General features: G+C 64.4%; 45 protein-coding genes and 5 pseudogenes (2 of these 50 only partly in view). 26 read left to right on the forward strand and 24 right to left on the reverse strand.

From position 1 onward, the window contains the following. Positions 1-737 carry the final stretch of a DUF8189 domain-containing protein gene (locus tag ACRHIG_RS07135; protein WP_489629766.1) on the forward strand. It extends 1,582 nt beyond the left edge of the window, so 737 of the gene's 2,319 nt are visible here — the last part of the coding sequence; its start codon lies beyond the left edge, outside the window; the stop codon is at positions 735-737. 26 nt (positions 738-763) lie between these two features. Beyond that, the gene (locus ACRHIG_RS07140; RefSeq protein ID WP_489629767.1) at positions 764-1,111 is read left to right on the forward strand and encodes a hypothetical protein; all 348 of its coding nucleotides are present in this window, start codon (positions 764-766) and stop codon (positions 1,109-1,111) included. Here ACRHIG_RS07140 and ACRHIG_RS07145 read toward each other — a convergent pair. The 5 genes and pseudogenes from ACRHIG_RS07145 to ACRHIG_RS07165 form a co-directional block, all read right to left on the reverse strand. After that, the gene (locus ACRHIG_RS07145; RefSeq protein ID WP_475416066.1) at positions 1,108-1,296 is read right to left on the reverse strand and encodes a helix-turn-helix domain-containing protein; all 189 of its coding nucleotides are present in this window, start codon (positions 1,294-1,296) and stop codon (positions 1,108-1,110) included. The two genes, ACRHIG_RS07140 and ACRHIG_RS07145, sit on opposite strands and share 4 nt — an antisense overlap. Before the next feature lie 182 nt (positions 1,297-1,478). After that, positions 1,479-3,832 (reverse strand): annotated as a pseudogene (parC, locus tag ACRHIG_RS07150) (DNA topoisomerase IV subunit A). A gap of 48 nt (positions 3,833-3,880) precedes the next feature. After that, a complete protein-coding gene (locus ACRHIG_RS07155; RefSeq protein WP_489629768.1) occupies positions 3,881-5,692 on the reverse strand; it encodes a hypothetical protein in 1,812 nt (603 codons plus the stop codon). 12 nt (positions 5,693-5,704) lie between these two features. Next, positions 5,705-7,414, reverse strand: coding sequence for a molecular chaperone HscC (locus tag ACRHIG_RS07160; protein WP_475416069.1), 1,710 nt, complete (start codon positions 7,412-7,414; stop codon positions 5,705-5,707). Further along, positions 7,414-9,411: a DNA topoisomerase IV subunit B gene (locus ACRHIG_RS07165; RefSeq protein WP_489629769.1), complete on the reverse strand. Its 1,998-nt coding sequence runs from the start codon at positions 9,409-9,411 to the stop codon at positions 7,414-7,416. Before ACRHIG_RS07165 ends, ACRHIG_RS07160 begins: the two co-directional genes overlap by 1 nt. Positions 9,412-9,873: 462 nt before the next feature. Here ACRHIG_RS07165 and kdpF point away from each other — a divergent pair, with 462 nt between their 5' ends. The 7 genes and pseudogenes from kdpF (at position 9,874) to ACRHIG_RS07200 (ending at position 19,021) form a co-directional block, all read left to right on the forward strand. Then, positions 9,874-9,963 carry a K(+)-transporting ATPase subunit F gene (gene kdpF / locus ACRHIG_RS07170; protein ID WP_034746483.1) on the forward strand — a complete coding sequence of 30 codons (90 nt, stop codon included), beginning with the start codon at positions 9,874-9,876 and terminating at the stop codon, positions 9,961-9,963. Then, complete coding sequence (kdpA, locus tag ACRHIG_RS07175; RefSeq protein ID WP_489629770.1) at positions 9,963-11,768, forward strand: potassium-transporting ATPase subunit KdpA; 1,806 nt, start codon at positions 9,963-9,965, stop codon at positions 11,766-11,768. Before kdpF ends, kdpA begins: the two co-directional genes overlap by 1 nt. Before the next feature lie 9 nt (positions 11,769-11,777). After that, positions 11,778-13,855: pseudogene (kdpB, locus tag ACRHIG_RS07180) on the forward strand (potassium-transporting ATPase subunit KdpB). 10 nt (positions 13,856-13,865) lie between these two features. Beyond that, the gene (kdpC, locus tag ACRHIG_RS07185) at positions 13,866-14,441 is read left to right on the forward strand and encodes a potassium-transporting ATPase subunit KdpC (protein WP_489629771.1); all 576 of its coding nucleotides are present in this window, start codon (positions 13,866-13,868) and stop codon (positions 14,439-14,441) included. 265 nt (positions 14,442-14,706) lie between these two features. Continuing rightward, positions 14,707-17,447, forward strand: a pseudogene (locus ACRHIG_RS07190) (DUF4118 domain-containing protein). Continuing rightward, positions 17,444-18,142 carry a two-component system response regulator KdpE gene (gene kdpE, locus ACRHIG_RS07195; RefSeq protein ID WP_034746496.1) on the forward strand — a complete coding sequence of 233 codons (699 nt, stop codon included), beginning with the start codon at positions 17,444-17,446 and terminating at the stop codon, positions 18,140-18,142. The pseudogene ACRHIG_RS07190 and the gene kdpE overlap by 4 nt, the downstream one beginning before the upstream one ends. 129 nt (positions 18,143-18,271) lie before the next feature. Next, the gene (locus ACRHIG_RS07200) at positions 18,272-19,021 is read left to right on the forward strand and encodes a TorF family putative porin (protein WP_489629772.1); all 750 of its coding nucleotides are present in this window, start codon (positions 18,272-18,274) and stop codon (positions 19,019-19,021) included. Positions 19,022-19,084: 63 nt separating this feature from the next. Here ACRHIG_RS07200 and ACRHIG_RS07205 read toward each other — a convergent pair whose 3' ends face one another. The 3 genes from ACRHIG_RS07205 to ACRHIG_RS07215 are packed head-to-tail and all read right to left on the reverse strand — an operon-like array spanning position 19,085 to position 20,937. Further along, positions 19,085-19,594, reverse strand: a complete 510-nt coding sequence (locus ACRHIG_RS07205) for a P-loop NTPase family protein (protein ID WP_489629773.1) — start codon at positions 19,592-19,594, stop codon at positions 19,085-19,087. Positions 19,595-19,603: 9 nt separating this feature from the next. Continuing rightward, complete coding sequence (dapA, locus tag ACRHIG_RS07210) at positions 19,604-20,641, reverse strand: 4-hydroxy-tetrahydrodipicolinate synthase (protein ID WP_489629774.1); 1,038 nt, start codon at positions 20,639-20,641, stop codon at positions 19,604-19,606. Then, the gene (locus tag ACRHIG_RS07215) at positions 20,638-20,937 is read right to left on the reverse strand and encodes a hypothetical protein (RefSeq protein ID WP_253192699.1); all 300 of its coding nucleotides are present in this window, start codon (positions 20,935-20,937) and stop codon (positions 20,638-20,640) included. The genes dapA and ACRHIG_RS07215 overlap by 4 nt, the downstream gene beginning before the upstream one ends. Positions 20,938-21,155: 218 nt before the next feature. Between ACRHIG_RS07215 and ACRHIG_RS07220 the strand changes: the two genes are divergently transcribed. From ACRHIG_RS07220 to ACRHIG_RS07230, 3 genes are read left to right on the forward strand one after another with little or no spacing between them, the layout of a single operon-like run. Further along, positions 21,156-21,290, forward strand: a complete 135-nt coding sequence (locus ACRHIG_RS07220; protein ID WP_489629775.1) for a hypothetical protein — start codon at positions 21,156-21,158, stop codon at positions 21,288-21,290. Between the two features lie 59 nt (positions 21,291-21,349). Continuing rightward, a complete protein-coding gene (locus ACRHIG_RS07225) occupies positions 21,350-22,243 on the forward strand; it encodes a gamma-glutamyl-gamma-aminobutyrate hydrolase family protein (protein ID WP_489629776.1) in 894 nt (297 codons plus the stop codon). Next, positions 22,152-23,249, forward strand: a complete 1,098-nt coding sequence (locus ACRHIG_RS07230; RefSeq protein ID WP_489629777.1) for an alginate lyase family protein — start codon at positions 22,152-22,154, stop codon at positions 23,247-23,249. The genes ACRHIG_RS07225 and ACRHIG_RS07230 overlap by 92 nt, the downstream gene beginning before the upstream one ends. On the opposite strand, the gene ACRHIG_RS07235 is transcribed toward ACRHIG_RS07230, so the two are convergent. The 8 genes and pseudogenes from ACRHIG_RS07235 to ACRHIG_RS07270 form a co-directional block, all read right to left on the reverse strand. Beyond that, on the reverse strand, positions 23,246-25,717 hold the full coding sequence (locus ACRHIG_RS07235; RefSeq protein WP_489629778.1) for a TonB-dependent siderophore receptor: 2,472 nt from the start codon (positions 25,715-25,717) through the stop codon (positions 23,246-23,248). The genes ACRHIG_RS07230 and ACRHIG_RS07235 overlap by 4 nt on opposite strands. Positions 25,718-25,812: 95 nt before the next feature. Next, positions 25,813-26,565 carry a FecR family protein gene (locus tag ACRHIG_RS07240; RefSeq protein WP_489630762.1) on the reverse strand — a complete coding sequence of 251 codons (753 nt, stop codon included), beginning with the start codon at positions 26,563-26,565 and terminating at the stop codon, positions 25,813-25,815. A gap of 81 nt (positions 26,566-26,646) precedes the next feature. Then, positions 26,647-27,129 (reverse strand): annotated as a pseudogene (locus tag ACRHIG_RS07245) (sigma-70 family RNA polymerase sigma factor); the annotation flags it as partial. A gap of 227 nt (positions 27,130-27,356) precedes the next feature. After that, on the reverse strand, positions 27,357-28,487 hold the full coding sequence (locus ACRHIG_RS07250) for a YbdK family carboxylate-amine ligase (protein WP_034780287.1): 1,131 nt from the start codon (positions 28,485-28,487) through the stop codon (positions 27,357-27,359). Then, entirely contained in the window at positions 28,488-29,675 is a 1,188-nt protein-coding gene (locus ACRHIG_RS07255; protein WP_489629779.1) for a cation:proton antiporter, read from the reverse strand. A gap of 313 nt (positions 29,676-29,988) precedes the next feature. After that, positions 29,989-31,158: a vWA domain-containing protein gene (locus ACRHIG_RS07260; RefSeq protein WP_475416080.1), complete on the reverse strand. Its 1,170-nt coding sequence runs from the start codon at positions 31,156-31,158 to the stop codon at positions 29,989-29,991. Further along, a complete protein-coding gene (locus ACRHIG_RS07265) occupies positions 31,152-31,781 on the reverse strand; it encodes a GNAT family N-acetyltransferase (RefSeq protein ID WP_489630763.1) in 630 nt (209 codons plus the stop codon). Before ACRHIG_RS07265 ends, ACRHIG_RS07260 begins: the two co-directional genes overlap by 7 nt. A 30-nt stretch (positions 31,782-31,811) precedes the next feature. Next, complete coding sequence (locus ACRHIG_RS07270; protein ID WP_489629780.1) at positions 31,812-32,681, reverse strand: AAA family ATPase; 870 nt, start codon at positions 32,679-32,681, stop codon at positions 31,812-31,814. A gap of 233 nt (positions 32,682-32,914) precedes the next feature. On the opposite strand from ACRHIG_RS07270, the gene ACRHIG_RS07275 reads away from it, so the two are divergent. Together ACRHIG_RS07275 and ACRHIG_RS07280 are read left to right on the forward strand one after the other, a co-directional pair. After that, a complete protein-coding gene (locus ACRHIG_RS07275) occupies positions 32,915-33,244 on the forward strand; it encodes a c-type cytochrome (RefSeq protein ID WP_046684254.1) in 330 nt (109 codons plus the stop codon). 14 nt (positions 33,245-33,258) lie between these two features. Then, complete coding sequence (locus ACRHIG_RS07280; protein ID WP_099410807.1) at positions 33,259-33,600, forward strand: c-type cytochrome; 342 nt, start codon at positions 33,259-33,261, stop codon at positions 33,598-33,600. Positions 33,601-33,619: 19 nt separating this feature from the next. Here the strand turns inward: ACRHIG_RS07280 and norR are convergent, their stop codons facing one another. Further along, positions 33,620-35,176, reverse strand: coding sequence for a nitric oxide reductase transcriptional regulator NorR (gene norR / locus ACRHIG_RS07285; protein WP_489629781.1), 1,557 nt, complete (start codon positions 35,174-35,176; stop codon positions 33,620-33,622). Between the two features lie 150 nt (positions 35,177-35,326). On the opposite strand from norR, the gene nirK reads away from it, so the two are divergent. The 3 genes and pseudogenes from nirK to ACRHIG_RS07300 all read left to right on the forward strand — a co-directional run bounded on the left by nirK (position 35,327) and on the right by ACRHIG_RS07300 (position 39,825). After that, positions 35,327-36,823: a copper-containing nitrite reductase gene (gene nirK / locus ACRHIG_RS07290; RefSeq protein WP_489629782.1), complete on the forward strand. Its 1,497-nt coding sequence runs from the start codon at positions 35,327-35,329 to the stop codon at positions 36,821-36,823. 31 nt (positions 36,824-36,854) lie between these two features. After that, complete coding sequence (gene ytfE, locus ACRHIG_RS07295) at positions 36,855-37,532, forward strand: iron-sulfur cluster repair protein YtfE (RefSeq protein WP_489629783.1); 678 nt, start codon at positions 36,855-36,857, stop codon at positions 37,530-37,532. A 14-nt stretch (positions 37,533-37,546) separates the two neighbouring features. Continuing rightward, positions 37,547-39,825 (forward strand): annotated as a pseudogene (locus ACRHIG_RS07300) (nitric-oxide reductase large subunit). 2 nt (positions 39,826-39,827) lie between these two features. Here ACRHIG_RS07300 and ACRHIG_RS07305 read toward each other — a convergent pair. The 4 genes from ACRHIG_RS07305 to ACRHIG_RS07320 all read right to left on the reverse strand — a co-directional run bounded on the left by ACRHIG_RS07305 (position 39,828) and on the right by ACRHIG_RS07320 (position 44,264). Continuing rightward, positions 39,828-41,159: a hypothetical protein gene (locus ACRHIG_RS07305; RefSeq protein ID WP_489629784.1), complete on the reverse strand. Its 1,332-nt coding sequence runs from the start codon at positions 41,157-41,159 to the stop codon at positions 39,828-39,830. 128 nt (positions 41,160-41,287) lie between these two features. Continuing rightward, positions 41,288-43,381 carry a T6SS effector phospholipase Tle3 domain-containing protein gene (locus ACRHIG_RS07310; protein ID WP_489629785.1) on the reverse strand — a complete coding sequence of 698 codons (2,094 nt, stop codon included), beginning with the start codon at positions 43,379-43,381 and terminating at the stop codon, positions 41,288-41,290. A gap of 153 nt (positions 43,382-43,534) precedes the next feature. After that, positions 43,535-43,957 (reverse strand): DUF1841 family protein, encoded by a 423-nt coding sequence (locus ACRHIG_RS07315; protein WP_071321999.1) that lies wholly within the window; start codon positions 43,955-43,957, stop codon positions 43,535-43,537. Positions 43,958-44,096: 139 nt separating this feature from the next. Continuing rightward, a complete protein-coding gene (locus ACRHIG_RS07320; protein ID WP_489629786.1) occupies positions 44,097-44,264 on the reverse strand; it encodes a hypothetical protein in 168 nt (55 codons plus the stop codon). Here ACRHIG_RS07320 and ACRHIG_RS07325 point away from each other — a divergent pair. Together ACRHIG_RS07325 and mqo are read left to right on the forward strand one after the other, a co-directional pair. Then, entirely contained in the window at positions 44,263-44,409 is a 147-nt protein-coding gene (locus tag ACRHIG_RS07325) for a hypothetical protein (protein ID WP_489629787.1), read from the forward strand. The genes ACRHIG_RS07320 and ACRHIG_RS07325 overlap by 2 nt on opposite strands. Then, the gene (gene mqo / locus ACRHIG_RS07330) at positions 44,402-46,000 is read left to right on the forward strand and encodes a malate dehydrogenase (quinone) (RefSeq protein WP_409027833.1); all 1,599 of its coding nucleotides are present in this window, start codon (positions 44,402-44,404) and stop codon (positions 45,998-46,000) included. Before ACRHIG_RS07325 ends, mqo begins: the two co-directional genes overlap by 8 nt. 99 nt (positions 46,001-46,099) lie before the next feature. Here the strand turns inward: mqo and ACRHIG_RS07335 are convergent, their stop codons facing one another. Beyond that, on the reverse strand, positions 46,100-46,732 hold the full coding sequence (locus ACRHIG_RS07335; RefSeq protein WP_070218597.1) for an RNA pyrophosphohydrolase: 633 nt from the start codon (positions 46,730-46,732) through the stop codon (positions 46,100-46,102). Between the two features lie 204 nt (positions 46,733-46,936). On the opposite strand from ACRHIG_RS07335, the gene ACRHIG_RS07340 reads away from it, so the two are divergent. Beyond that, a complete protein-coding gene (locus tag ACRHIG_RS07340; protein WP_489629788.1) occupies positions 46,937-48,676 on the forward strand; it encodes a proline--tRNA ligase in 1,740 nt (579 codons plus the stop codon). Next, entirely contained in the window at positions 48,673-49,290 is a 618-nt protein-coding gene (locus ACRHIG_RS07345) for a lytic transglycosylase domain-containing protein (protein WP_489629789.1), read from the forward strand. Before ACRHIG_RS07340 ends, ACRHIG_RS07345 begins: the two co-directional genes overlap by 4 nt. Positions 49,291-49,433: 143 nt before the next feature. Here ACRHIG_RS07345 and ACRHIG_RS07350 read toward each other — a convergent pair whose 3' ends face one another. Together ACRHIG_RS07350 and ffh are read right to left on the reverse strand one after the other, a co-directional pair. Then, on the reverse strand, positions 49,434-49,829 hold the full coding sequence (locus ACRHIG_RS07350) for an SWIB/MDM2 domain-containing protein (RefSeq protein WP_071650146.1): 396 nt from the start codon (positions 49,827-49,829) through the stop codon (positions 49,434-49,436). A 437-nt stretch (positions 49,830-50,266) separates the two neighbouring features. Beyond that, entirely contained in the window at positions 50,267-51,634 is a 1,368-nt protein-coding gene (gene ffh, locus ACRHIG_RS07355; RefSeq protein WP_099401615.1) for a signal recognition particle protein, read from the reverse strand. Between the two features lie 239 nt (positions 51,635-51,873). On the opposite strand from ffh, the gene ACRHIG_RS07360 reads away from it, so the two are divergent. From ACRHIG_RS07360 to ACRHIG_RS07380, 5 genes are all read left to right on the forward strand, one after another. Continuing rightward, the gene (locus ACRHIG_RS07360; RefSeq protein ID WP_475416090.1) at positions 51,874-52,383 is read left to right on the forward strand and encodes a sigma-70 family RNA polymerase sigma factor; all 510 of its coding nucleotides are present in this window, start codon (positions 51,874-51,876) and stop codon (positions 52,381-52,383) included. After that, the gene (locus ACRHIG_RS07365; protein WP_475416091.1) at positions 52,380-53,369 is read left to right on the forward strand and encodes a FecR domain-containing protein; all 990 of its coding nucleotides are present in this window, start codon (positions 52,380-52,382) and stop codon (positions 53,367-53,369) included. The genes ACRHIG_RS07360 and ACRHIG_RS07365 overlap by 4 nt, the downstream gene beginning before the upstream one ends. A 112-nt stretch (positions 53,370-53,481) precedes the next feature. Then, complete coding sequence (locus tag ACRHIG_RS07370) at positions 53,482-55,683, forward strand: TonB-dependent siderophore receptor (RefSeq protein WP_489629790.1); 2,202 nt, start codon at positions 53,482-53,484, stop codon at positions 55,681-55,683. Positions 55,684-55,793: 110 nt separating this feature from the next. Further along, positions 55,794-56,075: a hypothetical protein gene (locus ACRHIG_RS07375; protein ID WP_475416093.1), complete on the forward strand. Its 282-nt coding sequence runs from the start codon at positions 55,794-55,796 to the stop codon at positions 56,073-56,075. Further along, positions 56,072-57,213, forward strand: partial view of a PepSY-associated TM helix domain-containing protein gene (locus tag ACRHIG_RS07380; protein WP_475416094.1) — the 5' portion only. Its footprint extends 556 nt past the window's final position; 1,142 of the gene's 1,698 nt are visible here — the first part of the coding sequence; its start codon is at positions 56,072-56,074; the stop codon falls past the right edge of the window. Before ACRHIG_RS07375 ends, ACRHIG_RS07380 begins: the two co-directional genes overlap by 4 nt.

The raw sequence follows: 57,213 nt of genomic DNA on the forward strand, positions 1-57,213 counted from the left end.
CGCGCGCCGTGGCCTGGGGGCCGAACCGCCTCGACGTGTTTGTCGTCGGCACGGACCGCGGCCTGTATCACAAGTGGTGGAACGGGTCCGCCTGGGGGCCGTCGCTGACCGGCTACGAAGCCATGGGCGGCATCTGCCTGGGCCAGCCGGAAGCCGTGGCGTGGGGGCCGAACCGCCTCGATGTCTTCGTCATCGGCACGGACCGGGCGCTGTACCACAAGTGGTGGAACGGCACGGCCTGGGGGCCGTCGCTGACGGGCTACGAGCGCCTGGGCGGCATCTGCACCTCGTCGCCGAGGGCGGTGGCGTGGGGACCGAACCGCCTCGACGTATTCGTCACCGGTACCGATGGCGCCCTGTATCATAAATGGTGGGATGGCGCGAAATGGGGCCCTTCCAATGATGGCTTCGAGCGTCTGGGCGGCATCTGCGTGGGCGAGGTGGAAGCCGTGTCGTGGGCTGCCAACCGGCTCGACCTGTTCGTCATCGGCACGGACAGCGCCCTGTACCACAAGGCGTGGAACGGCAGCGCCTGGACGCCGTCGCTGACGGGCTTTGAAAGCCTGGGCGGCGTGTGCACCTCGCGCCCTCGCGCCACGGCCTGGGCGGCGAACCGCCTCGACGTGTTTGTCACGGGGACGAATGGGGCCCTGTTCCACAAGGCCTGGAACGGCACGGCCTGGTCTCCTTCCGTGAGCGGCTATGAAAGCCTGGGCGGCGTGGTATCGTGTTTCTGACGTCTATGCGTGAAACGGGAGGTGGCATGCACGGCATGACAACGGCACTGCCCAGCGGCAGCTGGACGCATTCCTTCGAGGAGGATGCGGATGGTATCGAGGTGTACCGGCCCACGGCCACCTTCGCCTTTCCTCCCAGCCGCAAGGGGCGCAAGGTGCTCGAATTCGGCGCGCCCGCCGGCGCCATGGCGCAAGGGGTGGCGACATTGACGTCGATGGCGCCCGGCCCCGACGATCGTCCCCGCGCCGGCCCCGTTGCCAAGCTGGTACCCCTGGGCATGGGCCGCTACGCGCTCAGTGATGCTGGCGGGGGGCAGGACGTGATCGACATCGTCGAAGCGACGCCCGACGTGCTGCGCCTGGCGCGGCATTAAGGCCGGCCGCGCAGCTTGTGCGCGAGCGCCGTGCGGTTGCCCACGCCCAGTTTCTGGTAAATCGCATGCAGCTGATTGCGCACGGTGGCCGGCGACTTGCCCAGTTCCCTGGCGATGCTTTTATACGGCAAACCTTCGGCCGCCATGGCCGCCACCAGCCGTTCTGCCGGGGTCAGGCGCTGCATGGCAGCCTGCCTGAAACGTTGTTTGTCATCCTGGCTCTCCTGTCCGTGTGCGGCATGCCGGTGGCATGCCTGCAGGGATAACGGGAGCGCGGCGCCTATCTGTAAAGTTATTTACTCTGCTGCCAGATGCGGGGGACGAAAAAAGACAGGCGAACCTGTCTTTTCGTGTGGCGTGATGGCGGTCAGCCGATGGCTGCCATCGAGACCGGTTTCAGCTTGGCCGCCAGCGCCTTGCCCTTCTTGGCGCGCTTGCCGAAGTGCTCGGCCAGGGCCGTGGCGCCCAGCGACGCGTCCTGCGGTTTCGACGCCCGGCCGATGCCCGAGACCACCACGCCGCGTTGCGTGATCGGCTGCACGGCAAGCAGCTTGTCCTTGGCATCGAGGTCGATCAGCTTGACGCCGGTGCCGCCCTTGGACAGGGTTTTCATTTCATCGAGGCCGAACACCAGCAGGCGCGCGCCTTCCGTCAGGCAGGCCAGGGCGCTGGCCGCATCGGGGATGACTTTCGGCGCCAAAGGCACGTCGCCATCGTCCAGGGTGATGAAGGCCTTGCCGCCTTTCAGACGGCTCGTCATGTCGCCCGCCTTGGCGATGAAGCCGTAGCCGGCGCTCGACGCCAGCAGCAAATTGGTGGCGCCATGGCCGGCAAAGTAGTGCAGGATGCGCACGGCGTTGCCCGGCGTGCCGCCGCTCAGGTCGCACAAGGTCGTGATCGGCACGCCGTCGCCGCGCGCGTTGGGCAGCGCTGAGACGGGCACCGAGTAGATCTTGCCGTTGTTGCCAAAGCCCAGCAGGGTGTCGACCGTGCGGCACTCGAAGGCGCCATGCAGGCTGTCGCCCGCCTTGAACGTGAACTGCGCCGCATCGTGGCCGATGCCGGTGCGCGCACGCACCCAGCCTTTTTCCGAGATGATGACGGTGACCGGTTCATCGACCACCTTCTGTTCGGCCACGGCTTTTTGCGCTTCCTCGATCAGGGTGCGGCGCGCGTCGCCGAACTGCTTGGCGTCCGCTTCGATTTCGCGGATGATGGCGCGCTTCATCGAACCCGGGTTGTCGAGCAGGTCCTGCAGCGTTTTTCTTCCTTGCGCAGTTCGGCCAGTTCCTGCTGGATCTTGATCGTTTCCAGGCGCGCCAGCTGGCGCAAGCGGATTTCCAGGATATCGTCGGCCTGGCGCTCGGACAGCTTGAACGCCTCGATCAGGGCCGCCTTCGGCTCATCCGAATTGCGGATGATCTGGATCACCTTGTCGATATTGAGCAGGATCGCTTCGCGTCCTTCCAGGATATGGATGCGGTCCTTGACCTTGCCCAGTTTATAGCCGGTGCGGCGCGTGACGGTCTCGAAGCGGAAATCGATCCACTCGCGCAGGATGTCGCCCAGCCCTTTCTGGCGCGGACGGCCATCGCCGCCGATCATCACCAGGTTGATCGAGGTCGACGATTCCAGCGACGTGTGCGCCAGCAGCATCAGCATGAATTCCGTCTGGTCCTGGTTCTTCGACTTCGGTTCGAACACGAGGCGCACGGGCGCGGCGCGGCCCGACTCGTCGCGGATGGTGTCGAGCGAATTGAGGATCAGCGCCTTCAGGGCCACCTGGTCCGGCGACAGCGCCTTCTTGCCCAGTTTGATCTTTGGATTCGTCAATTCTTCGATTTCTTCCAGCACCTTTTGCGACGAGGTGCCCGGCGGCAGTTCCGTCACCACGGCTTGCCACTGGCCGCGCGCCAGCTCTTCGATCTTCCAGCGTGCGCGTACCTTCATGCTGCCACGGCCGCTCGCGTACATGTCCTGAATTTGCGATGGCGGCGTGATGATCTGGCCGCCGCCGGGGAAGTCGGGGCCGGGCATGATGGCCATCAGCTCGGCGTGCGTCATCTTCGGATCGCGGATCATGGCGACGGCCGCTTTCGCCACTTCGGCCAGGTTGTGCGACGGGATTTCCGTCGCCAGGCCCACGGCGATGCCGGAGGCGCCGTTCAGCAACACCATCGGCAGGCGGGCCGGCAGCAGCTTCGGTTCTTCCGTCGAGCCGTCGTAGTTGGGCTGGAAGTCCACCGTGCCCATGCCGATTTCATCCATCAGCAGCTTGGCGATCGGCGTCAAACGGGCTTCCGTGTAACGCATGGCCGCGGCGCCGTCGCCGTCGCGCGAGCCGAAATTGCCCTGGCCGTCGATCAGCGGGTAGCGCAAGGAGAAATCCTGCGCCATGCGCACCAGCGCGTCATACACGGACTGGTCGCCGTGCGGATGCAATTTGCCCAGCACGTCGCCGACCACGGCCGCCGATTTGCGCGGCTTCGCCGTGGAATTCAAGCCCAGCTCATTCATCGCATACAGGATGCGGCGCTGCACGGGCTTCTGGCCGTCGCACACGTCGGGCAGGGCGCGGCCCTTGACGACGGAGATGGCGTAATCGAGATAGGCGCGCTCGGCGAAGGTGGACAGGGTCAGCGCTTCGCCGTCGAATACCGGTTCATCCGGCTCGATCGGCTCAGGCTGGGCATCGTCAAATAAATTGGTTTGTGTGGACATGGCGCTTGTTTCGGTGTTAAGTGGTTGCGGTTGAATTCATGGGGGCGATTATGACAGCCCGGATTTGGAGAAGGACTTGCCGTAGGTCTTGTAGATGTAGCACATGGTGAAATACAGCACGGCCAGGGCCAGCTCCACGCTGTTGTGCATCATCTGCATGGCGCGGATGGCCGGGGCCTGGCCGGCCAGCACGACGCTGGCGAGGGACGGCACCAGTACCACCGGCCAGATCGTCCTCCATTTGAAATCGGTGGGGGAAAACAGCAGGCCGGCGCAGGACCAGGCATACAGCGCGGCGCCGACGAGGGCGGCCGGCAGCTGCTGCACATACAGCAAGGACAGCAGGCCCGCACAGCCGATCAGCCATGCCGCGCGCAGGCGGGGCAAGAGCGCTTCCGGCCAGCCGCAATCGCCATACAGGCCGGTGGCGCTGCGCAGGGCCAGCGCCGCCAGGCAAAACATCATCGGCATGGCGTCGCCGATGGCCAGCGCCGACTGGCCCTTGCCGCTCATGAACATGGCGGCGAACAGCGACAAGCCCAGGACCAGGAGCAGCAGCATGCCATGCAGCAGCTGGCGGTTCATCGCATACGCGAGCAGGGCCGACGCGCACAGGCCGGCCGCGGTGACGAGGCGCATGGTCTCGCTGCGTTCGGGCAGGAACAGCATCAGCGCCAGTACGAGGTAGGGCACGATCCAGCCCAGCTGCCGCAAGCCGGGCCGCTGCCACAGCACGGGCAGGCGGTCCTGCAGCGCTTCCTGCAGCGAGTCCAGGCGCGCGAACAGGGGCGCCGGCCAGCGCAAGGCATGCATGGCCAGCAGGGAAAAGGCCAGCGCCTGGAAGCCGAGCAGGCTGGCATGGGCGGCCGCGTCGCCGAGCTTGAAGCCGGCCGCGTCAAGCACGCCGGCGAGCATGAAGTGCAGCACGAAGCCCAGGCCGCCCGACGCGAGCGCCGTCTGCTTGAAGTAGCGTTTGGCATGGACGGCGTGTTCCCACTGCTCGAACAGGTCCGTATCGAGCTTGTAGGCCAGCATCTCGCCGTGCTGCCAGCGTATCGCGTGCAGCAGCTCGCGCAGCTGCAGCGTGAATTTTCGGTCGAACAGCTGGCGCGCGTAGGCGCTTGGTGCCTGCTGCGACATGATGCAGTCCAGGCCGGGGTAGCTGTCGCGGTTATCGCTGAAATGGGCGAACGAGCGGTCTGCACGGTAGCGCTGCACGGCGCTGCGCACCAGGTCCGCATGGCTGCGCGCCAGATAGGAAAAATCGTGGTCCCAGCCCAGCTGTTCGAACAGGGCCTGGCGCAGCGCCAGGTCATAGCCGGCGCTGGCGCAGTAGCGCAGCGCGCACAGCTCGAATTCCTCGCGCACGTCGAGGTTCAGCATGGCGTCGTCCTGCAACATGCGGGCCAGCGCGTCGTCCGCATCCGCGTGCCGCATCCATGCCAGGCAGCCTTGCCACAGGTGCTCCGCTTCCTGCGCCGGATCGATGGCGAGCACGCCCCATAGTTCCGTCGGCGGTGCGGGCTCCCGGGCGATGACGCCCCACAGTTCCGCAGGTGCTTCCCGTGCGGGCTCGTCGATGACGCCCCACAGGTCGGCCGGTTCCATGGGCGGCGCTTCTGGCGCTTCCGCCGCCGCCGCTTCGGCCCCGGCCGATTCCGTTTCCGGCAGCTCCCCGGCAAACAGGTGCGCATGGCGCAGCGCGTATTCATACGCTTCACGCAGCTCCTGGAAGGCGGCCGGATCGTCCTCGGGACGCGTCGCCTTCAGGCGCTTCGCATACGCGCGCTTGAGGGCGCGCTCGTCGCCGGTCGGCTCCGTGCCCAGGATCTCCCACAGGCCGCGCTGGCCGTTGTGCATGCCGCCGTCCATTTACAGGAAGCTCTCGCTCTCGACCTGGCGCAGCACCTCGTCGAGCGCCTGGCGCGCCTTGCGGATGGTGGCCGGGTCCTGCGTTTCCAGCGCGGCCTGGAAATTGGCCGTGTGCGCCGCCAGGTACTGGCGCACGTCGCCCAGCGACTGTTCATACAGGCGGTCGGCGCGCGTGACCAGGGTGCGGTTTTCCATCTGCTCGCGCGGGTGGATCTTCAGGTCGGCCAGTTCCGCAAAGCGCTGCTCGATCTGTTCCGGCGTCATCACGCCTGCATTGTCGCTGATGATCATCTTGTGCTTTTCCTGCGTGGCCAGCACCGTCACTTCCGCTTCCAGCACGCCGCTGACGTCATAGGTGAAGCGCACGTCGATGCCGATCTCGCCCGCCTTTTTCGCGGGGATCGGGAAGCTGATCTTGCCCAGGAAGACGTTGTCGGCCACCAGGCGCGACTCGCCCTGGAAGATCGCCACGTTGATTTCCTTCTGGTTGTCGTGGATGGTGGTGATGTTTTCCGTGCGCGAGACGGGCACCACGGAGTTGCGCTCGATGATGGGCAGGTAATGCCCGCCCTCATACTGGTTCGCGCCGACCTGGCGCGAAATCGAAATGCCCAGCGAATACGGCGCCACGTCCGTCATGACCACTTCGTCGAGGGCCGCATCGCGCATCTTCAGACCCGCCTGCACGGCGGCGCCCAGCGCCACGGCTTCGTCCGGGTCCAGGTGGATGGCGGGGAAGCGGCCGAACATGCGCGAGACGAGTTTACGCACCAGCGGCATGCGCGTGGCGCCGCCGGCCAGCACCACTTCATTCAATTCCGCCGCGCGGATGGTGGCGTCGCGCAGCGCCCGTTCCACGGGCAGGCGCAGGCGGGCCAGCAGCGGTTCGCACAGCTGCGCCAGCTTGTCTTCGCCGATCTCCCAGCTGTACTCCTTGTCCTGGTAGCGCGTGGCCATGCGCACGGACGGCTGGTCCGACAGCAATCGCTTGACGCGCTCGGCTTCGTCGCGCAGCAGCTGCTGCTGGCGCGGGTCGAGCAGGCGGCTGCCGACGGCGCCGCGCAGGCCGCTGCCTTCCATGAAAGCGTCGACCAGCACGGTGACGAAGTCTTCGCCGCCCAGAAAATTGTCGCCGGCCGAGGCGCGCACTTCCATCACGCCTTCGAACAGCTCCAGGATCGACACGTCGAACGTGCCGCCGCCCAGGTCGAAGACGAGAAATTTGCTTTCCTGTTCCTTGTCGCGGATGCCGTAGGCCAGCGCGGCGGCCGTCGGCTCGTTGAGCAGGCGCTCCACGCGCAGCCCCGCCAGCTGGCCGGCGATGCGCGTGGCCTTGCGCTGCGCATCGCTGAAATACGCGGGCACGGTGATGATGGCTTCCTCGACCTTGTGGCCCAGGAAGGCTTCGGCATCTTCCTTCAGCGCGCGCAGCACCATCGACGACAGCTCTTCCGGGCGGAATTGCTGCGTGCCGAGGGTGATCTTCTTTTCGCTGCCCATGTAGCGCTTGAAGACGGCCGCCGTCAGCTGCGGGTGCGTCTGCAGGCGCTCGCGCGCGGCGCGGCCCACCAGCACGGTGCCGTCGTCGTCGATGCTCACGCACGACGGCGTCAGGTGTTCACCGAGCGCATTCGGGATGATGGCAGCCTTGCCGTCGCGCCAGATGGCGACCAGGCTGTTGGTGGTGCCCAGGTCGATGCCGATGATCATCAGATATCCGCCTCCGCCTCATTGCCGTGTTCCTCGATCCAGGCGCGGCGTCCTGCCGCTTCGCCCTTGCCCATCAACATATTGAAGCGCAAGGCCGAGGCCATGTGGTCGACTTCGCCGAGCGTGACGGGCAGCAAACGGCGCGTGTCCGGGTTCATCGTCGTTTCCCACAGCTGCTCGGCGTTCATCTCGCCCAGGCCCTTGAAGCGCGAGATCGACCAGGCGCCCTGTTTCACGCCTTCCTTGCGCAGCTTGTCCTCGATGGCCAGCAGTTCGCCATCGTCGAGCGCATAGATTTTCTGCATCGGCTTCTTGCCGCGCGCGGGCGCGTCCACGCGGTACAAAGGCGGACGGGCGATGCAGATGTGTCCCTTGTTGATCAGGACGGGGAAATGCTTGAAGAACAGGGTCAGCAGCAGTACCTGGATGTGCGAGCCGTCCACGTCCGCGTCCGACAGGATGCAGATCTTGCCATAGCGCAGGCCCGACAGGTCGGGCGAGTCGCCCACGCTGTGCGGATCGACGCCGATGGCCACCGCAATGTCGTGGATCTCGTTATTGGCGAACAGGCGGTCGCGGTCCGTCTCCCACGAGTTCAGGACCTTGCCGCGCAGGGGCAGGATCGCCTGGAATTCCTTGTCGCGGCCCATCTTGGCCGAACCGCCCGCCGAATCGCCCTCGACGAGGAACAGTTCATTGCGCGCGATGTCGGACGATTCGCAATCGGTCAGCTTGCCCGGCAACACGGCCACGCCCGAGGATTTTTTCTTTTCCACTTTCTGCAGCGAGCGCTGGCGCGACTGCGCCTGCTTGATCACGAGCTCGGCCAGCTTCTTGCCGTAGTCGACGTGCTGGTTCAGCCACAGTTCCAGCGGCGGCTTGGTGAAGGTCGAGACGAGGCGCACGGCGTCGCGCGAATTGAGGCGTTCCTTGATCTGGCCCTGGAATTGCGGGTCCAGCACCTTGGCCGACAGCACGAACGATGCGCGCGCGAACACGTCTTCCGGCAGCAGTTTCACGCCTTTGGGCAGCAGGGAGTGCATTTCGACGAAGTTTTTCACGGCGCCGAACAGGCCGTCGCGCAAGCCCGATTCGTGCGTGCCGCCATTCGAGGTGGGAATCAGGTTGACGTACGATTCGCGCACGATGGCGCCTTCTTCCGTCCACGCCACCACCCAGGCCGCGCCTTCGCCTTCGGCAAAGCCTTCCGAGTCCGGGCCTGCGTATTGCGCGCCTTCGAACAGGGGAATCAGGGTTTCGCCATTCGATACCTGCACCAGCGTTTCGGTCAGGTAGCCGCGCAAGCCTTCCGCGTACTGCCAGGTCTGCGTATCGCCCGTCTTCGCGTTGGTCAGGGTGACGGTGACGCCCGGCAGCAGCACGGCTTTCGAGCGCAGCAGGCGTTGCAGCTCGGTTTGCGAGATGTTCGGCGAATCAAAGTATTTTGCATCGGGCCAGGCCGTGACGCGCGTGCCGGATTTTTTGCCGTCGCGCGGGGCGGGGCGGGAACTCAGGGGCTCGATCACGTCGCCGTTGGCAAACACCATGTGATGCAGGCCGTTGCCGTCGCTTTCCTTGCGCCAGACGGTGATTTCCAGGCGCGTCGACAGCGCATTGGTGACGGACACGCCGACGCCGTGCAAGCCGCCCGAGAACGCGTAGGCGCCGCCCGAACCCTTGTCGAACTTGCCGCCCGCGTGCAGCCGTGTAAACACGATTTCCACCGTCGGCACGCCTTCTTCCGGGTGCAGGCCGACGGGAATGCCGCGGCCATTGTCTTCGACGGTGATGCTGCCATCCGTGTTCTGCGTCACGGCGATATGCGTGCAATGACCGCCCAGCGCCTCGTCGGAGGCATTGTCGATCACTTCCTGAATGATGTGCAGCGGATTTTCAGTGCGGGTGTACATCCCCGGGCGCTGCTTGACGGGTTCCAGTCCTTTCAGGACACGGATGGATGATTCGCTGTAGTCGGATGCTGGTTTTTTAGTGGCCATACGTGTTCAAGCTAAGTAAAGACAGTGGTTGGAACGCCAGGCCAGGGCACTGCGGGCGCAATGACAGCGGCGGCGATAACTGTATGAATATACAGTATATCCCGTCCAGCGTCACTGGGGGAGGGCAGTGCGGCAGGCTTGGCGTCCTTGTGCGGACGCTCGCGCATTCTATCTTGTCCGGCGAGCAATAGCGCTACTCCAGGGCAACAACAGTGCGTTGCGCGGGGGCTTTTGCGCCCATTGTGAAGGATTTTATGCGGTAAAGCCGCCGTTTTTACATCTTGTTTACAAGCACCTCCCCAGTCTTTACGAATTTTTTAGACCCTTTTGGCTAATCTGCTCACTATCAAAACAAACCTGAATGAGGGTGGGAATGGATCTCGTGTATCTCGGCTTGATTGCCGTGTTTTTCGTCGTGGCGGCCGGCTTTGCCGTCGCCTGCGACAAATTAGGGAGCGTCAAATGAACGCGTTTTATGTACTGGGCGCCGTCGTCTCGGCCGGCCTGCTCGTGTATTTGCTGGTGGCGCTGCTGAAGGCGGAGGAACTGTGATGACGACGCAATCGATGCTGTTATTGGCGGCCTTCCTGGCCGTGCTGCTGGCCGCCGGCTATCCGCTGGGCCTGTACATGGCCAGGGTGGCCGGCGATGGCCCCGTGCGCGGCCTGGGCTGGCTGCAAAAGCTGGAAAACCTGCTGTACCGCTGGTCCGGCCTGCCCGCCGACAAGGCCATGGGCTGGAAAAGCTATGCCATCGCCCTGATCGTCTTCAATACCGTGGGCGCCGTCTTCGTCTATGGCCTGCAGCGCCTGCAGGGTTTCCTGCCCTTGAATCCCCAGGGCCTGGGCGCCGTCAGCCCCGATTCCTCGTTCAATACCACCGTCAGCTTCGTCGCCAATACCAACTGGCAGGGCTACGGCGGCGAACAGACCATGAGCTACCTGACCCAGATGCTGGGCATGGCTTGCCAGAATTTCTTTTCTGCGGCCACCGGCATCGCCGTGATCTTCGCGCTGGTGCGCGGCTTCGCCTCGCGCTCGGGCAAGTCGATCGGCAATTTCTGGGTCGACCTGGTGCGCTCCACCCTGTACATCCTGCTGCCGCTGTCCCTGGCCCTGTCCGTCGTCTTCATGGGCGAAGGCATGATCCAGAACTTTTCCGCCTACAAGGAAGTGACCCTGCTCGACCACGTGGCATATGCAACGCCGAAGGTGACGGCTGACGGCCAGCCCGTGCTGGACGCCGCCGGTCAACCCGTGATGGAAGCGCAAGTGGCGACGACGCAGACGATCGCCATGGGCCCCGTCGCGTCGCAGGAGTCGATCAAGCTGCTGGGCACGAATGGCGGCGGCTTCTTCAATGCCAATTCCTCGCACCCGTACGAAAACCCGACCGCGCTGTCGAACTTCCTGCAGATGCTGGCCATCTTCATCATTCCCGCCGGCCTGTGCTTCACCTTCGGCCGCATGGTGGGCGACCTGCGCCAGGGCTGGGCCGTGCTGGCCGCGATGACCCTGATCTTTGTCGTCATGACGGCCGGCGTGATGAGCGCCGAGCAGCAAGCCAATCCGGCGTTGCAGGCCTTGGGCGTGGACCAGCAGGCCAGCGGCCTGCAATCGGGCGGCAATATGGAAGGCAAGGAAACGCGCTTCGGCATCAGCTCCTCGACCCTGTTCGCGGCGGTGACGACGGCCGCATCGTGCGGCGCCGTCAATTCCATGCACGACTCCTACATGCCCCTGGGCGGCATGGTGCCGCTGCTGCTGATGCAGTTCGGCGAAGTGGTGTTCGGCGGCGTGGGCACGGGCCTGTACGGCATGCTGATGTTCGCCATCCTGGCCGTCTTCATCGCCGGCCTGATGATAGGCCGCACGCCTGAATACCTGGGCAAGAAAATCCAGGCGTATGAAATGAAGATGGTGTCGCTGGCCATCCTGATCACACCAGCCCTCGTGTTGACGGGCTCGGCGATCGCCGTGATGGTCGAACCGGGCAAGATCGGCGTGGCCAATCCGGGCGCGCACGGTTTTTCTGAAATCCTGTACGCCTTCACGTCGGCGGCCAACAACAACGGCAGCGCGTTTGCGGGCCTGTCCGCCAACACGCCGTTCTACAACGTGATGCTGGCGATCGCCATGTGGTTCGGCCGCTTCGGCGTGATCGTGCCCGTGCTGGCGGTGGCCGGTTCGCTGGCGGCCAAGCAGCGCCTGTCGGCGAATGCGGGCACCATGCCCACGCACGGCCCCATGTTCATCGGCCTGCTGATCGGCGTCGTCGTGCTCGTCGGCGTGCTCAATTACGTTCCCGCGCTGGCCCTGGGCCCGATCGTCGAACACCTGCAACTTTTCATCAAATAAGAGGCTACCATGTCACGCACAAGCCTGACTTTGTTCGATTCCGCACTGATCGGTCCCGCCGTCGTCGATGCGTTCAAAAACTCGACCCCCGCACGCAGTGGCGCAGTCCCGTGATGTTCGTCGTCTATGTCGGCAGCATCATCACGACCCTGCTGGCCATCCAGGCCCTGAATGGCCAGGGTGAAGCGCCGTTCGGCTTCATCGTCGCCGTCGCCGTGTGGCTGTGGTTTACCGTGCTGTTCGCGAACTTCGCCGAAGCGCTGGCCGAAGGCCGCAGCAAGGCCCAGGCGGCCTCGCTGCGCGCCCTCAAGCAGACGGTGATGGCAAAGAAAATGCAAACGCCGAAATACGGCACGTCCTGGCTGCCTACGCCGGCCACCGACTTGCGCAAGGGCATGACGGTGCTGGTCGAGGCGGGCGACGTGATTCCCGCCGACGGCGAAGTGACGGCCGGCGTGGCCTCCGTCGACGAGAGCGCCATCACGGGCGAATCGGCACCCGTCATCCGCGAGTCGGGCGGCGATTTTTCCGCCGTCACGGGCGGCACCCGCGTGCTGTCGGACTGGCTGCTGGTGCGCGTTTCCGTCAATCCGGGCGAGGCCTTCATCGACCGCATGATCGCCATGGTCGAAGGCGCCAAGCGCCAGAAGACGCCGAACGAGATCGCCCTGACGATTCTGCTCGTGGCCTTGTCGATCGTGTTCCTGATCGTCACCGTGACCCTGCTGCCGTATTCGCTGTTTTCCGTGGCGGCGGCCGGCACCGGCACGCCGGTGACGATCACCGTGCTGATCGCGTTGCTCGTGTGTTTGATTCCGACCACCATCGGCGGCTTGCTGTCCGCCATCGGCGTGGCCGGCATGAGCCGCATGATGCAGGCCAATGTGATCGCCACTTCGGGCCGCGCCGTGGAAGCGGCCGGCGACGTCGACGTGCTGCTGCTCGATAAGACGGGCACCATCACCCTCGGCAACCGCCAGGCGTCGAGCTTCGTGCCTGCCCCTGGCGTGACGGAGCAGCAGCTGGCCGATGCGGCGCAGCTGGCCTCGCTGGCCGATGAAACGCCGGAAGGGCGCAGCATCGTCGTGCTGGCCAAGCAGAAATTCAATATCCGCGAACGCGAGATGGCCAGCCTGCACGCCACCTTCGTGCCGTTCACGGCGCAGACGCGCATGAGCGGCGTGGATATCCCGGGCGAGCAGCAGGTGCGCCAGTTGCGCAAGGGCGCGGCCGATTCCATGAAAAAGTATGTGGAAGCACTGGGCCAGCCGTATCCGGCCGAGGTGGGACGCGCCGTCGACGACATCGCGCGCCGCGGCAGCACGCCGCTGGTGGTGGTGGACGATGGCCGCGTCATGGGCGCCGTGGAACTGAAGGATATCGTCAAGGGCGGCATCAAGGAGCGCTTCGCGGAATTGCGCCGCATGGGCATCAAGACCGTCATGATCACGGGCGACAACAAGCTGACGGCGGCCGCGATTGCCGCCGAAGCGGGCGTGGACGATTTCCTCGCCGAAGCGACGCCGGAAGACAAGCTCAAGCTCATCCGCAGCTACCAGGCCGAAGGCCGCCTGGTGGCGATGACGGGCGACGGCACCAACGACGCTCCCGCGCTGGCCCAGGCCGACGTGGCCGTGGCCATGAATTCGGGCACGCAGGCGGCGAAGGAGGCGGGCAATATGGTCGACCTCGATTCGAACCCGACCAAGCTGCTGGAAATCGTTGAAATCGGCAAGCAGATGCTGATGACGCGCGGTTCGCTGACGACGTTCTCGATCTCGAATGACATCGCCAAGTACTTCGCCATCATCCCGGCCGCCTTCGTGGGCACCTATCCGCAATTGAAGGCGCTCGACATCATGCAGCTGGCCAGCCCCGCCTCGGCCATCATGTCGGCCGTGATCTTCAATGCCCTGATCATCGTCGTGCTGATTCCGCTGGCGCTGAAAGGCGTGCAGTACCGTGCCATCGGCGCGGCCAGCCTGTTGCGCCGCAACCTGCTGATCTACGGCCTGGGCGGGATTATTTTGCCCTTCATCGGGATCAAGCTGATCGACATGCTGCTGTCCGCCCTCAATTTAGTCTAAAGGAACCATCATGAGCACTATCGTACGTCCCGCCCTGGTCCTGTTTGCCGCGCTGACCGTGATCTGCGGCGTCGTCTATCCGTTTGCCACGGCCGGCATCGGGCAGCTGGCCTTCAGCGATGAAGTCAACGGCAGCATCGTCGAGCGTGGGGGCAAGCCCGTCGGTTCGACCCTGATCGGCCAGTCCTTCACCTCGCCCAAGTACTTCTGGGGCCGGCCGTCGGCCACCGCACCGATGGCGAATAACGGCGCCGGTTCGGGCGGCTCGAACCAGGGGCCGAGCAATCCGGCCCTGGTGGACGCCGTCAAGGCGCGCATCGCCGCCCTGCAGGCAGCCGATCCCGGCAACCGCAAGCCGATCCCCGTCGACCTGGTGACGGCGTCGGGCAGCGGCCTGGATCCTGAAATCAGCCTGGCGGCCGCCCTGTACCAGGCGCCGCGCGTGGCCCGCGTGCGCGCCGTGCCGCTGGCGCAGGTGGAAAACGCCATCGCCAAGGTGCAGAAAACCGCGTATATCGGCTTTTTCGGCGAACCGCGCGTGAATGTGCTGGAACTGAATCTGGCGCTCGATGCCATGGCAAAGTAAGCTGGCAAAGGCGCGCAGGTCGGCATCGTGCACCGCTTGGCCAATGATGTCTTGGCCAATGATGTCGTCGGATTACGCGCTTGCGCGCTAATCCGACCTACTTGACGCCATGGCAAAATAAGGCGCAGGTCGGCGTAGGTCGGCTTAGCGCAGCGTAAGCCGACATCACCCATAGCCCCAGCCAGGCCAACGATGTTGTCGGATTACGCGCGCCCTTCGGACGCGCTAATCCGACCTACAATGCCCAAGAAGATTAAAATACAACATGCTCCCCAACGACAGCCAACGCCCCGACCCTGATGCCCTGCTGGCGCAAGTGCAGGCGCAGGAACAGAAAGCCGCGCGCGGCCGGCTGCGCATCTATTTCGGCGCCTCGGCCGGCGTCGGCAAGACCTATGCGATGCTGGCGGCCGCCCGCAAATTGCTGGCCGACGGCCAGGACTTGCTGGTGGGCGTGGTGGAGACGCATGGGCGCCAGGATACGGCGGCCCAGCTGGACGGCTTGCCCGTGCTTCCGCTCAAGGCCATCGAGTACCGGGGCAAGACCCTGTACGAGTTTGACCTGGACGAAGCCCTGCGCCGCGCGCCAGCGCTGATATTGATGGATGAACTGGCCCATTCGAACGTGGCCGGATCGCGCCATCCGAAGCGCTGGCAGGACGTCGAGGAATTGCTGGCGGCCGGCATCGACGTGCTGTCGACCGTCAACGTGCAGCATCTGGAAAGCCTGAACGACGTGGTGGGCGGGATCACGGGCGTGCGCGTGGCCGAGACCCTGCCCGACACGGTGTTCGACCGCGCCGATGAAGTGGTGCTGGTCGATATCCCGGCCGACGAATTGCTGCGCCGCCTGAAACAGGGCAAGGTATATCAGCCGCAGCAGGCCGAGCGGGCGTCGCAGCATTTTTTCCGCAAGGGTAACCTGATCGCCCTGCGCGAACTGGCCTTGCGCCGCACGGCGGATCGGGTGCAGGACGACGTGCAGGCCTACCGCGTCGAGAAATCCATCAATCCCGTGTGGAAGACGGGCGCCGCGCTGCTGGCCTGCGTGGGACCGCATGCGGGGGCGAACACGTGATCCGCAGCACGGCGCGCCTGGCCAGCCAGCTGAACGCGGAATGGCACGCGCTGTACGTGGAAACGCCGCGCTTGCAGCGCTTGCCGGCGGGCCAGCGCGAACGCATCCTGAAAACCCTGAAGCTGGCGCAGGACCTGGGCGCGCGCACGGCCATTGTGCCGTCCGCCGACATCGCCGGCGCCGTGGTCGAGTATGCGCGCGGCGCGAATATCTCGAAAGTCATCGTGGGACGTGGTCGCGGCCGTGCGCTGGCGCGCCTGTGGCATGCGCCGCCGGCCGCGCGCATGGCCAGCCTGGCGCCCGATATCGATCTGATCGAGGTGGGCTTGCCGCCAGCCGATGCGGCGCCCCGGCGCGCAGCCGGCGACGATGCGGAGGCGCCGCGCCGGCCATCGCGCCATTGGCGCTACATCCTGGCCGCCGGCGTCAGCCTGGCCACGGCCCTCGCCTCGGTGCCCCTGCAACCCTATCTGGACCTGGCCAATATCGCCATGCTGTCCTTGCTGACGGTGGTGCTGGTGGCCGTGCGCCTTGGGCGCGGGCCGGCGGCGCTGGCCAGCCTGGTGGGCGTGGCCAGCTTCGATTTCATCTTCGTGCCGCCGCGCTTCTCGTTTGCCGTGGGCGACTTCCAGTATGTGATCACCTTTGGCGTGATGCTGGCCGTGGGACTGATCACGGGCCACCTGACGGCCGGCCTGCGCTTCCAGGCGCGCGTGGCTTCGCACCGCGAAGCGCGCGCCCGCGCCTTGTATGAATTTTCGCGCGAGCTGTCCGGCGTGCTGCAGACGGAGCAGATTTTCGACATCACGAAAAGCGCCATCGAACGGGCGTTCCGCGCGCGCGCCACCTTGCTGCTGCCCGATGACGAGGGCAGCTTGCAGGCCCCGAACGGCGGCGAGCCGCTCGATATCGGCATCGCGCAGTGGGCCTTCGATCATGCGCAGGCGGCGGGGACGGGCACCGATACCTTGCCGGCTTCGCCCATTTTCTACCTGCCGCTGATCGCGCCCATGCGCACGCGCGGTGTGCTGGCGCTGCTGCCGCTCGATGGCGCGCAGCGCGGGCGCTGGCTGCTGGTGCCGGAACAGCGCCAGCACCTCGATACCTTTGCCGCACTGGCGGCCATTGCCCTCGAACGCGTGCACTACATCGACGTGGCGCAGGGCGCGCTGCTGCAGATGGAGTCCGAGCGGCTGCGCAATTCTCTGCTGGCGGCCCTGTCGCACGACTTGCGCACGCCCCTGACGTCGCTGGTGGGCCTGGCCGAGTCGCTGGCCCTGTCCCGGCCTGCGCTGTCGCCCGCGCAGCTGGACATGGCGCGCTCGCTGCAGTCCGAGACCGTGCGCATGAGCGCCCTGGTGGCGAACTTGCTGGACATGGCGCGCATCGAAAGCGGGCAGGTGCGCCTGAACCTGCAATGGCAGGCGCTGGAAGAGGTGGTGGGCAGCGCGCTGCGCGCCAGCGGTCCGCAGTTGCAGCAGCACGCCGTGAAGACGCAGCTGGCGCCGGACTTGCCGCTGGTGCGCTACGATGCCGTGCTGATCGAGCGCGTGCTGTGCAACCTGCTGGAAAACGCGGCCAAGTACACGCCGTCCGGCAGCACCATCACGGTCGCGGCCGGAGTGCACGGTCAGTTCCTGCAGGTGACGGTGGCTGACGATGGCCCGGGCCTGCCGCCCGGCCGCGAAGAAGCCATCTTTGAAAAATTCACGCGCGGCGAGCGCGAATCGAACAAGCCGGGCGTCGGGCTGGGGCTGGCCATTTGTCGGGCCATCGTCGAAGCCCACGGCGGCACCATCCACGCGCAGCCGCACACGCCGGGGCAGGGCGCCGCCATCGTCTTCAGCCTGCCCCTGGGTACGCCGCCAGCCTTGCCGGAAGCGGAGCTGGACGACGCCAACGTAAATGAAACAGGAAAACCATCATGAACGAACCTTCCGCCACCGCCTTGCTGGTCGAGGATGAACCGCAAATCCGCCGCTTCGTGCGCGCCGCGCTGGAAGACGAGGGCTGGCAGATTTTCGAGTCCGCCACCATGCAGCGGGGCTTGATCGATGCCGGCACGCGCCGGCCCGACCTGATCGTGCTGGACCTGGGCCTGCCCGACGGCGACGGCATCGACTTCATCGCCGACATCCGCAAATGGTCGGCCGTACCCATCATCGTGCTGTCGGCGCGGGTCGACGAGCAGGACAAGATCCGCGCACTGGACGCGGGTGCCGACGACTACCTGACCAAGCCGTTCGGCGTGGGCGAGCTGCTGGCCCGCGTGCGCGCCACCCTGCGCCGCCAGCGCCAGCCCGCCGCCAGCGACGATGGCGTGGTGCAGTTCGGCGACGTGCGCGTCGACCTGAAGGACCGGCTGGTGACGCGCAACAAGCAGCTGGTGCACATGACGCCGACGGAGTTCCGTTTGCTGTCGGTGCTGGTGAAAAATGCCGGCAGGGTGGTCACCAATCCGCAGCTGCTGCGCGAAGTGTGGGGGCCGTCGAACAGCGAAAACGGCCATTACCTGCGCATCTACATGGGCCATCTGCGCCAGAAGCTGGAAGCCGATCCGGCCCAGCCGCAGTACCTGCTGACGGAAACGGCCGTCGGTTACCGCTTGCTGCTGCCGCTCTAACACCTGATATTCCCCTGTTGGAAAACAGGCGCCGCGCGCGCCAGGGGGACGCTTTACCTTTTTTTGCAGCGGCGGGCCAGCTGCGCCATGTTGGCAAAGGCCCATACCACCCATGAAGAAGAAAAAACCATGAATAAAATGTTACTTGCACTTGCCGTCGCGACCGCCTTTACCGGCAGCCTGGCCCACGCGGAAGAGGCCAAGCCCGACAATGAAGTCAGTTTCAACGTGGCCGGCGTATCCGACTACCGTTACCGGGGCATCTCGCAGACGCGTTTGAAACCCGCGCTGCAGGGCGGCGTGGATTACGTCAACAACCCGACGGGCCTGTATGCGGGCGCCTGGGCTTCCACCATCAAGTGGACCAAGGATGCGGGCGGCAGCGGCGACGTGGAAGTGGACCTGTATGCGGGCAAGCGCGGCCAGCTGAACGATGCTATCGGCTATGACGTCGGCGTGCTCGCCTATGTGTACGCGGACAACGGCTTGAAGCACGTCGCCGGCCTGGCCGACGCGGACACGCAGGAAGTCTACGGCCAGCTGTCGTACGGCCCCGCCTATATCAAATATTCGCACGCCGTCTCCAACCTGTTCGGCATCGTCAACAGCAAGAACAGCGGCTACCTCGATATCGGCGCGAATATCGACCTGACGAGCGGCTGGACCGGCAACCTGCATGCGGGCCACCAGAAAGTGAAAAACAATGATGCGGCTAGCTACACGGACTGGAAAGTGGGTGTCACGCGCGACTTCGGCTTTGTTTCGGGCGCGCTGGCCGTGATCGGCACGAATGCGGGCAAGTCGGCGTATGCCTCGCCCGTGAATGGCAAATTCATGGGCAAGACGGCGCTGCAGTTGACGGTCAGCAAGACGTTTTAATGGACTGAGTTGACTGAAAGGAGAGGCGGCGTATGCGCCGCCTTTTTTGCGTGCCCGGACGGACTAGGTAGAAAGGTTGAAAACGGCGCAGTACAGCTGCCCCAGTCCCACCACGCGGGCGGCCGGGATCTGCGCGGCCAGAGCATGGGCCGGCGCCGCCTGCGTGTCCGTTGCCAGCAGGACGCGCAGTTCCGGATTGACGCTGCGCGCGTGCGCGATGCGGCGCGCCAGGCCCGCCTGCGCGCCGGCGTCGGCGACGCCGTCGAGCGGCACCACCAGTACGCGCGCGGCGATCAGGGCCGAGCGGCTGCCCATGGAGTCGCGGCCTTCGCTGTCGATGACGATATCGTGGTAGCAGTGCACCAGGTGCTCGAGCTCCGGCTGCAAGCCCTTGGCGCTGATGGCGCGCGCCATCAGGCGCGGCCGCGTCAGGCTGCCGTGCATGGCGCCGTCGTGCAGGTTCCTGGCTTGCGCCATGGCGCCCTGGCGCGGATCGGCATCGAGCAGCAGCACCTTGCGGCCGGCCAGCGCGCGCGAGGCGGCCAGCCGCCCGGCCAGGATGGATTTCTCCATCCCCCGCGTTCATCCGTGATGGCGATGATCATCTTGGCGCACGGCTGGCATGATGTTGGCAGGGGAAACCAGCTGCAGCAGACAGCCTTCGCGCGGCGCATCCCTGTCGCTGGCGGTCCATACGGGCAGTTCCATCAGGGGTTCGAGCGCCGCGGCCAGGGCGGCCTGGCCGGCGGAAGACATGGGCGTCATCGGCAGGCGCAATGCGTCGCGTACCTTGCCCTGCATGGCCAGCGCTGCCTTCACGGGAGCGGGATTCGGTTCGGCAAACAGCAGGCGGATAACGGGCAGCATGGTCTTGAACAGGGCGCCGGCGGCGCCGTGGCGGCCCTGCCTGACGAGGTGGTACAGCTGCGCATACAGGTCGGGGCGTACCTGGGCGGCGGCCGACATGGCGCCGTGGCCGCCCATGGACAGGCTGGCCAGCAGCAGCGCGTCGTCGCCGCACAGCACGTCCAGGCGCGTGTCGAGCAGCAGTTCGCCCAGCTGCTGCAGCTTGCCGCCCGCTTCCTTGATGGCGACGAAGTGCGAGTCGCGCGCCAGCAGGGCGGCCGTTTGCGGTTCGATATTGACCCCCGTGCGGGCCGGCACGTTGTACAGCACGATGGACTGGTCGGTGGCGGCGGCGATGGCCTGGAAGTGGCGCACGATGCCTTCCTGCGAAGGGCGCACATACGCTGGCGCCGAGACCAGCAGGCCCGCCAGCGGATGGTCGTTGTAGCGCTGCACCGTGGCGACGACGCTGCGCGTGTCGCTGCCGCCGACCCCCATGACGACGGGGACGCGGGGACCGACGGCTTCGAGCACGCTGTCGAGCAGCATGCTCTGTTCCGCGGCGCTCAGCATGGCAGCTTCGCCCGTGGTGCCGCACACCACCAGGCCATCGATGCCGCTGGCGGCCAGTTCGCTGGCCAGCTGCTGGGCCGCGTCGAAGTCGATGTCGCCATCGCCATCATGAAATGGCGTGACCATCGGCACCCAGATGCCCTGGAAGTGCGCGGTGATGCGCGATGACGACATGGCCTGCTCGCAGGAGTACTGGTTCATAGCGATTTCCCCTGGCTGATGCGGCCAAATTCCGCCGCCGGCAGCAGGCGCATGACGGCATCCATGGTCAGGCGCAGGGCCGGTTCCGTCACGCACAGCCAGACTTTCATGCGTTCGGCATGGTCGACCGCCTCGACACGCATGAACGACAGCATGCCGCCGCAGGTCCTGACGACCAGCTGGCGCAGCTCGGCCAGGCAGGATTTGTCGACCGTGATGTGCATGAGGAAGGTGGGCAGGCGGGGATGGCGGTGGGGCAGTGCTTGATGCGATTGCAGGCGTGAATGGGGTTCCATGGTGGCTTTGCAGCGGTGGTTGAGGTAAGTTCAAGATTAGCAGCGGGGGCGTAAAGATTCTCTAAAAAGCGGGGCCGTGGGCGTAAACGGTCTGTATGCGGCGGGCGCTCGCGTGTTGCGCGGATGCCCCGGGCGTGGGCTTTTGTTACAAAATTGAATCGTGCTTTTGGGGGAGGGGGTTTATATTGAAAACGTCTCCGCTTTCAGTCAGCCTTGCCATGTCAGACGAAAAAGATCCCCAGCAGCCCCCATCCACCGATCCCGCAGCGCCAACGCCGTCCCGACCCGACCGGGTGGGCCGCCGGGCACCCGATGAGGAGCACCGCGCGCGCGACGCCGCCCCCGCTACCTGAAGGATAACGACACGCCGCTGGCGCTGGCCTGGCGGGTGATCTCGTCGCGCTACCGTTCCATGCGCGACAAGGCCAGCCGCGACTTCATGCGGCGCACCCTGCGCATCGGCATCTCGGCGCGCATTTTCCACCCGGAGCCGGGCGCCACTGGCCTGCGCAGCAAGAACCTGCAATACCTGGAAGAGTCGATCGCCCAGTGGGTCATGTCGCGCGACGTGCTGGTGTTCATGATCCCGACGGTCAATACCAGCGGCCAGTTGCACCCGAGCAACATCACCCTGCGCCACTATGCGCGCCACCTGGACGGCCTGGTGCTGCAGGGCGGCGCCGACGTCTCGCCGCAGACGTATTCCGAGGCGGCCACGCGCCCCGAATGGAACGGCGACCGCGCGCGCGACCTGTACGAACTGGAGCTGCTGCACGAATTCGTCGACGCGGGCAAACCCGTGCTGGGCATTTGCCGCGGCTGCCAACTGATCAACGTGGGCTTTGGCGGCACACTGTACCAGGACATCGCCTCGGACGTGGCAGGCGCCACTTCCCACGTCAACGACCTGTATGACCGCCACCGCCACACCATCGTCTTCCCGAAAGGCTCGTCCCTGGCGGGCATGTTTCCGAAGGCGGGCGAGGCGCTCGTCAATTCCATCCACCACCAGTCGGTCAAGGACCTGGGGCGCGACGTCACCGTGGAAGCGTATTCGCAAGGGGACAACATCGTCGAGGCCATCCGCTACCAGCGTGCCCGCTTCGTCATGGGCTTGCAGTGGCACCCGGAATTCCATTCGGCGGGCGGCGTCGAGCTGCTCGATTGCACGCCCATCCTCGATAATTTTTGCGCGCGGCGCGGGAGACGCGGTTTTGAGCACGCACCTGATGCGCCGGCGCAGCGTGCTGGCCGGCCTGCTGGCGCTACCGCTGGCCGGCTTGCGCGCGGCGCCGCGCCCGCATGAGGGCGCGTTGCCATTTGCGCTGACGTCCGCCGCGCGCGCCCGCACGCTCAAGGCGCGGGTGGCGCCGGCCATCGCGGAACAGGTGGTCAAGGCGGCGCGCAAGGACGCGGCGCGGCCCGTGCACCTGATGGCGCAAGTGCGCACGGGCGGCTTGCTGAAGGGAGAGGGCGGACGCGAGACCAGCCAGCAGGCGCAGGAAGACTGGCGCCAGGCGCGCTTGCAGGCGCTGGCCTGGCGCTTGTCGGGCGAAATGCCGCATTTCGAGGCGGCACGCCAGCTGCTGCTGGCCTGGAGCGGCGCTTATCAGCCATCGTTCAGCCCTGTCGACGAGACGGAGCTGGCCAGCCTGCTGATGGGCTTTGACCTGGTACAGGAGCGCTTGAGCGGCGTCGAGCGCGAGCAGGTGCAGGCGTTTTGCCGCACCCTGGCGCAAGGGTATCTGAGCGATCCCGTCAAGGTGGGCGGCCCGTCCACGGCGCGCAACAACTGGCACAGCCACCGCATCAAGATCGGCACGGCCGCCGCGTATGTCACGGGCGAGGCCTTGCTGATCGCGCGGGCGAAGGAACGCTTCCTGGCGCACGTGCCGCGCAATATCGGCGCCGGCGGCGTGCCCTTCGACTTTGAGCAGCGTGACGCCCTGCACTACACCACCTACAGCCTGGAGCCGTTGCTGACGACGGCCCTGATGGCGCAGGCGCATGGCGACGACTGGTATGGCGCGCCGGAAGCGCGGCGCCTGGCCGAGGCGCTGGCTTGGCTGGCGCCGTACGCGCAGGGGAGAAAGACGCACGAGGAGTTCGCGAAAAGCGCCGTGCCCTTCGACCGCAAGCGCGTGGCCGCCGGCGAAAAGGGCTTTACGGGAAATTGGGAGCCGAAGGGCGCCGCCAATGTGTACCTGCTGGCGGCGCGCTTCGATTCCGCTTACCTGTCCCTGGCGCTGGAACTGCGCCCGCCAGTCTGGGCGCTGGCGCTGTACGGCAGTGAGTTAAAACTTGCTGGTTAAAACTTCGTGCGCACGGTGAACATCACGTTGCGCGGTTCGCCGTAGAAGCCCGTCTGGAACAGGCCCAGGCCCGTCAGGTACTTCTTGTCCAGCAGGTTGTTCACGTTCAGGCTGGCCGTGACGTTCTTGCTGATCTCGTAGCGGGCCATCAGGTTGACCAGCGCGTAGCCGCCCTGCTTGATGCGTGAATAATCCTCGATGGCGGGATTCCAGATATTGCCGTCGTAGCTGCTTTGCCAGTTGATGCCGCCGCCCACGGTCAGCTTGTCCAGGCTGGCCGGCAGGCGCCACGCGCCTTGCACGCGCACCAAATGGGCAGGCTGCGTGGTTTGCAGCATGGTGGAAAAGACGTCCTTGCCATCCGCGTCGCGCACGTGGGTGTAGGTATAGCCGGCGCTCAGCTTCACATCCTGCATCACTTCGCCCGTCACTTCCATTTCCACGCCGCGGCTGGTGACGCCGTCGATGGCTCGATACGCTTCCTCGCCGTTGACTTCACCCACGGAGCTGGCCACGTTGCTCTGGCGGATCTGGAACAGGGACGCGCTGGCATTGACCTTGCCGTCGAGGTATTCGGCTTTCACGCCTGCCTCGATACCCTTGCCGCGCACGGGGGCGAGGAAGTTGCGGTTCACGTCGCGGTTGCTTTGCGGAGCGAAGATGCTGGTATAGCTGCCGAAGAGGGAATACGTCTTGTCGAGGTCATACACGACGCCCGCATACGGGGTGATGACGTTGCTTTCGTCGATGCGCGAAGTGATGCGCGCGGTCTTGGGGTCGAAGAAGCTGCGGTCCTGCTCCTGCCTGTAGCTGCTCACGCGGGCACCGACGATGATGGACAGCGCATCGACTGGATGCAGGCGCACGGCGCCATACAGGCCGCTCTGGCGTGTGCTGTCGTTGTCGTTGCCCAGGCGGGTAAATGCGGGTTCCGCATACTGGCCGCGCCAGTCGAAATAGCTGCCTGCGACGGGTGGATAGACCGATTCGTAGACGGGGCCGTCCTGCTTCGCGCTGGAATGGGAGTAGCCGAGCATCGCTTCATGACGGCGGCCGAAGGCGGTGAACGGGCCGCTGGCGTCGACGTTGACGGTGGTCTGGCGGCGGTCGCCCTTGTACTTGCCCATGAAGAAATACGCGCCTTCGCCCGTGATGGGATCGGGATTGCCGCCGCTGGCCGAACCGAGCACGCTGTCATGCTTGCTGCGCAGCTGGTTGGCGCTCAATTTCAGTTTCCACGCGTTGGCGAACGTATGTTCCAGCGACGAGAACAGCGTGGTGTTCCGCATGTCGCGGCGGCTCCAGTCCGTGGCCGGGTTCCACGCGGTGGGAAAATCCGTGCGCGAGCCGTCGGCCAGCAGCACGGGGAAGCCCGTCCAGGTGGAGCCGCGCGGCTTGTAATCCTGGTGCGTGAAGCCGGCCGTCAGCAGGGTGACGGGTGTCAGGTCCGCCTCGATGATGCCGTAGGCGACGGATTTCTGCTGCGTGTAGCGGTCAAGGTAGGAGTGCTTGTCCTGGTAGGCGCCCACCAGGCGGCCGCGCACCGTGCGGCTGTCGTTCAGGGGGCCGGAGACATCGGCTTCGCCGCGGTAGTTGTCCCACGATCCCGCGCCCAGGGTCGCCGAACCCTCGAAGCTGGCGGTGGGGCGCTTGCGCACCATGTTGACGGTGGCCGAAGGGTCGCCCGAGCCGCTCATCAGGCCCGTCGCGCCCTTCAGCACTTCGATGCGGTCGTAGATGGCCATGTCGCTGTTGGTCGTGCCCCAGTCGTAGACGCCGTCATAGATGGCCGATACGCCGTCGTACTGGAAATTGGTGACGGCAAAGCCGCGCGCCTGGAAGCTCCAGCGGTCGCTGTCGTAGTTTTGCACGCTCACGCCATTGACGTTCTTCATGACGTCGGAAACGGCGTTGCTGTTCTGGTCATCCATCTGTTGGCGCGTGACGATGGTCAGCGACTGCGGCGTTTCGCGCTGGCTCAGGGCAAGGCCCGTGGCGCCGCTGGCTGGCCCGCCCGTGTAGCTGCCCGTGCCGCCCGTGACGGCGCTGCGCTCGGCCGCCGCCACCACGGTGACGCCGCTCATGACGGCCATGCCGCGGCTGTCCGCCGTGGGCGTATCCGCGCCGGAGGGGATCTTCTGCAGCAGATAGCCGCCGTTCGATTGCGGCACGGCTTGCAGGCCGCTGCCGGCCAGCAGCACGCGGAAACCATCGTGCAGGCTGTAGCTGCCTTGCAGGCCGGTGCTGCGCAAGCCTTGCGTGGCATCGCTGGAGAACGACAACAAAATGGCGCTCTCGCTGCCAAAGCGCGTCAGCACGTCGCCCAGCGCGCCGGCCGGAATGCTGTAGCTGCGTACTTGCCGGCTTTGTGCCTGGGCTGGTGCCGGCAGGGCGAGAGCCATGCCGATCTGCGACAGGGCGCAGGCCAGGACGGTGCGGGTGAGGAGGGAACGCGAAGCGTGGTGCATGGAATGAAACCTTTCGTGGATGCGCAAGATGGAGACTGCCTATCTTCCAGGTCACGCGAGCACGGCGAAACAGCTCACTTTGCAGAAAATATTTTTTAGTGGGCAGCCAGTTCGATCCTGACGACTTGCCGGCCCCAGAAGCGCGTGATGGTATTGCGCCGCAGTTGCAGGCTGGCGCAGACGGCGTCGACGATGGCATCGACGTCGGCCAGCGGGTAGGAGCCGGACACGCGCAAGCCGGCGACGGCGGGCGTGCAGGCCAGCGGCTGCTCGCTGTAGCGCGACAGCTCGGCGAGGAAATCGGCCAGGCGCATGTCGCGCGCCACCAGCATGCCGTCGAGCCACGCGCCGCCGTATGGCGCCAGCGCCTGGCGGTGATAAGCGTCACTGTCGAAATGGGCGCCTTCGCCGGGGCGCAGCAGCAGGCGCTGGCTGCCATCGCCGGCCAGCATGGCGACGACCCCTTCGAGCACGCCGGCGCTGGCATAGCCATCGTGCAGGCGCACGGTGAAACGCGTGCCCAGCGCCTGCAGGCTGCCGTGCGGCGTGCCGACGAAGAACGGGCGCTGCGCCGCATCCTTGCCGGTGGCGATGAAGATTTCGCCGGCCAGCAGGTCGATGCGGCGCTGTGCGCCGTCGTAGGCGATGTTCACGGCGCTGTTGGTATTGAGCGTGAGCTGCGTGCCGTCGGCAAGGGTCACGACGCGGCGCTGATTGATGCCCGTGCGGTAGTCGGCCGTCCAGCCGCGCCACGGGCTGCGGCGTTCGAATGCATACAGCGAGGCGCCGCAGGCCAGCAGCAGGGCCAGCGTCTTGACGGCATGGCGGCGCGGCGCGTTCGCCTGCACGCAGGCGCGCAGCAGGCTCGCGTGCGCCGCGGGCGGCAGATGCTCGTGCTGTATTTGCAGCTGCTGCCACGCCTGTGTGGCGCTGCCGGCCCGCTGCAGATGGCGTTTTACCGTGGCCAGCGAGATGCCGAGCTGGCGCGCGATGTCTTCCTGCGGCAGTTCGTCGAGCTGGCGCAGTAAAAATGCCCGTTTGACGGGAGGCGGCAGGCCGTCGAGCATGCGGTCCAGTTCAAACACGGTGGCCAGCAGCAGCGCGCGTTCCTCGGGCGAGGGCGCATGCCGGGGCGGCAGCTGCGCCAGCACGTCGAGGTACGCCTGTTCCAGTTTCTGGCGGCGGTAATGGTTGAACAGCACGCGCTGGGCGACGGTGGCGAGAAAGGCGCGCGGTTCGCGCGCGGCGACGGCGTCTTCGCGGTCGAGCAGGCGCATGAAAGTATCGTGCGCCACATCGGCCGCGCAGGCCGTGCTGCCGAGTTTTTTGCGCAGCCAGCCCTGCAGCCAGCCGTGGTGGTCGGCGTACAGTGTCGCGATGTCCTGGCGTTGTAGCGGCTTTGCCAGCGGCATCGCATTCCCCTTGCGTTTTTAAACAATAATAAGAATCATTCTCATTGTAGCAAGCGGGGACGGCGGCTGTAAATGACGGGGAGGCGCGCTGTGGTTTTTTGGTTGACGAACGGTAGGTCGGATTAGGTCTGAAGGACCGTAATCCGACGCCACCAATAGCGCTAACAATGTTCTCGGATTACGCGGCGTGCCGCCGCTAATCCGACCTACGTTGCCAGGCAGCAACGTCAGTAGTTCATCGGCTCGCCACGGAAGCAGCGGATGGCCGAATCGACCATGCCCTCGGCGCTGCCCTGCAGGCTGTGCTGCTTGCGCAGGTATTGCGCGTCACTCCACTGCTTGGCCACGTCCGACAGGTGTTTCAGGGCCGGCGTGCTGCCCAGCGCCTCGGCGTGCGGCTCCATCTTGCGCAGGGTGGTCATGATGTCTTCGCGCAGCGACATCGTTTCGTAGGTTTTCGGATGCGTGATGGCGCCATCGAGGCCGAAGCGGCAGGCCTGGAAGCGGTTGTAGTTATATACGAGGTAATCGTCTTCCACCGGCGGGGTTTCGCGGCGCTCGAGCAGGTAGCGGCACAGCGCCTGCAGGTAGGCTGCCAGCGCGGCGGCCCGCTCCACCGTCAGCGGCGTGTCGCACACGCGCAGTTCGATGGTGCCGAATTCCGGCTTGGGACGGATATCCCAGTAAAAATCCTTCATGCTCTTGATGATGCCCGTGTTCTCCATCTTGGCGAAATACTCGTTGGAGAACTGGTCCCAGCTGAGGGTGAACGGCGCGCGCCCGCTCATGGGAAACGCGAACACGGAATTCAAACGGGCCGAATCGAACAGGGTATCGCGGCCCTGCACATAGGGCGAGGAAGCCGACAGGGCGATGAAGTGGGGGATGTAGCGGTTCAGCGAATGCAGCAGGAACATGGCGTCGTCGCCCGAGGCGCAGCCGATGTGCACGTGCTGGCCGAAGATGGTGAACTGCTTGGCCAGGTAGCCGTACAGTTCCGAAATCTCCTGGAAGCGGGGCTTGGAAAAGATCTTTTGCGACGACCATTGCTGGAACGGGTGCGTGCCGCCGCCCGCGATGCCGATATTGAGCTTGTCGCCGGCCGTGATCAAGGTGTCGCGGATTTCCTGCAGCTGCTCCAGCAGGGGGCCGTGATGCGTGTGCACGCTCGAGTTAATCTCGATCATGCTCTCGGTGATTTCCGGCGTGACGTTGCCGGGGAACGGCTTTTTATTCAGCAGATGCAGCAGGTCGGGGCTGGCGGCCGTCAAGTCATAGTCCGACAGGTTCACCAGTTGCAGTTCGAGTTCGACGCCGAAGGTCAGCGCGGCCGATTGGCCAAAGGGTTCCAGCGGCATTTAGCGCTCCTTGATTTCATGGGTTTCTTTGGCCAGCATCAGCACGCGCTGCACCAGCACGGGGCCGACCAGTTCCAGGCCCAGGGTGATGGCGGCCAGGGCGTTCAATTCGTCGCCGAAGTTCACGCCGTGCTGGCGCGCGTGTTCGAGCAGCAGGATGATGAAGACGGAGACGGGTGTCAGGGCCACGCCCGTCAGCACGCCCTTGCGCCAGGAAATGCCGCTGACATGCGAAAACGCGGCCACGCCGGCGACCTTCGTCAGCAAGCGTCCGCCGACGACGGCCAGAGCCAGGCCCGCGCCGGCCGTCACGCTGGCCCATTCCAGGGTCGAGGCGGCATACACGAACAGCAGCACCGTCAGCAGCTCGCCCAGCGCGCCGAAATTGCGCTGCGCCTGGCTGAAGGCGACCCTGCGGTGGCGTGCCACCAGGCCGAAGGTGAGGGTGGCCAGCAGCGGCGACAGGCTGGTGGTGTAGGTCAGGGCGACGAGCAGCATCACCGACAGCGCGAACGCCACGGTGGCGTCCTGCGCCATGTTGCCCAGGCGGCGCAGCATGGCCGGCACGACGATGCCGAAGACGGTGCCGGCGGCCACGGAGGCGGCCAGCACGGCGGCGCTGCTGCTGCTCGCCTCGATCAGGTCGGTGGAACTCTGGAACATCCAGAAGCCGACGATGATGTTGAACGTGAAGACGGCCAGCACGCAATTGAGGGCGGTGAGGTGGACGATGCGTTCCGTGACCTGGCCCGAGCTGCGTTCCTCGTTGATGACGCGCATGATGGTGGCCGGCGAGGTGGACATGGCCAGCGATGCGAGCAGCAGTGCCGTCATCGAGGTGCTGCCGAATTCGATGCCGATGAAGTAGACGACGGCAAAGGTCAGCAGGGATTCGACCAGGCCAGTGACGGCGATCCACGGATTGTTCTTCAGCCAGCGCAGGTTGATGCGGTAGCCCACCTCGAACAGGATCAGGCCGAAGGCCACGTCGGCCAGCACCAGCATGGGGCCGGCGTCCGTCTGCGGCAGGATGCCTACCTGCGTCTGCGCGAGGACGAAACCGATCACGCCGTAAAAACTGATGCGCGGCAGGCCCGTCCAGCGGTGGCCGAATTCGCCCACTATCCAGGCCAGGGTAATGGCGAACGGCCAGGACAGGTCGGCGGCGATCGAGATCAGACTTTGCATGCTCATTCCTTTGAAAATGGCGCTGGCACCGGCCGGCAGCACGGGGGCTGGCGCGGCAAGGTCGTGGTGCAGCGGTGGTGCATGGTTTGCGCAGAGCGATGCGCCGATTCTACCGGAGCAGAAGGCGCGCACGATGTGCGCAATCGAACAGTGTCGCGGTCATGGCGGCCGCGCACGGGATGCAGCAGGGTAGGGCAGGGCTGGTATCGGCGTATGCTACCCGCCCGCGGCGGAGATGCTCCGCACGGTAGTGCCGTGTCGCAGTGTACGGCATGGCGGCCTCCTGCCGCCATGGACTTTTTGTTGCGTGCTTTTATTTACTGAGCAGACGCATGCCCCGTTCCAGCCCGTCGATCGACAGGGGGAACATGCGGTTGTTCATCAACTGCCGCATCACGCCGATCGACTGGCGGTACTGCCACAATCCCTCCGACTCGGGATTGAGCCAGATGAATTTCGGGAACGCCTGGGTAAAGCGCGCCAGCCACGCCGATCCCGCTTCCTCGTTGTTGTATTCGACGCTGCCGCCCGGCTGCAGGATTTCGTAGGGGCTCATGGTGGCGTCGCCGACGAAAATCAGCTTGGTGTCGGGCGGGTATTTGCGCAGCACGTCCCAGGTGGGGAAACGCTCGGCGTTGCGGCGCCGGTTGTTCTTCCACAGATAGTCGTAGACGCAGTTATGGAAGTAAAAGAACTCCATGTTCTTGAATTCCGTCTTCGCCGCCGAGAACAGTTCCTCGGTGCGCTCGATATGGTCGTCCATGCTGCCGCCCACGTCAAACAGCATCAGCACCTTGATGCGGTTCTTGCGCTCGGGCCGCATTTTGATGTCGAGGTAGCCCGCGTTGTTGGCCGTGGCGGCGATGGTGGCGTCGAGCGCCAGCTCATCTTCCGCGCCTTCGCGCGCGAACTTGCGCAGTCGGCGCAGCGCCACCTTGATGTTGCGCGTGCCGAGTTCGCGCTCGCCGTCGTAATCCTTGTAGCTGCGCGCTTCCCACACCTTCACGGCCGTGCGGTTGCCGCCCTTGCCGCCGATGCGGATGCCTTCCGGGTTCGTGCCGCCATTGCCGAACGGCGAGGTGCCGCCCGTGCCAATCCACTTGCTGCCGCCCTCGTGGCGCTCCTTCTGCTCCTTCAGCAGCTCGTTCAGGCGGTCCATCAGCTTGTCGTAGCCGAATTTCTCCAGTTGCGCCTTCTGCTCTTCGGACAGCTCGCGCTGCATGCGTTTCAGCAGCCAGTCGAGGGGAATCGCCGCGTTCGTGTCGAAAGCCGCGTTGACGCCCTTGAAGTACTGGGCAAAGGCGCGGTCGAACTTGTCGAAATGGGCCTCATCCTTGACCAGGGTCAAACGCGCCAGATAGTAGAAATCGTCCATCGAGGCGTCGATGACGTTCTTTTGCAGCGCCTCCAGAAGCGTCAGAAATTCCTTGATCGAGACGGGAATCTTCGCATCCTTGAGCGTGAAGAAGAAATCGATCAGCATGGCGCTTCCTCTGTCCCTGCGTCTCCCGCGCGGGGCAGTGCGGCGATGGGGCGCTGCGCCAGCTTGTAGCGCAAATGGGCGGCAATTTCCGGCCACTCGCCGCGCGTGATGCTGTACATGACCGTGTCGCGCACGGTGCCGTCGCGGCGCAGCGCATGGTGGCGCAGCACGCCATCCTTTTTCGCGCCCAGGCGCTCGATGGCCGCCTGCGAGGCGTGGTTGAAATTATCGGTGCGCAGACCCACCAGCGCGCAGCCGAGCGTGTCGAAGGCGTGCGCCAGCAGCAGCAATTTGCAGGTGGTGTTGACGTGGCTGCGCTGGCAGCGCTTCGCGTACCATGTGTAGCCGATTTCCAGGCGGCCGATGGCCGGCACCACGTCGTGGTAGCTGGTGGTGCCGAGCACCTCGCCGCTGGCCGCGTCGATGACGGCAAAGGCGAAGCGCGAAGGGCGCATCTCGATGCCCTTGAAAATGTACTGGTCCACCTGGTCCGGCTCGGGCACGGAGGTGACGCGCAGATTCCACAGTTCGCCATCCATGGCCGCCGCGCGCAGGCCGGGCGCGTGGTGCGGCGCCAGTGCCTCGAGGCGGATGCCGTGCAGTTCCAGGGGGACGAAGACCATGTCCGGGCTGATATCGTTCACCGGCGCTCCTTAGCGGTTGGTGCGCGACATGAACATCAGGCGCTCGAACAGGTGCACGTCCTGCTCGTTTTTCAGCAGCGCGCCGTGCAGCGGCGGCACGACGGCCTTGTTGTCCTTGCTGCGCAGCGCGTCAACGGGGATATCCTCGGCCAGCAGGAGCTTGAGCCAGTCGAGGAATTCCGACGTCGACGGCTTTTTCTTCAGGCCCGGCACGTCGCGCACCTCATAGAAGGTTTGCAGCGCCTGCGCCAGCAATTCCTGTTTCAGCTGCGGGTAGTGGACGGCGACGATCTGCTCCATCGTGTCCTTGTCGGGGAATTTGATGTAATGGAAGAAGCAGCGGCGCAGGAAGGCGTCCGGCAATTCCTTCTCGTTGTTCGAGGTGATGATGACGAGCGGGCGGTGGCGCGCCGTGACCATTTCACGCGTTTCGTAGACATAGAATTCCATGCGGTCCAGTTCGCGCAGCAGGTCGTTCGGGAATTCGATGTCGGCCTTGTCGATTTCATCGATCAGGAGCACCACCGGTTCGGGCGCCGTGAATGCCTGCCACAGCACGCCCTTGACGATGTAGTTCTGGATGTCGCGCACGCGCTCGTCGCCCAGCTGCGAATCGCGCAGGCGCGACACGGCGTCGTATTCGTACAGGCCCTGCTGCGCCTTGGTGGTCGATTTGATATGCCATTGCATCAGCGGCATGTTCAGCGCGGCGGCCACTTCCTCGGCCAGCATGGTCTTGCCCGTGCCCGGCTCGCCCTTGATCAGCAGCGGGCGTTGCAGGGTCAGCGCCGCATTCACGGCCAGTTTCAGGTCGGCGGTGGCGACATAGCTGTCGGAACCTTCGAAGCGTTGGCCTTGCTGGGGGTGCTGTGCTTGCATGAGCGGTCTGCCAAAGTAGGGAAATGGTGAGTATAAACAGAACTGTGGCGCGCTGCCACGCGGACGGCCTGTGCCTGCCTGCCTACAATGCGGGTTTTATAGGTGGACTTGCAAGAATATCTTGGCTAGAATCGGCAAGCAGCAGATTAATTGTCAACCTTAATTGTCAACACATAAAATCAATAAAAACCAGCTCTGGCGTTTCTCCGATTACCTTTGTTCACATTGCCACTATGAAAAAAATATTTGCACTTCTCGTGCTTGCCGGCATAGCAAATGCCGTCACAGCGGCTGACATTGTAGGAAACGCCAAGGCAGCCCCTGCCAAGGTGGAAATGTGTATCGGCTGCCACGGCATCCCCGGTTACAAGGCGACCTTCCCCGAAGTGTTCCAGGTGCCGATGATCGGCGGCCAGCCGGCAAAATATATCGAGAATGCGCTGCAAGCCTACAAGAAGGGCGACCGCAAGCACCCCAGCATGAAGGGCATCGCCAGCAGCCTGTCGGACCAGGATATCGCCGATGTCGCCGCGTACTATGCGCAACAAGCCAAGCCGAACTGAGGACCAGCCAGATGATGAAAACACTACTCGCCGCCCTCGTTTGCGCCACCGTCTCGTTTTCCGCCAGCGCCGCCGGTAATATCAACACGGGCAAGGCCCTGGCCGAAAAATACAGCTGCGCCACCTGCCACGGCAAGGATTACGGTTCGCCCATCGACCCGTCCTACCCGAAACTGGCGGGCCAGCACAGGGATTATCTGGAACACGCCTTGACGGCGTATAAACGGGGCGACAAGGCCAACGGCCGCAACAACGCCATCATGACGGGCCAGGTGAAACCGCTGAGCAACCAGGACATCAAGGACCTGGCCGCCTACCTGCACAGCCTGCCGACCACCCTGGTGACCCACCGCTGAGTTTGAGTTTGCGTTCGGCTCAGGCTTTCAGTCCGACCCGGCGCGCCAGCTTGTGCAGATTGCTGGCGTCCAGCCCCAACTGGCGCGCCGCGGCGGCCCAGTTATCCTGATGCAACGCCAGCGCTTGCCGGATGGCCTGGCGCTGGCTCGCTTCGACGATCTGATGCATCGATAGCAGCGGCGCCGCCGGCGTGCCGCACGCGGCCGGCGCCGGCGGCAGCGCGTCCGCACTGGCCGGCGCTTCCAGCGCATCGAGGTCGAGCATATCCGTTTCCAGGGTCACGATGTCCTTGCGGTCCGCGCCGCGGATCACGGCTTTCAGCGCGGCCCGGCTGATCACATGTTCCAGTTCGCGCACGTTGCCCGGCCAGCGGTAATGGCACAGGGCGTTTTCCGCCGCGGCCGACAGGCGCAGGCTGCGCAAGCCCAGGCGCGCGCGGTTCAGCTCCAGGAAACCGCCGGCCAGCAGCAGCACGTCGTTGCCCCGCTCGCGCAGCGGCGGAATCGGCACGGGATACACGGATAAACGGTGGTACAGGTCGGCCCGGAACGAGCCGTCGCGCACATGCTCGCGCAGGCTGCGGTTGGTGGCGGCGATCACGCGCACGTTGACCCGGCGCGGCCGGTCTGCGCCCAGGCGCTGGATTTCGCCATTTTGCAAGGTGCGCAGCAGCTTGGCCTGTATCGACAGCGGCAGCTCTCCTACTTCATCGAGAAACAGGGTGCCCCCTTCGGCCGCCTCGAAGCGCCCGGGCCGGTCGCTGACGGCGCCGGAAAACGCGCCGCGCACATGGCCGAACAATTCGCTCTCGGCCAGCGATTCCGGCAAGGCCGCGCAATTGACGTGGATCAATGGCTTGCCGGCGCGGCGCGACAGCCGGTGCAGGCGGTGCGCGCACAATTCCTTGCCGACGCCCGTCTCGCCCAGCAGCAGCACGGGCAGTTCGGAATCGGCGACCACCTGCAATTCGTGCAGCAAATGCGTGATGGCGCTGCTCTGGCCGACGAAATCGTGTTCCTCGCGCGGGGCCTGCGCATCGGCCAGCATGGCGCCGCCCGACAGGCGCAGGGCGCGGATTTCCGTCTCCAGGCGCGTGACGCGCACGGCCGCCTCGATGGCGCAGGCCAGCTCGCCCAGGTCGCGCTGCGCCTGCGTATCGAAGGTGCCCACCCGCAGCGCGTCGAGCGTGATCACGCCCCAGCGTTCGCCTTCCAGGTCCAGCGCCATGCCCATGCAGTCGTGCACGGGCAGCGGTTCGCCGGCCCGCTCGGCGATCAGGCCGTCGTAGGGATCGGGCAGGGAACTGTCGTGATGGAAGCACAGCACGCCGCGCCGCTGCAGGATGGCGGCCAGGCGCGGATGGCCGGCGACGGCGAAGCGGCGTCCCAGCGCGTCGCTGGCCAGGCCGGCCATCGCCACGGGGCGCAGGTGCTCGCCATCGAGCTTGAGCAAGGCCACGGCCTCGCAGCCGAAGTGCGCGCGCAGGCTGCCCACGAGGCGCTGCAGGCGCACGGCCACGGGCAGGTCGGCGACCAGGTCGGTGAGCAGCAGCAGGTGGATGGCGGTGGTGGTCATAAGTACCATGCAGGGTACAACGGACCACGGTGCAAGAGGGTCATGATGACCGTGCATTTTTCAAATCGTTGATTTAAAACAAGTTTTTCCTGGCACACCGTTTGCCTAGGTAAGGGTGCCGAACCGGCATACAAGACCAAGGAAAGCCTGATGAAAACGACTCCCTCCCTCCGCGCCATTGCCGCCGCCGTCTGCGTACTGGCCATGCCCCTGTCCGTGCAAGCCCAGGCGAGCCTGCCGGCCAGCGCCGCCGCCACTGCGGCCGCTGTCAGCCAACCCTCTGCCGCCGCCGCGCTCAAGCGCTATGAACTGCAAACCAATATCGTCGACGGCAAGATGGTGTTCATCGATGCCAAGGGCCAGGTCAACCCCGTGCTGGCGGCCAAGGTGGGCGACACGGTCGAACTCGTGCTGAAAAGCGGCGAAGGCGCCGAGCACGACCTGCTGATCCCGGAACTCAATGTGGCATCAAGCAAGTTCAGCGCCAATAGCGGCAGCACCACCGTGCGCTTCAAGGTCGCGCGCGCCGGCACGTTCACCTATTACTGCTCGATTCCCGGCCACCGCCAGATCGGTATGGAAGGCAAGCTGGAAGTCGCCGGCGCCTCGCTGGCCGAAGCCGGGACACCGAAGGCCGCCGGTGCCGGCAGCGCAGCCGGCGAATCGAGCCAGGCCGCCGCGCTGGCCCTGTACACGCCCGCGCCGTCGCCGATGCGCGGCCCCGATCCATCGGCCGTCAGCGTGGCCGCCAATCCTGCGCAGGTGCCTTCCGCCATCGGCGCGCGCGCGCCGCAAACGCTGAAATACCGCATGGAGACGGTGGAATTGCCGGGCAAGCTCGATGACGGCACCAGTTTTACGTATTGGACCTTCAACCGCCAAGTGCCCGGCCCGATGCTGCGCGCGAAGGTGGGCGACACGGTGGAACTGACCCTGTTCAACGCCAGGGACAGCAAGATGATCCACTCGATCGACCTGCACGCCGTGACGGGCGGCCATGGCGGCGGACAGCACACGCAGGTGGCGCCGGGGCAGGAAAAGACGGTCACCTTCAAGGCGCTCAATCCGGGCCTGTTCGTCTACCACTGCGCCACGCCGCTGGTGCCGCAGCATATCGCGGCCGGCATGTACGGCATGATCCTGGTCGAACCGGAAGGCGGTTTGTCGAAGGTCGACCGCGAGTATTACGTGATGCAGGGCGAGATGTACACGGGCCGTCCGCACGGCGCACCCGTGCACCAGGAACCGAACCTGGAAAAAATGGCCAATGAGCTGCCCGACTACTACGTTTTCAACGGCGAAGTGGGCGCCCTGAGCAAGACGCACAAATTGCAGGCCAAAGTCGGCGAGACCGTGCGCATCTATTTCGGCGTCGGCGGCCCGAACAAGATTTCATCGTTCCACATCATCGGCGAGATCTTCGACAAGGTGTACAGCGAAGGCTCGATCAGCAGCCCGAAACACGACGTGCAAACCACGCTCGTCGCACCGGGCGGCGCGACCATCGTCGAACTCAAGGTACAGCATCCTGGCAGCTATCTGCTGGTCGACCATGCGCTGTCGCGCGCCGGCAAGGGCGCCGTGGGCGTGCTGGAAGTGACGGGCGAAGCCGTGCCCGGCGTCTACCACGCGGGCGCCGTCCAATAAAACAACCCCCATTCATCATCAAGGAACTGCTATGGAAATGATCGACCTATCCCTGGGCCAGCTGGCCCGCCGCATCCCCGGCGCCACGCGCCTGTTCGATGCGCACCGCCTCGATTTCTGCTGCGGCGGCAACAAGACCCTGCGCGCGGCGGCCGAAGCGGCCGGCGTGGACGCGGCGCCCATCGTCAAGGAACTGCAAGTGCTGGCCGGACGGATTGACGCCAGCGGCGCGCGTGACTGGCAGGACGCCCCGGCCACCGAGCTGGTGGAACACATCCTGGCGCGCTACCACGCCGTGCACCGCGAGCAGCTGCCCGAGCTGATACGCCTGGCGCGCAAGGTCGAGCAGGTGCATGGCGACCGCGCCGACTGTCCGCACGGGCTGGCGGAACATCTGTCGGCCATGGCGCAGGAACTGGAAAGCCATATGCGCAAGGAGGAAGACGTGCTGTTCCCCATGATCGTGCGCGGCCAGGGTCCCCGCGCCGGTGCGCCTATCAACGTGATGCGCATGGAGCACGACGACCATGGCGTGGCCTTGCGCGCCATGGAGGCGATGACGAACGATATCACCGCACCTGGCGGCGCCTGCACCACCTGGCGCGCGCTGTACACGGGCTTGCGCACCTTCCGCGAAGACCTGATGGCGCACATCCATACTGAAAACAATATCCTGTTCGAGCGCTTTGCGCCGGCCGTGGTGCACTGACAAAGGAAAGACCCATGGGTCCCTACAAAAAACTCTGGTTCACCCTGATCGGTGTGCTGATCGTGACGTTTTCGCTGCTCGGCTACTACGGCACGGAAGTGTATCGCCAGGCGCCGCCCATTCCCGCGCAAGTGCTGGCGCAGGATGGCCGGCAGCTGTTCGACCGCGAGGGCATCCTCGACGGTCAGACGGCCTGGCAATCCGTGGGCGGCATGCAGCTGGGCTCCATCTGGGGCCACGGCGCCTACCAGGCGCCCGACTGGACGGCCGACTGGCTGCACCGCGAACTGACGGCCTGGCTGGAACTGGCCGCGCAAGAGCAGCATGGCAAGGCGTACGCGGCGCTCGACGGCCCCGCGCAGGCGGCGCTGCGCGAAGCGCTCAAGCTGGAATACCGCGCCAACCGGGTCGATGAAGAACAAGTGCTGCATCTGTCGGCGCGCCGCGTGCAAGCCATCGCCAGCACGGCGCACTATTACGACCAGCTGTTCTCCGACGCGCCTGCGCTGCACGCCAGCCGCGAGCATTTCGCCATGAAGGAAAACACCCTGCCCAGCGCCGCGCGGCGCGCGCAGATGACGCAGTTCTTCTTCTGGACGGCGTGGGCCGCCGCCACCGAACGTCCGGGCCAGAAAGTGACCTATACGAACAACTGGCCGCACGAACCGCTGATCGGCAACCAGCCCAGCGGCGAAAACCTCGTCTGGTCGGTCGCCAGCGTGGTGGTGCTGCTGGCCGGCGTGGGCTTCCTCGTCTGGGGCTGGGCCTTCTTGCGCGACCACGACGAAGCGCTGCCGGCCGCCGGTCCGCGCGATCCGCTCACCACTTTCGCGCTGACGCCTTCGCAGCGGGGACTGGGAAAATATCTGTTCCTGGTGGTGGCGCTGTTCATCTTCCAGGTCTTCATCGGCGGCTTTACGGCGCACTACACGGTGGAGGGGCAGCAGTTCTACGGCATCGACGTGTCGCGCTGGTTCCCGTATGCGCTCACGCGCACCTGGCATATCCAGGCGGCGCTGTTCTGGATCGCCACGGGCTTCCTGGCCGCCGGCCTGTTCCTGGCACCCCTGATCAATGGCGGCAAGGACCCCAGGTGGCAGCGCCTGGGCGTCGACGTGCTGTTCTGGGCGCTGGTCGCGGTGGTCGTCGGCTCCTTCATCGGCAATTACCTGGCCATCGCGCAAGTCATGCCGCCCGAATGGAATTTCTGGCTTGGCCACCAGGGCTATGAATATGTGGACCTGGGACGCCTGTGGCAGATCGGTAAATTCGTCGGCATCCTGCTGTGGCTCGTGCTGATGCTGCGCGGCGTCGTGCCGGCCCTGCGCCAGCCGGGCGGCGACAGGAACCTGCTGGCGCTCTTGACCGCGTCCGTGGGCGCCATCGGCCTGTTCTACGGCGCCGGCCTGTTCTACGGCGAGCGCACGCATTTATCGGTGATGGAATACTGGCGCTGGTGGGTGGTGCACCTGTGGGTGGAAGGTTTTTTGAAGTCTTCGCCACCACGGCGCTGGCCTTCATCTTCTCGACCCTGGGCCTGGTGTCGGTGCGCATGGCCACGACGGCCAGCCTGGCGTCAGCCTCGCTGTTCATGCTCGGCGGCATACCCGGCACCTTCCACCACCTGTACTTTGCCGGCACCACCACGCCCGTGATGGCCATCGGCGCGAGCTTCAGTGCGCTGGAAGTGGTGCCGCTGATCGTCTTGGGCCACGAAGCGTGGGAAAACTGGCGCCTGAAGGAGCGCGCGCCATGGATGGAAAACCTGCGCTGGCCGTTGATGTGCTTTGTCGCCGTCGCCTTCTGGAACATGCTGGGCGCGGGCGTGCTGGGCTTCATGATCAATCCGCCCGTGGCCTTGTACTACATCCAGGGCTTGAACACGACTCCCGTGCATGCGCATGCGGCGCTGTTCGGCGTGTACGGCTTCCTGGCGCTGGGCTTTACCTTGCTGGTGCTGCGTTACCTGCGGCCCGACTACCGCTTCAGCCCTGCGTTGATGAAGTGGGCGTTCTGGGGCTTGAACGGCGGGCTGGCGCTGATGATCTTTACCAGCTTGTTGCCGATTGGCATTATCCAGTTCCACGCCAGCGTGACGGAAGGCTTGTGGTATGCGCGCAGCGAAGGCTTCATGCAGCAGCCTTTGTTGCAGAACCTGCGCTGGATACGCACCTTCGGCGACGTGGTCTTCATTGTCGGCGCCATCGCCATGGCGTTGCAGGTGGTGCTGGGATTGCTAAGGCCGCAGGTGAGCGAGGGCACGCGGCCGGCGGCTGCCGGCATACCATTGTGAGCTCAGTTCGAATAGCCCTGCATCAAGGTCTTGGCATCGTGGCGCAGTCCCCACCACGGTAAAAAGACTGAAGCTTCGCCGCGTGCGCGGAACCAGGGTTTTTCCGGATCGATGGGGCGCGCCACCGCAGGTGGCGCCACCAGCACGACAACGGGCGCCTCCAAGTCGCCCGTGCCCGCCACCAGCACCGGCCGGCCCTGATGATTCGCGTAGGCGACGGCCAGCGCCACATTCGTCAGCGCCGTGCCGGCCCCCATCTCGCCCAGCAGGGCCGAGGTGTTGAAGGTTTGCTTGGTAAAATCCAGATCGGGTAAATTCAGGGTCAGGCTTTGCGCCAGCGAGCCGATGCGCTCGGAAGATGCCGGATATCTATTGCCCGCGTCGTGGATCACATAGGCTATCTTGTCAGTATCGAGATTGGCCTGCTCCGCCGCCTGTTCGATGGCCGCCGCCCATGCCTGTACCGCGCGCGGCGGTTGACCTTTCGCCGCCTGGTAGTCGGCGACGGCGGCCGTTGCCGGGAAGCCCAGCCAGGCCAGCGGCGCGCGCTGCGTCTTGAAGTCGGGACCGGCCAGTATCAAGAGAGCGATGTTTTCATCGATCTGCTCATCCTTGGGTGGAAAGCTGGGCGCGTCCCAGTTCATCACCCATACGGTTTTATCGGGATGCGCCTGCAAATATGCCAGGCCCGCCGCCAGCGAGGTAAAACCTGCGTTCGCGCCGCCCATCGTCACGCGCACGTCGGGCGGCGTTGCCGTGGTCCAGGAATTGGGAAAGTGGGAGTTGCCGATGCTGAAGGTATCGGTAATCGTTTCGCGTAGAAACTCTCGGGCCTCGACGGGATCAAGGCGTCCTGCAGGCAGGGCGTATTCGACACGGATGCCGGCCAGTTCGCGACGCGTTGATTTGTCTTTCAATGCATGAGCATTGTAGAAGTAACTCGAGCTGGCAAAATAGGGCTGGCGGAACAAAGTAATTAATTCTTCAATGTACTTGTGATGGTAACCCTTGAAAGTTTCCCTTCCTTGGCCACCTGACGCAATCATGCCGATCGATTGCACCTTGCTGAAGCGCGCCGGATTTCCCCTGACTTTGTCATCGTTCTGGTTGGGCTTGGCCAGCCCCAAGGTCCACAGCAATTGCCACTCCGTCGAATAGTCGCGCCGCTGCAAGGGATTGAGCCATTGCACGCCCACCACCTGGGCCATGTAAGGCCGGGTTGGCTGCGCAGGTGCCGCAATCTCGACTTGTGAAACTGGCTTGATCGCGCAGGCACTGAGTAAAGAAAACATCAACAGGGCAAACAGGAACGGCATCAACAGATAACGCTTCATCATGTCTCCATCGGTGAGGTGAGTGACGTCGTATTGCCTGGTCAACCAGACTGCCATGCCGGCAGCCACGAAAAATGCACAGCAACTCCAGCCCAGGCGAAGTTTGGGGGTGGCGATCAGCATGCGCATCAATGATCCTTCCAGCGCGAGTTTCTGCGCTTGTTGACAATAGTGTCGGGCATGGCGCCAGCGCTGCCTTCACTTCGTACCCAATCAAGCATGGCCATTTTTTTAAATTTTCCATGAAGAAAATATTCATGGAATGCTTTGTGCGGAGCGCTGTCATCGACACCTTTCAATAGTCGCCAATCGGCCGCTATCCGCAATGCTTGCATGGCCTCTTCTCTTATATGGTTCACCCCCACCGCCACGTCATATGCCAAAGCCTTTTCCGCATGCATGCCATTGGTCATGATAGTTGAATGATCGGTGGCGTGCGTGTCGAGGTTGGCGGCCAGGTTGGCGGTGATGATGTCGCCGCGCCATCGCTTGTGCTCTTCGCTGGCGGTGGCCGGCAGGTCTTCCTCGCTGACCTTCTCTCCCATCGGCGTGCGGCCCGTGCGTTTGGCCATCAAGCGCACGCGGGCATGGTCTTCGTACAGCATGGTGGCGTGGCTGTCGAGGTCGCCCTTGGGCGCGCCTATCTGCTCGTCGCTCAAGGCGTGGTATGGATCGCCGGCGGCATGGCTGCGCCGTGGATCGCGCAGGCTGCCGCGCGGATTGTATAGCTGGTCGAAGTCCTCGCTGGCCACGCCGTACTGCACTGCCTGCGGCAAGAACGGCTCGGGCAGCGCCGGCGCGTTGACGGGGATGCTCCAGTCGCGCGGCGGCAGCGCGTTGATGCGCACGCCCGTTCCTTTCGCCAGGGGAATCAAGGCCAGGGCGGCGACTTGCGTCAGGACGCGGCCGCTTCCCGTGCTGTTGGCCAATCGCCCTTTCTGGCTGGAATAGTCGGCGATCTTCGAATGCGGCATCCAGAAGTCCTGGCTGCCCCGTTCAGGATGATTGTGCTGCTTGCTCCAGTAATCATACATTCCTGGCTTGCCGACGGGGTAGCCTTGGGAAAACACCCGCTGCGTGAATACATTCTTTCCTTGCGCCGCCTGGATTTCGGCTGCGCACAAGCCGCGCCAGCCCATGCCCTGGATGGCGGTCGAGGAGATGACCTGGTCATGTGGATTGCAATACAAGGTAACCTTGCCGCGTGTGGTGGCGACGGGGCCGCAGCGGTATTTGCTGCTGTCGCTATCGAGCGTAAAATCGTGCGCGTGGTTGGCGGCCAGTTGCGCCAGCGCTGCTGAAGGCGGCGGCACATCGGCCTGCTGGCCGACGATCTTGAAGAAATTTTTCAAGGTCTCGATGCGCGCCTGGTAGGTCTGGCGCCCGACATTGCCATCGGGGTCAGCCTCCTGGCCCTGCACCCAGTCTTCGGTGGCATTGTCTTCCAGTACGCTGTATGGCGGATTGCACAGCACATAGGTGTCGGCCACGCAGCGGCCGTTGATCCCTGCTGCATCTTGCACATCGGCCATCTTGTCGCCCAGGAAGGCGGCAGCCATGCCGATCATATTGCCCTGGCTATGGCACACGAGGGTAATCGGCACGTCGGCCTGTTCCTTGCGTATCGATTCGACCAGCTTCGCCAGTCGCAGCGCGGCCAGCACAAAATATGGGCGGGGCGGCGCCGAAAACACCATGGCGTCGTTGAGGGGGTTGAGGTGTTCGATATGTATCCACAGAAACAAGGTATCGAGCAAGCCATTGCCCCACAGGTCAGGCAAGGAAGAACAGCCGTTCGCGAAAGGCCCGCCGCCCCAGTAGTCATATTCGTTGAGATAAATGGAAGCGCCGTATTCCTGTAATTCGAGGTCACTGGCCTTGTAACCCCAGCGGAACTGGATCACAGGCGAGTGGTGCCCGGCTTCGGCAATGAAGGTGTTGGGCGTGCGGTCGGGGTCGACAAAGCCGTCATCCGTCAATTCGCGCCGGTAGGTAACGGGCCATAACTGTCCACCTTCCACGCTAGGGTAGGTCAGGTGCTCAGCGCAGCGTTTCAGGCGGGTATTCAAGCCCTTGCACAGGCCTTCCTCGCCCTGGTGGTACCACTCGCCATCGGAATTGACGCCATGCACAAAGATGACGATACCCGGTGACGGCATCTGCTGCAGGCAGTCCAGCAGGCTGTGGCTGAAATTGGTGCTACCGCAGATCTTGCCTACCATGACAAGGCGCGGATCAGTAGCCGGCTTAACCGGTTCGTTGCTGGGGGCGCTCATGGCACACTCTGTTCTGGCTAGAGTTGCCACTGTAGAGTGTTGCTTATCGGTACGTCTTATGCCAGATCAAGCAAACGCGTGCAGCATATTAGCTGGGAGTTACCGGCGCCGCACGCAGTCGATATACGCGTCCGTATCCGGCGGCAAGCCCGAGCGCTGCGAGGCCCAGATCATCTGGCCCAGGCATTCCATCACTTCGTGCTGGGCCGCATGGGCCGAATCGAGGCGCTGGGTCAGCTGCTGGACGGCCGGGCGGATGCCGCGCGGCTGGTCCACCTGCACCTGCTCCGTGATCGACAGATGCATGGACAGGTGCAGGAACGGGTTGGCCTGGCCCCCTTCAACGGAGTAATCGCGCGCCAGCGCCGCTTCGACATCGGAGAGCTCGTTTTCATACTCGGGGTGTTCGAGGATCCAGTCGAGCGCGATGGCTTCCATCGGCGTGAGGATGTCATGGGCGCGGTGCTTGCGCAAGGTGTCGCAAAAGAAACGGCGCACGTCGTCGGAAGAGGGGTTGAACATGGCGGAAGGACTATGGCTAAAGGGCAGTCGGCATTGTACCGCGTACGTCAATTCAAGGCATCGGGGATGCCCTTTTGGCCGTCTGGCACCCGCTGGCATGACCCGATAGTCACCGCAATTTAATACCCTGCAGTAAGTATTATCCACTACCGCCACGGCCCGGCGGCGCCAAATAACGGTGATAAAATCGCCGCTCTTGATATTTGCTCTGGACACGACGGCGATTTTTGTTGCCATTGCGTGCTTCCATTGCCCGCACCTTTGCCACCAGATCTTGCTCCTGGCTTATTCCGGAGCGCGGCAGCATGCCTATCACCATCAACCTTGACCTGTCCGGCCGCCCTGGCGTTCCGGCTGGCCGGCTGTTTTTCATTCAACACAGCGATGGTGCCGCCACGGTGGCGCGCAAGAATCATCTTTCAGTATTCATAAACGGAGTTACGTATGCGTAAATCGCTATTACTTTTGATGTCGTGCCTGATCCTGGCGGCATGTAACAAGACCCCTCCGGCCTCGTCCGAGAAACCGGTCGACGTGCTGCTGATCGGCGCCGGCACCATGAGCGCCACCCTGGGCAGCATGCTCAAGGAACTCGATCCCTCGCTGACGATGGAAATGGTCGAGCGCCTCGATTCCGTGGCCGCCGAAAGCTCGGACGCGATGAACAACGCAGGCACGGGCCACTCGGCGTTTGCCGAACTGAACTACACGCCGGAAGCGGCCGATGGCAGCATCGAGACCAAGAAAGCCGTTGCCATCAATGAGCAATTCGAAATTTCCAAGCAATTCTGGGCTTATCAGGTAGCCAACAAGCACCTGGGCGCGCCGCAAACCTTCATCAACAACGTGCCGCACATGGCCTTTGTCTGGGGTGACGACAATATTGCCTTTTTGAAGAAGCGCTATGCCGCGCTGCAAAAGGAAAACCTGTTCAAGGGCATGCTGTACTCGGAAGACCAGGCGCAGATCGAGCAATGGGCGCCGCTGGTCATGCAAGGCCGCGACAAGGGCCAGAAAGTGGCCGCGACGCGCATGGAGATCGGTACCGACGTCAATTTCGGCAACCTCACGCGCGGCCTGGTGAAGTACCTGACGGACAGCCACGGCATGGTCCTGCACCTGCGCCACCAGGTGGAAGACATCCGGCGCGGCGCCGATGGCGTGTGGAACGTGACGGTGAAAGACCTGGCCGCTGGCAAGGAAAAGACCATGCGCGCCAAGTTCGTCTTCATCGGCGCCGGCGGCGGTTCGCTGCCGCTGCTGGAAAAGTCGGGCATTCCTGAAGCCAAGGGCTACGGCGGCGTGCCGGTGGGCGGCCAATGGCTGGTGACGACCAATCCGGAACTGGTGGCGGCGCATGCGGCCAAGGTCTACGGCAAGGCGTCCGTCGGTTCGCCGCCGATGTCCGTGCCGCATCTGGACACGCGCATCATCGACGGCAAGAAAGCCCTGCTGTTTGGCCCGTTCGCCACCTTCTCGACCAAGTTCCTGAAAAACGGTTCCTGGATCGACTTGCCTGCCTCGATCGGCACGGGCAATGTGAAACCGATGCTGCAAGCCGGCTACGACAATATTCCGCTGACGAAATACCTGGTGGAACAGGTCATGAACACGCCGGAAGACCGCCTGAAGACCCTGCGCGAATACTTGCCAAACGCCAAGATGGAAGACTGGACCCTGCAAAACGCCGGCCAGCGCGTGCAGATCGTCAAGGATGACCCCGTCAAAGGCGGTTTGCTGCAGTTCGGCACGGAAGTCGTCGGCGCCGCCGATGGCAGCATCGTTGCCCTGCTGGGCGCCTCGCCAGGCGCATCGACCGCGCCGCCGATCATGATCAAGGTGCTGCAAACGGCATTCAAGAGCCGTCTGGCCACGCCGGAATGGCAGGCGAAGATGGTGGAAATGGTGCCGTCGTACGGTCAAAAGCTGAACAACGACCCGGCCCTGGCCAACAAGATCCGCCATTACAGCAGCAATATCCTGGGCCTGAAAGCCATCACGCTCGACGTTCCCGCTGCTGCGCCAGCGCCGGCAGCAAACTAAGCCAGCCTGACCGGCAGGGAAGTTTCCTGCCGGTATGAAAAAGGGGCAGCCTGTTCAGGCTGCCCCTTTTGCGTGGGAGCGTGCGTTCATTGCGGCGGACTACTCCTTGCCCGGCAAGATCAGCTCCGGCGTACACCCTTCGGCGGCAATGCCGTCGCAAGGCTTGGCCAGTGCCGCGCCGTCCTGTGCCCGTGGCGCATGGGGCTGGCGCAGGTAGCGCGACGTGTGGCGGTGCGCTTGCTGTGCGTTGCCATGCACGGGCCAGGTCAGGAAGCGGGACAGCTCCTGCAAGGCGCGCTGGTATACATCGCGTTTAAATTCAATGACGACATCGAGCGGGACCCAGTATTCATGCCAGCGCCAGGCGTCGAACTCGGGATGGTCGGTCAGGCGCAGATTGACGTCGTTATCGCGCGCGCACATTCTCAGCAGAAACCAAATCTGCTTCTGGCCACGGTAATGGCCGCGAATCTCGCGCTTGATGAAGTGGTCTGGCACCTCATAGCGCAGCCAGTCGCGGGTGCGGCCGACAATTTTGACGTGTTCCTGTCTGAGTCCGATTTCCTCTTCAAGTTCGCGAAACATGGCTTGTTCCGGTGTTTCGCCATATTTGATACCGCCTTGCGGAAACTGCCATGAGTGCTCGCGCACCCGCTTGCCCCACCACACCTCGTTCTGGGCGTTTAGCAGGATGATGCCGACGTTGGGCCGAAACCCTTCACGGTCGAGCATAATGCACCTCAAACTTTCTGCGACAGTGCGTCCTTTTTTACATAATTACCCACAACTTCGCAAGCCGGTGACCTTTTCGGGGTGCGAAAAGCGCCGGAATCGCACCAATTGAGCGCATTTGTGTAAAGTATGGACGCATCAGCCAGCTAATCCTTTAAAATTAGGTTGATTATAACCCTCTCTTTTTAAAAAGAATTCACCGTTATGCGCGCCTCCCGTTTTTTTATTTCCACACTTAAAGATGCACCTTCTGACGCGGAAATCGTCAGCCACCAATTGATGATGCGTGCAGGCATGATCAAACGCCTCGGTTCCGGCATCTATACCTACATGCCGATGGGCTTGCGCGTGATCCGCAAGGTGGAAGCCATCATCCGTGACGAGATGAACAAAGCCGCCGGCATCGAACTGCTGATGCCGCTCGTGCAGCCGGCCGAACTGTGGCAGGAGACGGGCCGCTGGACCAAGATGGGCGACGAACTGATGCGCGTGAAAGACCGCCACGGCCGCGAATACGCGATCCAGCCCACATCGGAAGAAGTCATCACGGACGTCGTGCGCACGGAAATCAAGTCCTACCGCCAGTTGCCGTTGAATTTTTATCACATCCAGACCAAGTTCCGCGACGAGCGCCGCCCACGTTTCGGCCTGATGCGCGGCCGCGAATTCACCATGAAGGACGCGTATTCGTTCGACCGCGACCTGGCCGGCATGCAGGCGTCGTATAAAGTCATGTTCGACGCCTACACGCGCATCTTCACGCGTTTCGGCCTGAAATTCCGCGCCGTGGCGGCCGACAACGGCGCCATTGGCGGTTCCGGTTCGCACGAATTCCACGTCATCGCCCACACGGGTGAAGACGCGCTCGTGTACTGCCCGACCTCCGACTACGCCGCCAACATGGAAGCGGCCGAAGCGCTGCCGCCAGCCGGCGAGCGCCCGGCCGCCACCCAGGCGCTGACCAAAACGGCCACGCCGGACACCGTCAAGTGCGAAACCGTGGCCGCCTTGCTGGGCATCGAGCTGTCGCGCACCGTGAAAACCATCGCTCTGACGGTGGAAACGACGGGCAAGGACGAAAAAATCACGAAACAGCATTTCATGCTGCTGCTGCGCGGCGACCATGAATTGAACGAGATCAAGGTGGGCAAGGTTGCCGGCCTGGCCGGTCACCGTTTCTCGACGGAAGCGGAAATCCTGGAAGTCTACGGCACCATCCCCGGCTACCTGGGCCCGATCGGCACGAAGGCGCCCGTCACCGTGGTGGCGGACCGCACGGTCGCCCACATGAGCGACTTCGTCTGCGGCGCGAATGAGGCCGGTTTTCACTACATGGGCGCCAACTGGGGCCGTGACGTGGCCGAGCCTGCCATCGTGGCCGACTTGCGCAATGTCGTCGCCGGCGACGCGTCGCCGGACGGCCAGGGCGCGCTGGCCATCGAGCGCGGCATCGAAGTGGGCCACGTGTTCCAGCTGGGTACGGCGTATTCGGAAAGCATGAAAGCCACCTTCCTCGACGAAAACGGCAAGCCTGCGCCGTTGCAGATGGGTTGCTACGGCATCGGCGTGACGCGCATCCTCGGCGCCGCCATCGAACAGAACTTCGATGACAAGGGCATCATCTGGCCCGCGTCGATCGCGCCGTTCGAAGTCGTGCTGTGCCCGATGGGCATGGACCGCAGCGAACTGGTCAAGGAAGAGACGGAGAAGCTGTACGCGGCCCTGCAAGGCGCTGGCGTGGACGTCATCGTCGACGACCGCGGCCTGCGCCCAGGCGCCATGTTCGCTGACTGGGAACTGATTGGCGTGCCGCACCGCATCGTCATCGGCGAGCGGGGCCTGAAAGAAGGCAAGCTGGAATACCAGGGCCGCCGCGATGCGGAAGCCACTGGCGTGGCGCCGGACGAGATCGTCGCCTTCATCCAGGGCCAAATGGCGCAGTGAAGCGCCTATCAGTAAGCAAGGCGGCCGGCGCGCTCGCGCTGGCCGCCGGCCTGGCCTGCGCCTTCACGGCGCAGGCCGGCAACCAGAAGGAGGAGGCGCTGGCCGACTCCGTCCGCCTGGCCCTGTCGCATGCGATCCGCGACGAACGCCCGCCGCAGCCCAAATTTGCCACGCCCGCCGACTTGCAGCGCTACCAGCAATGGCTGGCGCAGATGTCGCAGCGCCTGCAGCGCAAGCTGCCGGACGCCCAGTTGCGCACGGAATTCCTGGAAACGGTCTGGTATGAAGCGCGCCGCGCGGGCCTGGAACCGGCCCTGGTGCTGGGCCTGATCCAGGTGGAGTCGGCCTACCGCAAATATGCCGTCTCGCTGGCCGGCGCGCGCGGCTACATGCAGGTGATGCCGTTCTGGACGGGCGTCATCGGCGACCATGACCGCAGCAAGCTGTTCCACATGCAGACAAACCTGCGCTACGGCTGCGCGATCCTGCGCATGTACCTGGACATGGAAAAGGGCGATTTGTACCTGGCGCTGGGGCGGTATAACGGCAGCCGGGGCAGGGCCGAGTATCCGAATGCCGTGCGCGCCGCGTGGAGGCAGTGGGAATTTAAATGAAAGCTGGGGTCAGGACGTAGGTCGGATTAGGTCTGAAAGACCGTCATCCGACAACATCGTTGATGCCCGCAGCAAAAAAATGCCCCGCTCGCAGTCATGCGGCGGGGCACTCACACGGCGCGGAACGCCCTGTGCGTATCTGATTATTTCAAATGATCGGAGATCAGTTTCGTCATTTCAAACATGGAGACTTGGGCTTTGCCGCCGAAAACAGCTTTCAGCTTGTCGTCCGCATTGATCATGCGGCGGTTGGCCGGATCTTGCAGATCGAGTTTTTTGATGTAATCCCATACCTTTTTGGTCACTTCCGTACGCGGCAGTGGTGCTGCGCCAACAACGGCGGCCAGATCTTTCGATGGCGTCATTGCTTTCATGAATGCTGCGTTTGGCTTGCGTGGTGTTGCCGGTGCTGCCGCTTTCTTCGCCGCTGCTGGTTTAGCTGCTGCCTTGGCTGCGGGTGCTGCTTTCTTGGCGGCTGCAGGCTTGGCTGCTGCTGCTTTGGCTGGCGCTGCTACTGGGGTTTTTTTGGCTGTTGCCATCTTCGAGCCTCCTTAACAAACACATGGGAAATTGCGCAATTAATCGCACGGCTAATATTGGTGTGGATTTACCTTGTATGCAAGTGTTTTTCACGTTTTCACGAGGAAAAAGCAGGGAAATGCCGTGCCTGTCGCCCGGGCGCACCGCTTGGGGGCGCAGAACGGCGTTTTTACCCGTAAATGGCATGGTTGCTGGCTATGCGGGCAGGGGCGCTGCGGGGGAGGAAAGAAAGGATGCCGGACACATGAAAATGCAATCCGGCATTATTTGGAACGGTGTTTTTTGATCTGTCGACTTTCGATACGCGGCGTAAAAAAGGCCTTCAAAATCACAGCGAGCGGGGATGATTTGTGGCCGAGAAGCGCAACCGTACTTGAGTACGGTGAGCATCGCCGGCGCGCAAAGCGCCCCGCGCAGCGGATTTTGAAGCCTTCTACTACCTCATGCCAGGCATCATGCCCTTCATGGAACGCATCATCTTCATCATGCCGCCGCCCGACAATTTCTTCATCATCGTCTGCATTTGCTCGAATTGCGTCAGCATGCGGTTCACTTCCTGCACCTGCACGCCGGCGCCGGCGGCGATGCGGCGCTTGCGCGTGGCCTTGATCAGTTCAGGCTTGGCGCGTTCCTGCGGCGTCATCGAGTCGATGATGCCGCACATGCGGCGCACCTGCTTGTCCGCCTGATCCATGTTCTTGCCGCCTGCCGCCTGCTGGAACTGGGCCGGCAGCTTGTCCATCAGGTTGGCCATGCCGCCCATTTTCTTCATCTGGCCCAGCTGCGCCTTGAAGTCGTTCATGTCGAACTTGCCGCCCACCTTGATCTTTTGCGCCAGGTCCGCCGCCGCCTTGCTGTCGACGCCCTTGCGCGCTTCTTCCACCAGGGCGAGGATGTCGCCCATGCCCAGGATGCGGTTGGCCATGCGGGTCGGGTCGAACGCTTCCAGGCCGTCGAGTTTTTCCGAGACACCGGCAAACTTGATCGGCTTGCCCGTGATGTGGCGCACGGACAGGGCCGCACCGCCGCGCGCGTCGCCGTCGAGCTTGGTCAGCACGATACCGGTCAGCGGCAGCGCGTCGTTGAAGGCCTTGGCCGTGTTGATGGCGTCCTGGCCCAGCATGGCGTCGACGACGAACAGGGTTTCGATCGGCTTCACGGCGCCGTGGACGGCGGCGATTTCGCGCATCATCTCTTCGTCGATACCGAGGCGGCCCGCCGTATCGATGATCAGCACGTCGTGGTAGTGCTTTTTCGCCCAGTCCAGCGCGGCCAGGGCGATATCGACCGGCTTGTCCGTGCTGGCGGACGGGAAGAAGTCGGCGCCTACCTGGGCGGTGACCGATTGCAGCTGGGCGATCGCGGCAGGGCGGTAGACGTCGGCCGAGACGGTCAGCACTTTCTTCTTCTTTTCTTCCTTCAGGTACTTCGCCAGCTTGCCGACGGTGGTGGTTTTACCCACACCCTGCAGACCGGCCATCAGGATGATGGCGGGCGGCTGCTGCGCAAAGCTGATCTGCGACGCTTCCGGTCCCAGGTCGGCGCCCATCAGGGCGGCCAGCTCGCGCTGCACCACGCCCACCAGGGCCTGGCCTGGCGTGAGCGAGGAAATGACATCCTCGCCCATGGCTTTTTCTTTGACTTTGGCGATGAATTCGCGCACGGCGGGCAGGGCGACGTCGGCTTCGAGCAGCGCCAGGCGCACTTCGCGCAGCATGTCGGCGGTGTTCGCTTCGGTCAGGCGCGCCTCGCCGCGCATGGTCTTGACGACTTTGGCAAGCCGTTGGGTGAGATTATCTAGCATGATGAACCTGCAATGAAAAGCTTGGGAGTGGGCGGCGCAAGCCGGACGATGGCCGTCATTTTACCTTATCGCGGGTGGCTGGCGGTCCCGCGCAGCAGCGCCTGGCGGTTGGCCGGCTTTTGAATGAGTTGGTATTTCTGCCAATGCCACGATTGCATGAAAGTCAAAAACACGGTTAAAATGAGAATAATTCTTATTTACATTCGTGGGCGCGCCGCGCCAGACCGGAAAGGGATGCCATGTCGGCCGCCGATTTTGCCCAGCAACAAGACCTGCACGCGCTCTACAGCAGCCATCACGGCTGGCTGCAGGGCTGGCTGCGGCATAAGCTGGGCAATGCGGGCGACGCGGCGGACCTGGCGCAAGACACCTTCATCAGCGTGTTGACGGCCGCTTCCGCGCCGCAGATCCGCGAAGCGCGGCCTTTTCTCGCCACCGTCGCGCGCCGCCTGGTGGCGCACCGCTACCGCCGCCAAGTGCTGGAGGACGCTTATCTGGAAGCGCTCGCTTGCCTGCCGCCCGAGACGGCGCCCGCGCCCGAGGAGCGGCTGCTGGCGCTGGAAGCCTTGCAGGAAATCGACCAGGCCCTCGACGGCTTGCCCGCACCCGTACGCGCGGCGTTCTTGCTGGCGCAGCTGGAAGGCCTCAGCTATGCCGAGATCGCCGCGCGCCTGAACGTATCGGCCAGCTCGGTCAAGCAATACCTGACGCGCGCCAACCGCCAGGTGTTTTTCTCGCTGCCGGCATGAGCAAGTTGGCAGAGCCGGCGGCACCGCCAGCCATCCGCGAGGAGGTGCAGCAGCAGGCGGCCGAGTGGCTGACCGTGCTGATGTCTAGTGAGGCCAGTGAAGCGGAATACGCCGCCTGGCAGCGCTGGCGCGCCGCCGACCCGGAACATGAACGGGCCTGGCGGCATATCGAAGCGGTGTCGCGGCGCTTCAACGGCTTGCACCGCGGCGCGGCCGCGCAGGCGCTGGCCGGCACGCAGCGCAAAGCCGTCAACGGCAAACGGCGCCAGGTGCTGGCGTGGCTGGGCGTGGCGGCCGGCGGCGGCATGCTGGCCGCGCAGACGGGCGCCTGGGATGATATGCGCGCCCTGCGCGCCGACTACCGCACGGCCACGGGCGAGAGGCGCGAGGTGGTGCTGGACGATGGCAGCGTGCTCAGCCTGAATACGGGATCGGCAGTCAACGTGCGTTTCGACGCCAGCCGCCGCCTGATCGAACTGCTGGCCGGCGAGATCCTCGTCACCAGCGGCCACGGCGCCGGCAGCGCCGCACCTTTGGTGGTGGCCACGCGCGAAGGCCTGGTGCGCGCGCTGGGAACGCGCTTTACCGTGCGCCAGCAAGATGACTACAGCACGGTGGACGTGTTGGAAAGCGCCGTTGAAATCCGCCCCCGCGACGGCGGCGCGCCCTTGCTGCTGGCGGCCGGGCGCGGCGTGGCCTTTTCCCGCCAGGCGCCGGATGCGCCGCATGCCGTCGGCGCGCATGCGCATGCCTGGTCGCGCGGGCAGCTGATCGTCGACGACGTGACCCTGGGCGATTTCCTGGCCGACCTGGCCCGCTACCGCCCCGGCGTGATCGACTGCGCGCCGGCAGTGGCACAGCTGCGCCTGTCGGGCGTGTTCCCGCTGGCCGATACCCAGCGTATTTTGAACATGCTGCCCAACTCGCTGCCAGTGCAGGTCCGCAGCCGCACGCGCTATTGGGTCAGCGTCGAGCCGGCGCCGTAGCGTTCGATAAAAATATTTTTCCATCCGGCTGCCCGTTTTGCAGTCTTGCGGCACCTACAAGGTAGGGCGCCTGTTTTTCACCGTCTCATGACGCCACTTTTCAGGATCTTTTATGCAACAGGTTTCGCATCTTGTCAATTTCGTATCGCATCGTCCCCAGCGGCATCCGCTGGCGCTGGCCGTGACGGCCCTGTGTCTGGCCGCCGGCCTGCCGGCGCTGGCGCAGCAGGCCGCGCCTGTCGTTCCCGCGACCGAGCAGACCATGCTCGGCGTGTCCGTCACGGCGGGGCGCGATGCGACGACGGAAGGCAGCGGCTCCTATACGACGGGCGTGAGCAATACGGCAACCAAGCTGAACCTGTCGCTGCGCGAGACGCCGCAGTCGGTCAGCGTGCTGACGCGCCAGCAGATCGATGACCTGGGCATCACGACCCTGGACGACGCCGTGCAGTCGATCACGGGTCTGGTCATGCAAAAGGGCAACTTTACGGGCGATTCGGGCAGTTTCAGCGCGCGCGGCTTTCCAGTCGATAACATCCTGCTCGACGGCTTGCCCACCAGCCTGGGCGCGAATGGCACTTTCAATGGCGACAACGACGACCTGGCCATCTACGACCGCATCGAGGTGGTGCGCGGCGCCACGGGCCTGACCACGGGCAGCGGCACGCCCGGCGCGGCCATCAACATGGTGCGCAAGCGCCCGACGGCCACGCCGCAAGCCGCGTTCTCGGCCAGCATCGGCAGCTGGAGCAACTACCGCCTGGAAGCCGATGCGGCCAACGCGCTCAACGCAGCGAAGACCCTGCGCGGGCGCATCGTCGTCACGGTGCAGGACAAGAAGGATTTTGTCGACGTGCTGCATGGCCGCAACCACCAGCTGTACGGCGTCATCGAGGCCGACCTGCGTCCCGATACCACGCTGACGGTGGGCGCCCACTACCGCAAGACCGATAACGACGGCGTGACGACGGGCGTGGTGACGGCCGCCGACGGCCGCTTTTTGAATTTGCCCCGTTCCACCTACCTGGGTACCGATTTTGATGCGTGGCGCCAGACCGATAAAACCGTCTTCGCCGAACTGGAACACCGCTTCGGCAACGGCTGGAAGGCCAGGCTGTCTGCCACGCGCAAGACGCCCGAGATCGACACGACGTTTTCCGGCATCAACCGCCGCGGCGACACCCTGCGCTTCAATTCGCAAAGCTACCGCGCCGAACTGGCCAACACCAGTTATGACGCGTATGCCAGCGGCGGCTACAACCTGTTCGGCCGCGAGCACGAGCTGACCGTCGGCGCCAGCCACCGCCGTTCCTCGAAAAACAGCTATGGCGGCTGGGCCCCGTACAGCTGGGGCGCGGCCGCGCCCGTGCTCGACCCGTACAACTGGGATGCGGGCAGCGTGGCGCGCCCCGTCATCAACTACGCGCAGTGGCGCACGGCCAGCATCACCGAGCAAAGCGGCGTCTATGCGGGCACGCGCCTGCGCCTGGCCGACCCGCTGTCGCTGGTGCTGGGCGGGCGCGTGAGCTGGTACAAGGACGATGCCGGCTACTCGGTGGCGCGCGAATTCACGCCGTACGCCGGTGTCGTGTATGACCTCGACAAGCAGCATTCCGTGTACGCCAGCTGGACCGAGATCTTCCAGCCGCAGGCGTCCACCGATGCCAATGCGCAGCCATTGAAGCCGATCAGCGGCACCAACTATGAAGCGGGCGTGAAGGGCGAATACTTCGGCGGCGCCCTCAATGCCAGCGCGGCCGTGTTCCAGATCCGCCAGCAGAACCGCGGCGTGGACGACCTGGCCGGTCCGAATCCCTGCCCCGGCAGCACCTGGGGCTATTGCCAGCGCGCGTCGGGCGAAGTGCGCAGCGAAGGCGTGGAGCTGGACGTGGCGGGCGCGCTGACGCCCGACTGGCAGTTGTCGGCCGGCTACACCTATGTGAAGGCGCAATTCACGCGCGACAGCGATCCGGCCAATATCGGCAAGGACTTTAATAGCCGCTATCCGCGCCAGCAGCTCAAGCTGGCCACCAGCTACCGTCTGTCCGGCGCGGCGCAGGGCTGGCGCGTGGGCGCGTCGGTGTACGGGCAGGGCGCGACCGACTCGAGCGACGGCACCTACCATCTGCGCCAGGGCCGCTATGCGATCGTGGGCCTGAACGCGGCCTGGCAGATCGACAGCCGCACCGAGCTGCGCCTGAACGTCAACAATGCGCTCGACAAGCACTATTACCAGAGCATCTATTCCGATGTCTTCGGCAACCTGGTGGGCACGCCGCGCAACCTGATGCTGACCTTGAACTACAAACTGTAAACAATCACTTTTGAATGACCTATCTTGATGAAGGATGCATGGCTTATGGATGTGCAGTTGAACCTGGCCCGCGATGGCGTGACCACGCTGGTGCTGCAGGGAGCGCCGCGATGATGAAATCGGCCCACATGATGTTGTTTTCGCGCGTGCTTGCCGCCGTTTTTGGCGGCTATGCGCTGACGTCCGGCGTGGCCGTGCTGCTGGCGGCCGTGCTGCCGCTGTCGCGCCCCGAAGCCGTGCTGACGGCCACCCTGAGCGCCTTTGTCGTCTACACCTGCGCCGTGATCTGGGTCTTTGCCGTGCAAGACCTGCGCCGCGCCTGGCTCGGCATGCTGCTGCCGGCCATCGCCTGCGGCGGCATCGGCCTGCTGCTGTCGCGGGGTGCCGCATGAACGCCGTCAAGGTAGACAAAGTGGTGAAAACGCCGCAACAGGGTGGCCTGCGCCAGGCCATGGCCTGGCTGCATACCTGGAGCGGCCTGTGGATTTCCTGGCTGCTGTTCGCCATCTTCCTGACCGGCACCCTGGCCGTCTTCGACGACCCGATCGGCCACTGGATGACGCCCGAACACGCACTGGAAGAAGCGGCGCATGCGAACGATCCGCCGCTGCCCAAGGTCACGGACCGCGCGCACCGCCTGGAACTGGCGCTCGACTTCATGGCGAAGGAGCACCCGAAGGCGGACATGTGGGAAATCTGGCCCGTGCAGCGCCCCGGCCACGGCCTGTCCGCCTACTGGTTCCAGCCCAGCGGCGGCTATGGCTCGGCGGATCTCGATCCGCTGACGGGCGCCGTCATTGAGCATGCGCGCGAGGCAACGGAGCGGGAAACCATCGGCGGCCACCATTTCGTCGATTTCCACTACGAGCTGCACGCGGGACGCATCGGCGTCTGGATCGTCGCCATCACCACCATGATCATGCTGGTGGCGCTGGTGAGCGGCGTCATCACGCACAAGCGCATCTTCAAGGATTTCTTCACCTTCCGCCCGGCCAAGGGCCAGCGTTCGTGGCTGGACGCGCACAACGCGGTGGCCGTGCTGACCTTGCCGTTCCAGTTCATGATCGCCTACACGGGGCTGGCATTCTTCAGCGATGACTATGTGCCGGCCCCCGTGGCGGCGCAATACGGCATGGACAATCCCAAGAAAGCCTTCCTGGCAGACTGGAACGATGCGGGCAAACCCGTGAAAACGGGCCAGCCGCTGGCCATTCCCGCGCTGGAATCGTTTGCGCTGCGCGCCGAACAGGCCATCGGCCAGGAAATCCGCGCCGTGGTGCTGGACAATCCGAACGACGCCTCCATGCGCGTGTGCATGTACGGCTGGAACGAAGAGACGGACACGATGGAGCGCCTCAGCGCCAACACGGGCAGGGCCTGTTATGCGCTGGCCACGGGAGAGCAGACCGCCTTGCGCCTGCCCGGCGCGTCCGACACGGGCGGCGCGGGCCTGACGCGCTCCGTCATGTCGAACCTGCATATGGTGGGTTTCGGCGGCACGCCGATGCGCTGGCTGTACTTCTTTTGCGG

Source organism: Janthinobacterium sp. C22 (genome assembly GCF_057919405.1).

What these genes read in the sequence shown, in the direction of transcription:
- ACRHIG_RS07140 (WP_489629767.1), top strand. Translation starts at nt 764, where the DNA reads ATGCACGGCATGACAACGGCACTGCCCAGCGGCAGCTGGACGCATTCC.
- ACRHIG_RS07145 (WP_475416066.1), bottom strand. Translation starts at nt 1,296, where the DNA reads ATGCAGCGCCTGACCCCGGCAGAACGGCTGGTGGCGGCCATGGCGGCC.
- ACRHIG_RS07155 (WP_489629768.1), bottom strand. Translation starts at nt 5,692, where the DNA reads ATGCACAACGGCCAGCGCGGCCTGTGGGAGATCCTGGGCACGGAGCCG.
- ACRHIG_RS07160 (WP_475416069.1), bottom strand. Translation starts at nt 7,414, where the DNA reads ATGATCATCGGCATCGACCTGGGCACCACCAACAGCCTGGTCGCCATC.
- ACRHIG_RS07165 (WP_489629769.1), bottom strand. Translation starts at nt 9,411, where the DNA reads ATGGCCACTAAAAAACCAGCATCCGACTACAGCGAATCATCCATCCGT.
- kdpF (WP_034746483.1), top strand. Translation starts at nt 9,874, where the DNA reads ATGAACGCGTTTTATGTACTGGGCGCCGTCGTCTCGGCCGGCCTGCTC.
- kdpA (WP_489629770.1), top strand. Translation starts at nt 9,963, where the DNA reads ATGACGACGCAATCGATGCTGTTATTGGCGGCCTTCCTGGCCGTGCTG.
- kdpC (WP_489629771.1), top strand. Translation starts at nt 13,866, where the DNA reads ATGAGCACTATCGTACGTCCCGCCCTGGTCCTGTTTGCCGCGCTGACC.
- kdpE (WP_034746496.1), top strand. Translation starts at nt 17,444, where the DNA reads ATGAACGAACCTTCCGCCACCGCCTTGCTGGTCGAGGATGAACCGCAA.
- ACRHIG_RS07200 (WP_489629772.1), top strand. Translation starts at nt 18,272, where the DNA reads ATGAATAAAATGTTACTTGCACTTGCCGTCGCGACCGCCTTTACCGGC.
- ACRHIG_RS07205 (WP_489629773.1), bottom strand. Translation starts at nt 19,594, where the DNA reads ATGGAGAAATCCATCCTGGCCGGGCGGCTGGCCGCCTCGCGCGCGCTG.
- dapA (WP_489629774.1), bottom strand. Translation starts at nt 20,641, where the DNA reads ATGAACCAGTACTCCTGCGAGCAGGCCATGTCGTCATCGCGCATCACC.
- ACRHIG_RS07215 (WP_253192699.1), bottom strand. Translation starts at nt 20,937, where the DNA reads ATGGAACCCCATTCACGCCTGCAATCGCATCAAGCACTGCCCCACCGC.
- ACRHIG_RS07220 (WP_489629775.1), top strand. Translation starts at nt 21,156, where the DNA reads ATGTCAGACGAAAAAGATCCCCAGCAGCCCCCATCCACCGATCCCGCA.
- ACRHIG_RS07225 (WP_489629776.1), top strand. Translation starts at nt 21,350, where the DNA reads ATGCGCGACAAGGCCAGCCGCGACTTCATGCGGCGCACCCTGCGCATC.
- ACRHIG_RS07235 (WP_489629778.1), bottom strand. Translation starts at nt 25,717, where the DNA reads ATGCACCACGCTTCGCGTTCCCTCCTCACCCGCACCGTCCTGGCCTGC.
- ACRHIG_RS07250 (WP_034780287.1), bottom strand. Translation starts at nt 28,487, where the DNA reads ATGCCGCTGGAACCCTTTGGCCAATCGGCCGCGCTGACCTTCGGCGTC.
- ACRHIG_RS07255 (WP_489629779.1), bottom strand. Translation starts at nt 29,675, where the DNA reads ATGCAAAGTCTGATCTCGATCGCCGCCGACCTGTCCTGGCCGTTCGCC.
- ACRHIG_RS07260 (WP_475416080.1), bottom strand. Translation starts at nt 31,158, where the DNA reads ATGCTGATCGATTTCTTCTTCACGCTCAAGGATGCGAAGATTCCCGTC.
- ACRHIG_RS07265 (WP_489630763.1), bottom strand. Translation starts at nt 31,781, where the DNA reads ATGGTCTTCGTCCCCCTGGAACTGCACGGCATCCGCCTCGAGGCACTG.
- ACRHIG_RS07270 (WP_489629780.1), bottom strand. Translation starts at nt 32,681, where the DNA reads ATGCAAGCACAGCACCCCCAGCAAGGCCAACGCTTCGAAGGTTCCGAC.
- ACRHIG_RS07275 (WP_046684254.1), top strand. Translation starts at nt 32,915, where the DNA reads ATGAAAAAAATATTTGCACTTCTCGTGCTTGCCGGCATAGCAAATGCC.
- ACRHIG_RS07280 (WP_099410807.1), top strand. Translation starts at nt 33,259, where the DNA reads ATGAAAACACTACTCGCCGCCCTCGTTTGCGCCACCGTCTCGTTTTCC.
- norR (WP_489629781.1), bottom strand. Translation starts at nt 35,176, where the DNA reads ATGACCACCACCGCCATCCACCTGCTGCTGCTCACCGACCTGGTCGCC.
- nirK (WP_489629782.1), top strand. Translation starts at nt 35,327, where the DNA reads ATGAAAACGACTCCCTCCCTCCGCGCCATTGCCGCCGCCGTCTGCGTA.
- ytfE (WP_489629783.1), top strand. Translation starts at nt 36,855, where the DNA reads ATGGAAATGATCGACCTATCCCTGGGCCAGCTGGCCCGCCGCATCCCC.
- ACRHIG_RS07305 (WP_489629784.1), bottom strand. Translation starts at nt 41,159, where the DNA reads ATGAAGCGTTATCTGTTGATGCCGTTCCTGTTTGCCCTGTTGATGTTT.
- ACRHIG_RS07310 (WP_489629785.1), bottom strand. Translation starts at nt 43,381, where the DNA reads ATGGTAGGCAAGATCTGCGGTAGCACCAATTTCAGCCACAGCCTGCTG.
- ACRHIG_RS07315 (WP_071321999.1), bottom strand. Translation starts at nt 43,957, where the DNA reads ATGTTCAACCCCTCTTCCGACGACGTGCGCCGTTTCTTTTGCGACACC.
- ACRHIG_RS07325 (WP_489629787.1), top strand. Translation starts at nt 44,263, where the DNA reads ATGCCTATCACCATCAACCTTGACCTGTCCGGCCGCCCTGGCGTTCCG.
- ACRHIG_RS07320 (WP_489629786.1), bottom strand. Translation starts at nt 44,264, where the DNA reads ATGCTGCCGCGCTCCGGAATAAGCCAGGAGCAAGATCTGGTGGCAAAG.
- mqo (WP_409027833.1), top strand. Translation starts at nt 44,402, where the DNA reads ATGCGTAAATCGCTATTACTTTTGATGTCGTGCCTGATCCTGGCGGCA.
- ACRHIG_RS07335 (WP_070218597.1), bottom strand. Translation starts at nt 46,732, where the DNA reads ATGCTCGACCGTGAAGGGTTTCGGCCCAACGTCGGCATCATCCTGCTA.
- ACRHIG_RS07340 (WP_489629788.1), top strand. Translation starts at nt 46,937, where the DNA reads ATGCGCGCCTCCCGTTTTTTTATTTCCACACTTAAAGATGCACCTTCT.
- ACRHIG_RS07350 (WP_071650146.1), bottom strand. Translation starts at nt 49,829, where the DNA reads ATGGCAACAGCCAAAAAAACCCCAGTAGCAGCGCCAGCCAAAGCAGCA.
- ffh (WP_099401615.1), bottom strand. Translation starts at nt 51,634, where the DNA reads ATGCTAGATAATCTCACCCAACGGCTTGCCAAAGTCGTCAAGACCATG.
- ACRHIG_RS07360 (WP_475416090.1), top strand. Translation starts at nt 51,874, where the DNA reads ATGTCGGCCGCCGATTTTGCCCAGCAACAAGACCTGCACGCGCTCTAC.
- ACRHIG_RS07365 (WP_475416091.1), top strand. Translation starts at nt 52,380, where the DNA reads ATGAGCAAGTTGGCAGAGCCGGCGGCACCGCCAGCCATCCGCGAGGAG.
- ACRHIG_RS07370 (WP_489629790.1), top strand. Translation starts at nt 53,482, where the DNA reads ATGCAACAGGTTTCGCATCTTGTCAATTTCGTATCGCATCGTCCCCAG.
- ACRHIG_RS07375 (WP_475416093.1), top strand. Translation starts at nt 55,794, where the DNA reads ATGATGAAATCGGCCCACATGATGTTGTTTTCGCGCGTGCTTGCCGCC.